Origin of the sequence: Pelagibius litoralis, from assembly GCF_011683915.1 — a bacterium.
Taxonomy (GTDB): Bacteria; Pseudomonadota; Alphaproteobacteria; order Kiloniellales; family Kiloniellaceae; genus Pelagibius; species Pelagibius litoralis.
Window position 1 is genome coordinate 1 of the sequence record NZ_JAAQPH010000029.1, and the last position, 56,284, is coordinate 56,284.

A 56,284-nucleotide genomic window follows, 5' to 3' on the forward strand; every position below is an offset into this window, starting at 1 on the left:
CTGGGCCTTCACCCTCACCGCCACCGCCTGCAATCTTGTGCGAATACCAAAGCTCCTGGCCCAAACATGAGACCAACGCTCCACCAAAGCGCCGATCACCCGGGATAGACCAGCACCCAAAACCACCCTCATAGGGGGCTGACCTCAAACCAAGGCCCAAAACCCTATACGTCAGACTTTTTCAGCAGCCTGCTAGGTGCCCGCGAGCTGATCCAGGCGAAGCCCGTCCAAAGTCAGAAGATCGTTGCTTCTGATCAGCGCGCGCAGCGCCGCGACATAGTCGGCGCCTTCTTCGGAATAGCTGGTGAGACTGTCCGCCAGCTCCAAAGGAGAGGCGGCAACCCCGAGGGCGCGGGCGCGGGCACGGCGCTCCCGCAGGTCCTTGTAGGCCCGGTGGCTGTTCAGGTTGTGCAGATAGGTGCGCACGCTGCTCATCAGGTCCGGAAAGGCGCGAACCCGGAAATCATCACGCTCCGCATCCCTGGGCACCAGCCCGGGACCGCTTTCTCCCCACACCCGTTGACCGAACAACGCATTGGCGTTGCGGGCGAAGCGCGACCGCCCCCAGCCGCTCTCCTGCGCCGCCTGGGCAAGCGCCAGGCTGGGCGGCACCAGGTCGATGCGGCTGAGAATATCGGCATCATCAACGGGATCCGCCCCGTACCAGTCCGCGACCTGATCCAGCCAGAGAGCATCGGTGGCACCGAGCCGACCGGCGGCGCGGGCATCCAGCGCCGCCATCACCTTGCCGCGAATGCGGGCGATTTCCACGTTGCCCTGCAGGATCAACGGCAGAAGGCTGCGCAGGAACAGCGCTTTGCGAAGCTCACCGTCGGCAACCTGGTCGAGGTCGCGCGGCAGACGCGCAATCGCCAGGCGCGGCACGGCGGCGCCGTCCTGCAGCTTGGCCAGGGTATAGCCGCGCTCGTCAAAGAGGGCCGAAAGGGCAGCCGCATCCCGGGGTGTCACGTGGCGCAGGGCAGGGCCCTCCGCCAACAGGCCGAGTTCCTGCCAGGCCGAACGCGGCAAAGGCTCCGCGCCCTGCCACAGCCCGAGCAACAGGCAAAAACCAAAGACGATGGAAAGAAAGGCCGCACGCCCGGCGAGGCTGCGGTTGGTACGATGGAAGAAATGCATAACCCGGGGACGCCATTCGCCCACCAGATCCAAGACCAGGTTTGATACCTGTGCCACCATTGCCTCAAAGCCTCCCGATAGAGTGCAAAGCAGCCCCGACGGAAAGAAAGATAACCAGCCTTCACGAAGAATTCGTTATCGACGCGACCAACGCAGCGGCAACAGAAAAGACCGGCCGATCAACAACGAACCAACGAACAATGCAATGAAGGAAGCGGGTTGGAGAACCTGCCTAAACGGCCGCGGCTAAACGACCGGGCGCACTTCCACGACCTCTGGGATGTAATGCCGCAGCATATTTTCAATTCCCATCTTCAAGGTCGCGGTGGAGCTGGGACAGCCGGCGCAGGCGCCCTGCATGTGCAGATAGACAACACCCTTTTCGAAACCGCGGAATACGATATCGCCGCCGTCCTGGGCCACCGCCGGACGCACGCGGGTATCCAGCAGTTCCTTGATCTGGCCTACAAGCTCGTCGTCTTCGGCATCGCCGCTGTGCCCCTCGTCGCCGTCGCCGGCATCGGGATTCAAGACCGGCCGGCCGGCTGTGAAGTGCTCCATGATGACACCCAGGATGGCCGGCTTCAGCAGGTACCACTCACGGTCGTCTTCCTTGGTGACGGAGACGAAGTCGGTCCCGAAGAACGCGCCGACCACACCCTCGACGGCGAACAGGCGCTCTGCCAGCGGCGAGCGGCCGGCGGAGGCCGCGTCCGGGAAGTTCGCGGTGCCGCTTTCCAGTACCGTGCGGCCCGGCAGGAACTTCAGGGTTGCCGGGTTCGGCGTCTGTTCGGTCTGAATGAACATCGGATATCGCTCCTTGATCTTTGACCTGCCTCCGGGCTCAGCCCAGGGCAACGGTTCCGCGGGAGTCAGGCTCCCCTGTCTGCTGACAATGTGGGCCGCAAAGTCCGAGGCTTCAAGCGCAATCCACCAAATATGACCAAATTAATCATGATTGGCCGAAAGGCACGAATTCCTGACTTCAGGTGACGGCGTCGATTTCCTCGAAGGTCATCGAATCAGGAACCACGGTCACCGGGATATGCAGGCGCCCCAGGAACTTGCCGGTCATGGCCGAGACCAAGGGGCCCGGCCCGCGCTTGTTGGTGGCAGCCCCCAGAACCAGGATCGAAATATTGGGCTCCTCATCCAGCAGGGCCAGCAGCTGGTCGCGGCGGTCGCCCTCGCGCACATAGAGGATCGGCAGGGAACCGCAGAGGTCGCTGGCCTCCGCCGCCAGGCGCTGGAGAACCTGTTCGGCCTCGGTACGGGCCTCCTCACGCATGATGTCGCCGACCGACATCCAGTGCTGGAACTCCGACGGCTCCACCACATAGAGCATGGCGACCTTGCCGCCGGTGCTGCGCGCCCGAAGCGCGGCAAAGCGCAGCGCGACGCGCATCTCCTCAGTTTCGTCGACGACAACCAGAAAGACGCGGGGGTTGCTTGCCGTCTCTTGGGCTTCTGCCATGCCGGTTTCCTCGTGGTCCCTATCCAGCGAAAGACCTTGTTGCACGGAATCCTGCCACTACCGGGCTTGGCCGTGCAATCACCTCGTTTTCCCCCCTTTCAGAGGGGGAATTGCCGGAAAAGGTCTAGGGGCGCAGGAATCCTACGATATCGTAGACTTCCGCAAGAATGGGGTCGGCGAGGGCGCGGGCCCGTTCAGCCCCGTCGCGCAGGACCGAATCGACATGAGAGGGGTCTTCGACCATACGCTTCATCTCCGCGCCCATGGGCCCGAGGGCGGCAACCGCGACATCGGTCATTTCCTTCTTGAAGTCGGCGAAGCCCTTGCCTTCGAAGGCGCCGACCGTGTCGGCCAGGGTCTGCCCGCTGAGCGCGGCGAAGATGGTCAGCAGGTTCGCCGCTTCCGGCCGGGATTGGCGGAATTCAGCCGTGAACTGACCGTCGGGGCCGATGACCGAGGGGTCGGGCAGCAGCTCGGCATCGCTGGTGGCGCGGCGAACCTTCTTTGCCACGGCGTCGGCGTCGTCGGTCATGTTGATACGCGCCGCGTCCGAGGGGTCGGAGCTGCTCATCTTCTTGGTGCCGTCGCGCAGCGACATGACCCGGGGCGCCGCCCCCTGGATCAACGGCTCGACGATGGGAAAATACTCAACGCCGAAGTCGTTGTTGAACTTCTGGGCGATGTCGCGGGTCAGCTCCAGATGCTGCTTCTGATCCTCACCCACCGGCACGTGGGTGCCCTTGTAGACCAGGATGTCGGCGGCCATCAGGTTGGGATAGACGTAGAGCCCGGAGGACGCTTTCTCGCGGTTCTTTCCGGCCTTGTCCTTGAACTGGGTCATGCGGTTCAGCCAGCCGAGCCGGGTGACGCAGTTGAACACCCAGGCCAGCTCGGCATGGGCGGCGACCTGCGACTGGTTGAAGATAATCGACTTCTTCGGATCGATCCCCGCCGCCAAGTAGCCGGCCGTCACTTCGCGCGTGCGCTGACGCAGCTCCGCCGGGTCCTGCCAGACCGTGATGGCATGCAGATCGACGACGCAGTAAATGCAGTCGTTGTCGGCCTGCAGATCGACAAAACGGCGGATCGCGCCGAGATAGTTGCCGAGATGGAGGTCGCCGGAGGGTTGGACGCCCGAAAAGATACGTTTCATCGTTTTTTGGCCAGCTGGGAAGGGCTTTCAGGTGAGGCGGGTTTATCGCTGGCCCGCTGCCGGGGGTCAAGGCTCCTGCGGTCCCGTCCCCGTGGTGGAGCCGCGGCGGCGCAGCGCGGCCAGCAACTCGCTGCGAGAGACGGCACCCAACGCAAAGGCGGCCACGCCATAGACGGCCAGCCCCGCGGCGACCAGAACGACCAGCGCGGCAACCCGATCCAGGAACGTATCGCCCAGCCAGGAACCGAGCCCGATCTGCAGCCCCCACAGCAGCAGCGCCATGACCACCGAAGCCGCGAGAATACGGGGCAGACGCTGGCGAAAGCGCAGATCCAGCATCCAGAAACCGCGGCGGCGCAGCGCGACGATCAGCAGCACGGTGTTGATCCAGGCCGCCAGTGACGTCGCCAGAGCGATCCCTACATGGCCCATCTGCAGGAACAGCAGCAGGCTGAGGGCGATGTTGGCGACCACCGAAACCACGGAGAAGCGGAACGGCGTCACCGTGTCCTCACGCGCATAAAACGCCGGCTGCAGGATCTTCACCAGCACATAGGCGGGCAGGCCGCCGGCAAAAGCCCCCAGGGCGGCAGCGGTCGCGCGCGCGTCGTCACGGCCGAAGGCGCCGTGCTCGAAAAGCCCACCGACGATGGCGCCGGGCATGACCAGCAGCGCCAGAGTCGCCGGCAACGTCAGCAGCAGGGCGAACTCCAGGCCGCGGTTGAGGCTGTGCATCGCCGCCTCGTCGGCGCCGCTGCGCAGTTTGCGCGCCATGTCCGGCAGCAGCACGATGCCGATGGCGATCCCGATCAGCCCGAGGGGCAGCTGATAGACCCGGTCGGCGTAGTAGAGATAGGAAAAGGCGCCTTCCTGCCAGCTGGCGATGGAGGAGCCGACGAAGATGTTGATCTGCAAGGCGCCGGCCGAGAGAACGCCAGGCACCAGCAGGACCAACAGACGGCGCACGCCGGGCGTCAGGCGCGGGCGCGGCAGCCTGAGCGGCATGCCGGCACGTGCCGCGGCGACCACCAGAAAGATCATCTGGGCGGCGCCGGAGAGACAGACCGTCCAGGCCATCAGATAGCCCGGCGCCCCGGTGAAGGGCAGCACCAGGGTCAGGGCCGCGATGAAGAGGATGTTCAGCAGGATCGGCGCCGCCGCCGCCGCGGCAAAGCGGTAGAGGGAGTTCAGCACCCCGCTGATCAGCGCCACCACCGCCATGAAAAGAAGGTAGGGAAAGGTGATCCGCGAGAGCTCCACCGCCAGGGCCAGCTTTTCCGGATCCTGGGAAAAGCCGGAGCCGATCAGGTAGATGAACCAGGGCATCCCGGCCATCGCCGCGGCGCAGATGACCAGCAGGCCGGTGACCAGGATTGAAAGTGCCTGTTCGGCGAAGCGCCGGGCGGCGGCCTCGCCCTCCTGCTCCAGGCGCCGGGCGAAAAGCGGCACAAAGGCGGCATTGAAGGCGCCTTCGGCGAACAGCCGGCGAAACAGGTTGGGCAGGCGAAAGGCGGCAAAGAAAGCATCCGCCACCGGGCTGGCGCCGACCACGTTGGCGATCAGAATGTCGCGGACGAAACCCAGCACCCGGCTGATGCCGGTGTAGCCGCCGACCGTTGCGATTGAGCGAAGCAAAGACATGCCCGACTCTCTCTAAAGAAATGTGGCTGAGATAGAAAGGCGTTAAGAACCGGACCGTCCGCGGCTGCGGTCCGTCACCGGGAGCCCCGGACCGGCTTCGGCCCCGTCTTTGCCAACTTCGGCCCGTCCTTGGGAACAACCTTGGCAAGGCTGCGGCTCTGTGGTTTTGCAGGGCTTTTTGCCGTAACGGCCTTCGCCGCCTTCTTGGCCGGGATGCAGTCGCCATCTTCGAGGGCGGCCAGGAGCTTCTTCTCGATGTTTTCCAGTCTGACCTTGTTGTCGATCTTGCCGCCCAGGGCGTCCTGAACATAAAAAACATCGACCGCCCGCTCGCCGAAGGTGGCGATGCGGGCCGCCTTGACGATCAGGTTGAGCTTGGTCAGCGCCTGGGTCACCTGGTAGAGCAGCCCCGGACGGTCGCGGCCGTTGACCTCAATGACCGTGTGATTGCGGCTCGCCTTGTTGTCGACCAGCACCTGCGGCGAAACCTTGAAGACCCGCAGGCGGCTGGGGATCGGCGACTTCTGCGCTTCCAGTTCCTGCAGGGGTCGCAACCGCCCCGCCAGGCATTGTTCGATCGCGGCGGAGAGGCGGGCCAGCTTGCCGGGCTGATCGAAGGGCCCGCCGTTGGCGCCTTCGACAAAGAAGGAATCCAGCGCCATGCCGTTTCTCAGGGTAAAGATCCGCGCCGCGGTGATCGAGGCGCCGGCCACCGCCATGGCCCCGGCGATGCGGCTGAAGAGGCCCGGATGGTCGGCGGCATAGATGGTGACCTCTGTGGCTTCGCGATAGCGGTCGACCCGGGTGTCGATGGTCAAAGGCGCCGCATTGTTCTCCGCCTCGCGAACCAGACGCGCGTGGCGCAGATGGATTTCGACGTCCAGGCCGCTCCAGTAAGCGGGATAGCCACGGCGCAGGTGGGCGGCGATGTCCTTCGTGCTCCAGCCGCTTTCCTGAAGTTTTTCCTTCAAGATGTCTTTGGCGCCCTTGACCCGGGCATCGCGGCTCTGCGCCGCAAGACCGCCGGAAAGCAGTGCCTCGGTGCGCCAGTAGAGATCGCGCAGCAGCGCCGCCTTCCAGGCGTTCCAGACGCCGGGGCCGACGGCGCGGATATCCGCCACGGTCAGGACCAGCAGCAGGCGCAGGCGTTCGGGAGACTGCACCAGGTCGGCAAAATCCTGCAGCGTCTTGGGATCGTCGATGTCGCGTTTGAAGGCGGTGTCGCTCATCGCCAGGTGGTGCAGCACCAGCCAGGCAACCGTCTCGGTCTGTCCCGCGCTCAGGCCGAAGCGCGGGCAGACCTTGGAAGCCACCTTGGCGCCGAGGAGGGAATGGTCGCCCTGCCGCCCCTTGGCGATGTCATGCAGCAGCACCGCCATATAGAGCACCCGCCGTGACAGCACCTTGTGCACCACTTCGCTGGCGATCGGTGCCTCATTGGCCAGGCTGCCCTGTTCGATGGCATGCAGGATGCCGATGGCGAAGATCGTGTGCTCGTCCACCGTGTAGTGGTGGTACATGTTGTACTGCATCTGGGCGACGACCCGGCCGAAGTCCGGCAGGAAGCGGCCGAAGACGCCGGCCTCGTTCAGCCGCCGCAGGGTGGTTTCCGGATCGTGCTTTGAGGCGAGCATCTCCATGAACAACTCGTTGGCCGCCGGGTCTTCGCGCAACGCCTTGTTCACCCGCTTCAGGTTCTGGGTGATCCAGCGCAGCGCCTGCGGGTGGATATCCAGTTCATGCTTCTGCGCGACCCGGAAGATGCGCAGCATCTCAATCGGCTTCTCGGCGAAAACCTCGCCCGAGGTCACGGTCAGGCGGTCGCGCTCCAGGCCGAAGCCGTCGATCTTGCGGCGGCGGCGCAGGCTGGGCAGGCGAAAGCGCGAACGCCGGTCGTGCTCGGCCTCAATGGCGGCGCAGAAGATCCGCGTCAGATCGCCCACTTCCTTGGCCACCAGGAAGTAGCGCTTCATGAAGCGCTCGACATCCATCAGGCCGGCATGGGCGGTGAAGCCCATCAGGGGCGCCAGATCCTTCTGCATATCGAAGGTCAGCCGCTCGTCGGCCCGGGCCGCGCGGTAGTGCATGTGACAGCGCAGGGTCCAGAGGAAGTTCTGCGCCTTTTCGAAGCGGCGCACCTCGGCCCCGGTGAAGACCTTGCGCTCCACCAGCTTGGCGATGTCGTCGACATTGTAGAGAAACTTTGCGATCCAGAAGAGGGTGTGGAGATCGCGCAGACCGCCCTTGCCCTCCTTGATGTTCGGCTCCAGCGAATAGCGCGATCCGCCGAAGCGCTTGTGGCGGGTGGCGCGCTCGGTCAGCTTGGCTTCGATGAACCTGGCCCCGCCGCCGGCCTGCACGTCTTTCGCAAAACGCTGGCGCAACTCACGAAACAGGTCCTGGTCGCCCCACAGCCAGCGCGCCTCCAGCAGCGCGGTGCAGATGGTCGTATCGGCCTTGGCGAGGCGCAGGCACTCGGCCACCGAACGGGTCGCATGGCCCACCTTGAAGCCGAGATCCCAGAGGAAATAGAGAACCTCCTCCACCACCTGCTCGCTGCGCGGCGTGAGTTTGTAAGGCAGCAGGAAAAGCAGATCGATGTCCGACTGCGGCGCCAGCTCGCCGCGGCCATAACCGCCGACGGCAACCAGGCAGAGACGCTCGCCGGTCGAGGGGTTGGCCAGGGGATAGAGCCGCTGACCGACGTGGTCGTAGATCACCCGCATAAGCTGATCGACCAGGTAGGATTCGGCGCGCACCGTCGCGGTGCCGGAGGCACCTTCGTCGAAACGCCGGCGGACCTCCGCCCGTCCGTCGCTGAGCGCGCCCTTCAAAAGCGCCAGAACACTGCTGCGCTGCTCCGGGCCGGCCGGCTGGCGTTCGGCAATTTCCGCCAGCGCGACAAGCAGGCGCCGCCGACTGAGGATCGACCGGCGATCCTCGATCACGGCCTCCGCTTCTGGCGTGAAACCGCTGTCTTCCGGCGGGGTTATATCTAGGCTGGCTGGCATGGTATCCTTCAAATCGGCCCTTGCGGCGGCTTTGTCCAGGCTTCACCAATCCTTGCCGGGCGCCAAGCAGGCCACAATTGCTGGCGGAAACGCCGCCTTTAGCGCATTTGAGAGACTATGCCACGAATCCTTTGTGCGATGCTAAGAGCTGTTTGCCTGCTGACAATGGTCGCGGCCTGCGCCACAGCGGCCGAAACGCCGCTGATGCGCGCCTCGGCAAAGGCCGAGGCAACCAAGCTGCAGCTACGGGTCGACGACATTCCGCCGGGGCGCGAAATCCTGGCCCTGGTGCTGATCGACCCTCAAGACGGCGAAACGACTGCCCGCAACCGCCAAGTCGTCACCCGCGAACAGGGCAGCGGCGGCGCCTCCGGGCCCGGCATCGGTGTCGGCGCCACCGGCGGTTCCTCCAGCGGCGTGAAGCCCTTCATTTCCCTGGGCTACATCTTCAGCAGCCGCCAGGACGAACGGCGCAGCCGCTATCTGACCGCCGAAATACCGCTGGCCGATCCGGAAGCCTACCGGGCGGACTTTCGCGCCTCGCGCATCGAGGTCCGCTACCGCGATATCGAGGGCGGTGACGGACTGCTCACCCTGGCGGCGCCCGCCCCCTAGATTCAGTTCGACTGATGTCGAAGCGGTTCCAGCCCGCTCCCCCTCCCGGCCACCCACTAGGATAATCGCATTGGGTGGCCGGGAGGGGGAGCGGGCCGGCGCCGAAAAAAGCGAAAGCAGCCTAGCTGCTTTCGGACTCCAGCAGACTTTTCAGCCGGTACACCAGGTCCAGGGCCTCGCGGGGGCTGAGCGCGTCCGCATCGGCGGCCGCCAGGGCCTCTTCCACGGCGGAGCCCTGCGGCTCGGCGGCGGCCTGGGCAAGGGTGGCGGCGAAGAGCGGCAGGTCGTCGGCGAGGCGCGACAGGGCGCCGGCCTGTTCGCCCTGTTCCAAACTGGCCAGCACCGCCTCGGCGCGGGCAATGGCCGCCGTGGGCAGGCCCGCGAGCTTGGCAACGTGGATGCCATAGGAACGATCGGCGGCACCGGCCACCACCTCGTGCAGGAAGACCACATCGCCCTGCCATTCCTTCACCCGCATGGCATGACAGGACAGCGAGCCGAGCTTGGCGGCGAGCGCCGTCAGTTCGTGATAGTGGGTGGCAAAGAGCGCCCGGCAGCGGTTCACCTCGTCCAGATGCTCGATACAGGCCCAGGCGATGGAGAGGCCGTCGAAGGTTGCGGTGCCGCGGCCGATCTCATCCAGGATCACCAGGGCGCGCGGCCCGGCCTGGTTGAGGATCGCTGCCGTTTCCACCATCTCCACCATGAAGGTGGAGCGCCCGCGCGCCAGGTCGTCGGCCGCCCCGACGCGGCTGAAGAGGCGGTCCACCAGGCCGATGCGTGCTTCGGCGGCGGGGACGAAGCTGCCCATCTGGGCGAGCACCGCGATCAGCGCGTTCTGGCGCAGGAAGGTGCTCTTACCCGCCATGTTCGGACCGGTGATCAGCCAGATGCGGCCTTCTTCCTCCAAACGGCAGTCGTTGGCGACGAAGCCGCTTTCCTGGGCCTGCGACAAGGCGGCCTCGACCACCGGATGACGCCCGCCACGGATGTGAAAGGCCGTCGTCTCGTCAATCTGCGGGCGGCACCAGCGCTGGGTCACCGCCAGTTCGGCAAGGGCGGCGGTGACATCCAGGGCCGCCAGAACCTGGGCCGCACGGCCGATACCAGCCGCCTCGTTCAGCACCGCGGCGACCAGCGTCTGGAAGATCTCCAGCTCCAAGGCCAGGGCGCGCTCGGCGGCGCTGGCGATCTTCTGCTCCAGCTCCGACAACTCGACGGTGGTGAAACGCATCGCCGAGGCCAGGGTCTGGCGATGAATGAAGGGGCCTTCCTCGCCGGTCTTGATCTTGCCCGCATGGGTCGGCGTCACCTCGATGAAATAGCCGAGGACGTTGTTGTGCTTGATCTTCAGGCTGGCGACGCCGCTGTCTTCGGCATAGCGTGCCTGCATCCCGGCGATCAGCCGGCGGCTGTCGTCGCGCAGCGCCCGCAGCTCATCCAGCCCCTGGTCATGACCTGGCGCGATGCTGCCGCCGTCGCGCGCCAGCATGGGCGGTTCCGCCGCCAGGGCGGCTTCCAGATGCGCCACCAAGGCGCGGTGGCCGCCGAGAGTCTGCAGATCGGCAGGCGGCAGAGCGGGCGGGGCGAGACCGGCGTCCTGCGACCCCGCACCGGCGGCAATCAGGTCATGGAGCGCGCCGGCAACCGACAAAGCGCTGCGGATCGCCGCCAGGTCGCGCGGCCCGCCGCGCCCGAGGCTGAGCCGCGACAGCGCCCTTTCGATATCCGGACAGCGCCGCAGGCGCGCCCGCAATGCTTCGCGCAGATCGCTCTCTGCGATCAGCCAGTCAAGCTGATCGTGCCGGGCGGCGATGGCCCCGACGTCGGTCAGCGGCGCCGCCAGACGCGCCGCCAGCAGGCGGGCGCCGGCTCCGGTGACGGTTCTGTCGATGGTGGCCAGCAGCGTCCCCTCGCGTCCACCGCCAAGGGCCTGGGTCAATTCAAGGTTGCGCCGGGTGGCCGCGTCGATCGCCATCACCGCATCGCCGGCCAGGCGTTTCGGCGGCAGCAGGCGCGGCATCCTGCCCTTCTGGGTCAGGGCAACATAATCGACCAACGCGCCGGCAGCCGCCAGTTCGGCCCGGCTGAAGGCCCCGAAGGCATCGAGGGCCCTGACCCCGAAGACCTCCTCCAGACGCTTTTCGGCGTTGCCGCTGTCGAAGCGCGATCCGGGCAGCGGGCTCAAACGCTCACCCAGTTCGCTCAGAACGACGGACCACTCGGCCCGCTCCAGCAGGGCCTCGGGCAGGATCACCTCGCCGGGGTCGAGGCGGGCCAGCGTCGCCGTCAGGTTCGCGGCCTCCAGCGCCTGGGCCTGAAACACGCCGGTCGAGATATCCAGCCAGGCGATGCCGAGCCCGCCGCCCGCCTGGGCCAGGGCCGCCAGGTAGTTATTGGCACGGGCGTCCAGCAGCGCGTCCTCGGTGATCGTCCCCGGCGTCACGACCCGCACGACATCGCGCCGCACCACGGATTTGTTGCCCCGCTTCCTGGCCGCGGCCGGGTCCTCCATCTGCTCGCAGACCGCGACCTTGAAGCCCTGGCGGATCAGCCGCGAAAGGTAACCGTCGGCGGCATGAACCGGCACCCCGCACATCGGTATGTCATTGCCCTGGTGCTGGCCGCGCTTGGTGAGCGCGATATCGAGCGCGGCGGAGGCCTTTTCGGCATCCTCGAAGAACAGCTCGTAGAAATCGCCCATGCGGTAGAACAGCAGGGTGCCGGGGTGCGCCGCCTTGATCTCCAGGTACTGCACCATCATCGGCGTCGCCGCGGCAGGCTTGCCGGCGGCCTTTGCGGTTTTCTCCGGCGCGGTTTTCTCCGGTGCTGAAGCGGTGGCTGCTTTGACGGTCATCGACTGGAAACTTGTGGCCCGGGGTTTTGAATGAGGGGCTTTTGGCGGAGTGGAAAGTTATCACAGGCGAGGCCGCTCTAGGCAAGCGGGCCCGGGCGCGTCACAATGGGAAATTGGGTAGGAATCGAAGGGTTCTTATTAGGGAGACCAGTCTTTGACGCAGGAACACAGCGACGCAGCCTTTGCCGAGGGCCAGGCCGTAGAGGTGGTCGGACGTTTTGCCGAGCGCGACAGCTTCACGGCGGCGGTCGAAGCGCTCCTGGCCGCAGGCTTCGGACGCGACGATCTCTCGGTTCTCGATACTCATGAATCGCTCAGCGCCAGCGGCTCGCCCGGCGAGGCCTGGCAGGAAACCCTGGGCGGCCTGGTCGGTGAGATCAACTACGTCGGACCGCTGACCGCCGCCGGCCTGATCGCCATCGCCACCGGACCGGTCGGCTCTGCCGTGGCGGCCCTGATGGCCGCCGGCATCAGCGTCGCCGCCGTGGTGGAGCTGCTCGACAAACTACGCGCCACCCCCCACACGGAGTCCTTCGCCCGGGCGCTGGAAGGCGGCGCCATCCTGCTCTGGGTGAGCGTCGCGGACAGCGAGGCCGCCGGCAAAGCCGAGGCCATTCTGGCCGATGCCGGCGCCGCCGATATTCATCGCCACGTCAGGCCGCCCGTCAGGTCATGACCTTTGACGCTCGCATGACGGCTCTCTAAGATTTCTGGAAAAACAAGGCCCTGAGCCAATTGCCCCACTGGAAAGCTGACCGAAACTGCGGTCATCCAAGGGAATGCGGGCGTCTTGGGCAAGACCCTGGAGGGAAGACGCAGTGGACAGAACCCGCATCACCGAGGAAGAGGCACTTGAATTCCATGCCTCGGGCCGGCCCGGAAAATTCGAAATCCAGGCCACCAAGCCGCTGACCACCCAGCGGGAACTGTCGCTGGCCTACTCGCCGGGTGTCGCGGTGCCCTGTCTCAGGATCAACGAGGACGAATCCAAGGCCTACGACTACACCGCCAAGGGCAACATCGTCGCCATCATCTCCAACGGCACCGCGGTGCTCGGCCTGGGTGACCTCGGCGCCCAGGCGGCCAAGCCGGTGATGGAGGGCAAGGCGGTGCTCTTCAAACGCTTCGCCGATGTCGACGGCATCGACCTGGAGGTCGACACCCGCGACGTCGACGAGTTCGTCAACTGCGTACGCTTTCTCGGCAAGTCCTGGGGCGGCGTGAACCTGGAGGACATCAAGGCGCCGGAGTGCTTCATCATCGAAGCACGGCTGAAAGAGCTGATGGACATCCCGGTGTTTCACGACGACCAGCACGGCACCGCGATTATCACCGCGGCGGGCTTCATCAACGCCCTGGCCCTGACCGGGCGGCAGATGGCTGATGTGAAGGTCGTCATCAACGGCGCCGGCGCGGCGGGGATCGCCTGCGCCGAACTGATCAAGGCGATGGGCGTGCCGCACAACTCGGTAATGCTCTGCGACACCAAGGGCGTCATCTACCAGGGCCGCGAGCAGGGCATGAACCAGTGGAAGTCCGCCCATGCCGTCGACACCCAGGCGCGCAGCCTGGCCGAGGCCATGGCCGGCGCCGACGTCTGCATGGGCCTCTCGGTCAAAGGCGCTTTCTCCGCCGAGATGATTCGCTCCATGGCCGACCAGCCGATCATCTTCGCCATGGCCAATCCGGACCCGGAGATCACACCGGAAGAGGTTGCCGGACTGCGCGATGACGCCATCGTCGCCACCGGGCGCTCCGACTATCCCAACCAGATCAACAACGTCCTTGGCTTTCCCTACATCTTCCGCGGTGCGCTCGACGTGCGGGCCTCGACCATCAACATGGAAATGAAAATCGCCGCTGCCCAGGCCCTGGCCGAACTGGCCCGCGAGGACGTACCCGACGAGGTCGCCCAGGCCTACGACAGCAAGGCCATGCGCTACGGCCGCAACTACATCATTCCGGCACCTTTCGATCCCCGCCTTATCGTCGCTGTACCCAAAGCGGTGGCGCAGGCGGCGATGGACAGCGGCGTGGCGCGCCGGCCGCTCGACGACATCGGCACCTATGAACAGCAACTCTCGGCACGCCTCGACCCGACCGCCTCCAGCCTGCAGCGCATCTTCGACACGGTGCGCCAGAACCCCAAGCGCGTGGTCTTCGCCGAGGGCGAGGAGGAACGCACCATCCGCGCCGCCCTGGCTTTCCAACAGGCCGGCTACGGCAAGCCCGTTCTGGTCGGCCGCGAAGAGCATGTGCGCGCAACGATGAAGTCCATCGGCCTGGAGCACAGCAACCTGGAAATCCACAACGCGCGCCTGTCCAAGGACAACGCGCGCTATGTCGACTATCTGTACGGACGCCTGGGGCGCCTTGGCTCCCTGCGCCGCGACTGCCAGCGCATGGCCAATCAGAACCGCAATGTCTTCGCCGCCTGCATGGTGGCCTGCGGCGAGGCCGACGCCATGGTCACCGGCCTGACCAGAAGCTTCGGCGTCGCCTACGACGACATCCGCCGGGCGATCGATCCTAAGCGCGGCCAGCGCGTCTTCGGCATGTCGATCATGGTGCTGCGCGGCCGCTCCATCTTCATCGCCGATACCTCGGTGCACGAACTGCCCAACGCCCAGCAGCTGGCCGACATCGCCGTACAGGCCGCCGAAGAGGCCCGCTCCATGGGCCATGAGCCGCGGGTCGCCCTGCTGTCCTATTCCAACTTCGGCAACCCCTGGCACCCGGCGGCACAGCGCATCCGCGATGCGGTGCAGGAGCTCGACCTGCGCGAGCCCGGTTTCGAATACGACGGCGAGATGCAGGCCAACGTGGCGCTGGACTATGAGGTGATGCAGGAACACTACCCGGTGTCGCGGCTTTCCGGCCCCGCCAACGTGCTGGTCATGCCCGGGCTGCATTCGGCCAACATCACCGCCAAGCTGATCCAGCAGGCCGGCGGCGGCTCGGTCATCGGGCCGATCCTGATCGGCTTGGCCAAGCCGGCCCAGGTGGTCCAGCTCGGCGCCACGGTAAACGACCTCGTCACCGCCGCCGCCCTGGCGGCCTATGAGGCGGAGTCCGAGGTGGGTGGTTCCTAGGATAGGTTTTGGCCGCGCTTTGCGCCTGGTCGGCATTGCAAAAGCTTCACGCGCAGGGCCGAAAACCCGTGCTAGAATCACGGCTGGACGGCGGTTCCTGAAACCCAGAGAAACGGCATGACCGACGAGTCACCGGACAGCGAGGATCTGACCAAAGCACCCCCCGGCGGTAACGAGCCGGCACCGCACTACGGACGCCTGGCGCTGGCCACCGTGTTGCTCAGCCTGCCGGTGATGCTGGTCTTCGTCGTTCTGGTGATGGATGGCGACCTGTCGCTGCCGGCCGCCGCCATCAGCGCGGCCGTGGTGCCGCTGCTGATGGCCGTCATACTGAACCAGCATTTCCGCCGGGTGGAGGCCTCGACCCGCTACCTCAGCCGCCTGCGCGAAGCCGACGACGACGGCCCGCTGCCCGCCGCGCCGTCGGGCGGCGACCTGCTGTCGCCGGGCCTCAGCGACGCCATCGCCGAGACCGCGCGCCAGCAGCGGGAGCGGCGGCACGACCAGCGCGACACCATGGCGATGAACGCGGCGGTCCTGGCGGGGCTGCCCGATCCCCTGATCCTGGTCGGCGAAAACCGGCGGGTGCTGCGCCTGAATCCGGCGGCCGAGGCCCTGCTGGGCCATGATCTGGCGGGCCGCGATTTGGCGCTTGGCCTGCGCAACCCCAGCCTGCTGGCCGCAGTCGAAGCAGTGCTGGCCGGCGGCGAGCAGGAGGCCGTGGAGTTCACCATCCCCGGCAAGGTGGAGCGCAGCATCGCCGCCAGGGTCCTCAGCCTGCCCATTGCCGCGCCGCAGCAGGCCCGTCTGATGATCGCCCTCTACGACCTGACCGGCGTCAAGCAGAGCGAGCGCATGCGCGCCGACTTCGTCGCCAACGTCAGCCATGAACTGCGCACGCCGCTCAGCTCTTTGATCGGTTTCATCGAGACCCTGCGCGGCCCGGCGCGCGAGGATCCGGAGGCCCAGGCGCGTTTCCTGAAGATCATGGAGGAACAGTCGCACCGCATGTCGCGGCTGGTCGACGACCTGCTGTCCCTGTCACGCATCGAGCTGCAGGAACACACCCCGCCGGACGGCGACTGCGACATCGAACAGATCCTGCGCTCGGTCGCCTCGACCCTGGAACTCGAAGCAGCACGCTATGGCATGCGAATTCAGATATCCTGCGAAGCCCTGCCCGCGGTGGCCGGCGTGCACGACGAGCTGACCCAGGTTTTCCAGAACCTCTTGGACAACGCCCTGAAGTACGGCGAGGAGAATACCGTCATCCGTGTTTCGGCCCGGCCCCTGGCCAAGGAAGGCGCCGGGGAGCGCCGCCTGGGCCGCGCCGGCGTGAAGGTTTCCGTCTTCAACGAGGGCGAGGGCATCGAACGGGAACATATTCCTCGCCTGACCGAACGCTTCTACCGCATCGACAGCCGCCGCTCACGCCGCCTGGGCGGCACCGGGCTGGGCCTGGCCATCGTCAAGCACATCATCAACCGCCACCGCGGCGTGCTGGAAGTCGAGAGCCGGCCGGACGAAGGGGCGACCTTCTCGGTCTATCTGCCCAGCATCGTACCGCCTGCCCAGGCCGCGGAGCGGTCTCAAACCAGGGCCTCCTAGAGCAGATCCCGGTCTTTGCCCTAGGCTCTGTGTCAGTTTTGCAGATTCTCCGTTTCTGTCATTTAAGTGTAACAGAACTGCAGTAATACCATCGCTGTGCGGACGTAGTTTGTGCCCGCCGGCAAGGGGCCGGTGCAGGCGTTGTTCCCGAACCGGTCCAGGCTTTGGCCGGAAGGCAACACCGAGACAGTTCCATCAATGGGCATCCAGCGGAGGTATTCCCGTGATCAAGAAATCGCTAGCCATGGCGGCAGTTGCCGGTCTGGTCGTGGCCGCGCCGGCCATTGCCGAGGCGCGTGATCAGATCCGTATCGTCGGCTCTTCTACCGTTTTTCCTTTCTCCACAGCCGTGGCCGAGAACTTCGGCCGCAGCAGCGACTTCAAGACCCCGGTCGTCGAGAGCACCGGTTCCGGCGGCGGCATGAAGCTGTTCTGCTCCGGTGTCGGCACCCAGCACCCGGACATCACCAACTCCTCGCGGCGCATCAAGGAATCCGAGTTCTCCAAATGCACCGAGAAGGGCATCACCATTACCGAGGTGAAGATCGGCTTCGACGGCATCGTGCTCGCCAACTCGAAGACGCATGCGCCTTTCGCCCTGACCAAGAAGCAGATCTTCCTGGCCCTGGCCAAGGAGATCCCGGTCGACGGCAAGCTGGTCGCCAACCCCAACAGGCTGTGGAGCGATATCGACCTCTCCCTGCCGGCTGAAAGGATCGAGGTTCTGGGCCCGCCGCCGACCAGCGGCACCCGTGACGCCTTCGTCGAGTTGGTGATGGAGTCAGCGGCCAAGCAGTTCCCGGAAATCAAGGCCCTGGACAAGGCAGCCTTCAAGGCGGCCGCGCACTCGGTGCGTGAGGACGGCGCTTTCGTCGAAGCCGGCGAGAACGACAACCTGATCGTCCAGAAGCTCGAAGCCAACCCGAATGCCCTGGGCATCTTCGGTTTCAGCTTCCTCGACCAGAACGCCGACAAGCTGCAGGGCGCGACGGTCGGCGGCGTGGCCCCGGAATTCGAGAACATCGCTTCCGGCGACTACGGCATCTCCCGTTCGCTTTACTTCTACGTGAAGCAGCAACACGTCGGCACGATCCCCGGCATCAAGGAGTTCGTGGCCGAGTTCACCTCCGACAAAGCTTGGGGTGACGAAGGTTATCTGACGGAAAAGGGTCTGATCCCGCTGCCCGAGGATGACCGCAAGGCGATGATGAAGTCGGCCAACGGCATGTCGCCGCTGAGCATGTAACCGAGTGTCGGCCGGCGGAAGACCCCTGGGGTTTTTGGACCAAAGGATTTTCCGCCGGCCCCCCGCTGCTTTAAGAACCAGGTACAAAGAAACCATAAACAAGCCGGAGACGTTGCTTAGAGCGGGTGAAGATGCAAGCGCCCGCACCGCCTTTCCCAGCAGGAACCAGGTGTCAGCAAGTTCCGGTCTTCGATCCGATGGGCCGCCATGAACAGCTTCATTCTCATTGCGATCCTGCTGACCTTGGCAACGATCGGCTACAGCTTCGGTCAACGGCGCGCCCGCAAGGTAAGCGGTGGCGAGCCATCGACGCTCCACTCACGCCCGCAATACTATGGCCTCTATGTGGCCCTCTGGTGCGGCATCCCAAGTCTGATACTGATGGCCATCTGGCTGATCGTGGAGCCGCAGGTCGCCGAGTGGATGCTGATCTCCAACCTTCCCGAAGACATTCAGGCACTGCCGGCCGACCGGCTTTCCCTGCTGATCAACGATGTGAAGAACCTGGCCTCAGGTAACATCGTCAGCCGCGAAATCGATGGGGCGCTTCAACGCGCCGCCGATGGCTATGCAAGCGCGCGGCAGATCGGCAACGCGGCCATGGTGGTCGTCGCCATCGCCATTGCGGTGATCGGCCTGGGTTTCGCGCAACGCCACATCACACCGACACTGCGGGCGCGCAATCTGTTTGAGCGCGCCGTCAGCGTCCTGATGATCGCAGCCTCCACCATCGCGGTCCTGACCACCCTGGGTATTGTCCTCTCGCTGCTGTTCGAAGCGATGCGCTTCTTCGCCCAGGTGCCCTGGTACGAGTTTCTCTTCGGTCTGAGCTGGAGCCCGCAGACGGCATTGCGCGTCGATCAGGTCGGCGGCTCCGGCGCCTTCGGCGCGGTCCCGCTGTTCGCCGGCACCCTGATGATCACCCTGATCGCCATGTGCGTAGCGGTGCCCATCGGCCTGTTCTCGGCCATCTACATGTCCGAATATGCACCGCCCAGGATGCGCGCCATCGTCAAGCCGCTGCTGGAAATCCTGGCCGGCGTGCCGACGGTGGTCTACGGCTTCTTCGCCGCCCTGACCGTCGCCCCCTTCATTCGCCGAACCGGCGAATCGATCGGCCTGGATGTTTCTTCGGAATCTGCACTCGCCGCCGGCATGGTGATGGGGATCATGATCATCCCCTTTATCTCGTCGCTCAGCGATGACGTGATGAACGCGGTGCCCCGCGCGCTGCGCGACGGCGCCTTTGCACTGGGCGCGACCAAATCGGAAACCATCAAGCAGGTGATTTTCCCGGCCGCGCTGCCCGGCATCGTCGGCAGCCTGCTGTTGGCCATGAGCCGGGCGATCGGTGAGACCATGATCGTGGTCATGGCCGCCGGCCTGGCGGCAAACCTGACGGCGGATCCGCTGGAGGCAGTGACCACCGTCACGGTGCAGATCGTCACCCTGCTGGTCGGAGACCAGGAATTCGACAGCGCCAAGACCCTGGCCGCTTTCGCCCTGGGGCTGGTGCTCTTTGCGATCACCCTGACACTGAACGTGATCGCCCTGCATGTTGTTCGGAGGTACCGAGAGAAGTATGACTGACAGCACGGCACGCGTTCCGGCACTGCGCCGCGCCGACCTCTCGGAACAGCGGTTGAAACGCCGCTATGCCGCGGAGAAGCGATTCCGTTTCTACGGCCTGGCCGCCATTTTCGCTGCCCTGGCCATTCTCGGGCTGCTGATCGGCACCATCGTCCTCAACGGTCATACGGCCTTTGTGCAAACCCACCTGGAAATTCCGGTGTTTCTCGACCCCGAGGTCATCGACCCCGAGGGCAACGGCGATCCGGGTGCCCTGCGCCGTGCGGATTATCAAGGTCTGTTGAAAAAGAGCCTGCGCGAACGCTTCCCCGATGTGAGCGGCCGGCGCGACCGCATCAAGCTTTACGGTATCCTTTCCAACGGCGCCGGCCTGGACCTGCGCGCCGAGGTACAGGCCGACCCCTCGATCATCGGCACGAACCAAACCATCTGGGTCAAGTCCTCCGACGATATCGACAGCCTGGTGAAAGGCTATATCGACCGCGATCTTCCCGAAGGAGACCGCCGGGTAAAAGACAACGAAATCGCCTGGATCGACGCCCTGGAGGCCGACGGCGGGGTCGAAAAGCAGTTCAACACCACCTTCTTCACCGCCGGCGATTCCCGCGAGCCGGAGCAGGCGGGCATCTGGGGCGCGGCGGTCGGTTCCTTCTTCACCCTGATGATCACGTTGATCCTGAGTTTTCCGATCGGCGTGCTCTCGGCGATCTATCTGGAGGAATTCGCACCGAAGAACCGCTGGACCGACCTGATCGAGGTGAACATCAACAACCTGGCGGCGGTGCCCTCGATCATCTTCGGCCTCCTCGGGCTCGCCGTCTTCCTGGGCGTCTTCGGGTTTCCACGCTCGGCGCCGCTGGTCGGCGGCATGGTGCTGGCGTTGATGACCCTGCCGACCATCATCATTGCCGCGCGCGCCGCCCTGAAAGCCGTGCCGCCGTCAATCCGCGAAGCGGCCCTGGGCGTGGGTGCCTCGCGGTTGCAGGTCGTCACTCATCACGTGCTGCCGCTGGCATTGCCGGGCATCATGACCGGCACCATCATCGGCATGGCCCAGGCCCTGGGCGAGACCGCGCCGCTGCTGATGATCGGCATGGTCGCCTTCATCGTCGACGTGCCCGGCGGCGTCACCGATCCGGCCACCGTGCTGCCGGTGCAGATTTTCCTCTGGGCCGATGCGCCGGAGCGTGCCTTCGTCGAAAAAACCAACGGCGCCATCATGGTGCTGCTGGCTTTTCTCATTCTTATGAATGCGCTCGCCGTCCTGCTGCGTAAGCGCTTCGAACGTCAATGGTAGCGTACAAGGGAGTCCATCATGGATGCAGTTGCAGAAGCTGAGGCGCCGCAGACGATGCTGCAGAACACGCCCAAGATGTCGACCCGTCGCGTGAACGTTTACTACGGCGAAACCAAAGCGCTGAAGGACGTCGATCTGGACATCGGCGAGAACCAGGTGACCTCCCTGATCGGTCCTTCCGGTTGCGGCAAGTCCACATACCTGCGCTGTCTCAACCGGATGAACGACGTGATCGACGGCTGCCGCGTCGAGGGTGACATTACCTTGGACAACGTCGACATCTATCGCAGTGGTCTGGACGTGGTGCAGCTGCGCGCCAGGGTCGGCATGGTGTTTCAGAAACCCAACCCCTTCCCGAAGTCGATCTACGACAACATCGCTTATGGCCCGCGCCTGCACGGCCTCGCCGAAACCAAGGCTGATCTCGACAACATCGTCGAGATCAGCCTGACCAGGGCCGGCCTCTGGAAGGAAGTGAAAGACCGCCTGCTGGCGCCGGGCACCGGCCTTTCCGGCGGCCAGCAGCAACGTCTCTGCATCGCCCGCGCGATCGCGGTCAATCCCGAGGTGATCCTGATGGACGAGCCCTGTTCGGCGCTCGACCCCATCGCCACCGCCCGGATCGAGGAACTGATCGACGAATTGCGGCAGAACTTCACCATCGTCATCGTCACCCATTCCATGCAGCAGGCCGCGCGGGTATCCCAGAAAACAGCCTTTTTCCACCTGGGCGATCTGGTGGAAGTCAGCGATACCGAGCAGCTCTTTACCAACCCGCGCGATCAGCGCACGCAGGGCTACATTACCGGGCGTTTCGGTTGATCCCAGGCAACACCATAGCCCCGCCCTACGCGAACCCGAAGGACCGGCCAGTATGAACAGCGAACACATCGTCAAATCCTTCGACGAGGAACTGCAGCAACTCAATGCCATCGTTCTGCGCATGGGCGGCGTGGCCGAAGCGCAACTCGCCGGATCGATCGAAGCGCTGGTGCGCCGCGATTCCGAACTCGCCGACAGGGTCGTAAAGGGGGACGAGGCCATCGATCAGATGGACCTGGAGCTCGACGAGAATGCGATTCGCACCCTGGCCCTGCGCCAGCCCATGGCCAACGACCTGCGCGAGGTTATCTCGGCCCTGAAGATCTCCGGCGATCTGGAGCGTATCGGCGACTACGCCAAGAACATCGCCAAGCGGTCCATCGCCCTCAATCAACTGGCCCATCACGAGGCGGCACGCTCTATCCCGCGGATGGCCAAGCTGGTCCAGGCGATCATCAAGGATGTGCTCGACGCCTACGCCAATCACGACGCCAATCGCGCGATGGATGTCTGGCACCGCGATGAAGAAGTCGACGAGATGTACACGGCGCTGTTCCGCGAGCTGCTGACCTATATGATGGAAGACCCGCGCAACATCACGCCCTGTACCCATCTGCTTTTCGTCGCCAAGAACATTGAGCGCATCGGCGACCACGCTACCAACATCGCCGAGACGACTTACTATCTGAGCACGGGCAAGCGGATTGAAGGCGGACGCCCGAAGAGTGACATGTCGAGCTTCCAGGTGGTAGAGCCCGAGGACGAGGACTCTTCCGGCGAAGCAACGGAAAGGGAGGGCGCGTGAGACCGCTTGTTCTGATCATCGAGGACCAGGAAGCCCTGGTCACGATGCTGCGCTATAACCTGGAGGGTGCAGGCTTCCGGGTGAATACCGCAGGCGACGGCGAGGAAGCGCTGGTGGTGGCCGCCGAGGAGGTACCCGATCTTATCCTGCTCGACTGGATGCTGCCGCTGATGTCCGGCATCGAGGTCTGCCGCCAGCTGCGCAGCAAACCGGACACCAAGCGCGTGCCCATTATCATGCTGACGGCACGCGGGGAAGAGACCGACAAGCTGCGCGGCCTCGACAGCGGCTGCGACGATTACATGACCAAGCCCTTCTCGCCGGCCGAACTGATCGCCCGCATCAACGCGGTGTTGCGTCGAAGCAAACCGGAGCTGAGCAGCGAGATGCTGGCCTTCGAGGATCTGGCCATGGACCTGGCCGCCCATCGGGTCAAACGCAACGGCCATGACGTTCATCTGGGCCCGACCGAATTCCGGCTGCTGCGCCATCTGATGCAGAACCCGGGGCGCGTCTTCACCCGCGAGCAGCTTCTCGATTCGGTCTGGGGCCGCGACGTCTATGTCGAACCACGCACCGTCGACGTGCACATCCGCCGGCTGCGCAAGGCGCTGAACCAGAACGGCAGCGACGACCTTATCCGCACCGTGCGCTCCGCCGGCTACTCGCTCGACCGCGCCGGGCCGTAACGGCAGAGTGTTTTCGACTTGCGTCGAAGCGGTTCCAGCCCGCTCCCCCTCCCGGCCACCCAACGCCAGTATCCTATGGGTGGCCGGGAGGGGGAGCGGGCCGGTGCCGTCTAAACCGAAAGACTCTATTCGGGCACCGCGGCCAGATCCCGTGTGACATGGACCACCCCCGCTTCGGCGTGGACAAGGGAGAAGCCGAACTCTTTGCAGAGTGCCAACATGGCGGTGTTGCCGGCCAGCACAGAACCCCAGACCTGGCCCGTACCGCGGGCTTCGGCATAGTCCAGGATGGCTTTCATCAGCGCCCGGCCCAGGCCGCGCCGCTTCATGTCGGAGCGCACCACAATGGCAAATTCAGCCTTGCGGTTATCCGGGTCTGCGGCCAGGCGCACGACCCCCAAACCTTCCTGCCCCTTATCCGCCTGGCCGTTGTCCCCCTGCCCGCCGCCCGAAGGCGCAAAAGCGGCCAGCGCCATTTCACGGTCGTAGTCCAACTGGGTCAGCCGCGCCAGAAGATCGTCTGAGATCTCGTCCAGCGGCATGAGAAAGCGCATCCGCACATCTTCGGCATCGAGCCGGCGAAAAGTCTCGCGCAGGGCCGGCGCGTCGCTCGGCCGCAAGGGCCTGAGGAAAACCGCCGTGCCGTCCGGCAGGGCAAAACTGCGTTCCAGTTCGCGCGGGTAGGGACGGATGGCCAGACGCGCCGTGGCAGCCGCCGGTGCCCCCGTCGTTGACAGGCCGCGCGGCGTCACGCGAACGCGCGCGTCCAAGGCAATCACGCCCTCGGCATCCGCCAGCAGGGGATTGATATCGACTTCGCCGATCTCCGGCATGTCGATGATCAGTTGGGAGAGCCGCACCAGACAGGCGGCGATCTCATCGACTGCGGCCGGCGGGCGGTCGCGGTAGCCCTGCAACAGGCGGTAGACCCTGGTCTCCGCCATCATCGCCTCGGCCAGGACCGTGTCCAGGGGCGGCAGTGCCAGCGCCTTGTCAGCGATCACCTCCACCGCGGTGCCGCCCTGGCCGAACAGCATCACCGGCCCGAACTGGGGATCGTCGACGACGCCGAGGATCAGCTCTTCGGCGTCAGGGCGGCGGCACATGGCCTGCACGGTGAAGCCTTCCAAAAGCGCCGTCGGCGCCGCCGCCGCGATCCGCCGGTTCATCGCCTCCGCCGCCTCGGTCACCGCCGCCGCGCCCTGCAGGTCCAGCGCGACGCCGCCCATATCGCTTTTGTGGGTGATGTCGCGCGACAGGATTTTCAACGCCACCGGCCCACCGATTTCCGCCGCCGCCGCCCCGGCTGCCTCCGGGTCCGCAACGACCCGGGTCGCCACCACGGGAATGCCATAGGCCTGCAGCACCGCCTTGGCCTCGGCCTCGCTGAGCCATTCGCGTTGCTCCGCCAGGGCCTGATCGAGAAGCCCGCGCACCGCCGGGCGGTCGGGTTCCTCACCCTCCGGTTCCGGGCGCGGCACCCGCAGCAGCAGCGCCTGATTGCGGCGATAGCGCTCCAGATGCATGAAGCCCTGGACCGCCTCTTCCGGCGTGTCGTAGCCGGCGATGCCTTCGCGGGCAAACAGCGCCCGCGCCTCGCCCACGGCCTGATCGCCGACCCAGGCGGTGAAAACCGGTCGCACCCTGCCCGCCCGGGCTGCAAGCGTCTCGACCACCGCTTCGGCCGCCTCGGTCGCGGAGGCAATGGCGGTGGGGCAGTGCATGACCAGGACGGCGTCCGCCGAGGGTTCTTTCAGCAGGGCCTCCAGCGCGGCGCGATACCGCGCGCCCGGCGCATCGCCGATGATGTCGACCGGGTTGGCACCGCTCCAGGTCGCCGGCAGGCAGGCGTCGAGCGCCTGTTTGGTTTCCGGCGAGAGTGCCGCGAGACGGCCGCCTTCGTCGATCAGCGCATCGGTCGCCAGCACGCCCAGACCGCCGCCGTTGGTAAGGATCGCCAGACGGCCGCCGCCATCGGCGCGCCGCCGCTGGACCGAGAGATTGGTCAGGGTTTCCGCCGCGTCGAAAAGCTCGTTCAGGCTGTAGACGCGCAGCAGGCCGGCGCGGGCGAAGACCGCGTCATAGACCGCATCGGCCCCGGCCAGCGCGCCGGTGTGAGAGGCAGCGGCCGCCGCCCCCTCGGCATGGCGGCCGCCCTTCACGACGATCACCGGCTTGTTGCGCGCGGCGATACGCGCGGCGGAGAGGAACTTGCGCGCGTGGGCAATGGATTCGACGTAGAGCAGGATGGCGCGGGTCCGGCCGTCCATCGCCAGATAGTCCAGCAGGTCGCCGAAGTCGACGTCGGCCTTGTCGCCCAGCGACACGATCTTGGAAAAGCCGATGCCGCGCGGCGTCGCCCAATCCAGCATGGCGGTGACCATGGCGCCGGATTGGGTGACAAAGGCGAGGTCGCCGGGCAGCGGAGCGATGTGGGAAAAACTGGCGTTGATCCCGAGGCCCGGCACCATCATACCCAGGCAGTTGGGCCCGACGATGCGCAGCAGATTGGGTTGCGCCGCATCCAGGATCGCCTGTTTTCGCGCAGCCCCCGCGCCGTCGCCGCCCTCGCCGAAACCGGCGGTAATGACAACCGCCGCGCGGGTGCCGCGATCGCCGAAGGCCTTGAGGAGGCCGGCCACCGAGTCCGGCGGCGTCGCAATCACCGCCAGGTCCGGGGTTTGCGGCAAAGCCTCCACCGAGGGATAGGCAAGCACGCCCTCGATGGCGTCGCTGTTCGGATGAACCGGCATGATCGGGCCTTGAAACCCGCCGGCAAAGAGATTGCGCGCCAGGACGGCCCCCAGGGAACCCGCCCGCCGGCTGGCGCCGACCAGGGCAATCGATCCGGGTTGGAAGAGTGCATCGAGATTACGGATGGTCACGGAACGGCAGCCTGCCTTTGTTGTTTGAAAACAAAGCGTTCAATCGGGCTTTAGCGTAACACCTCTCCATGACCGGACGATGATCTGAATCAGCCGCAGCGACCAACAACATCTGCCCGCAGGGATCGCATCTTACAGGACCAGCGACACGCTGGATTGAACCTCTGCCCGGTTTCAAGCGACCCATTTGGATCGCCAGAGTCTTTTGCGGTCATCTCGGAATTCTCATCTAGATGTATTGGGGAGTAAAATGATTAGAACGAACCGCCGCACGCGTATGTCTATTGCCGGAGCTCTGTCTTTGGGAATCATTGGGCCTTTGGCAGCCGTTGGATCCGCACAAGCAGACACCATCGTTACCTGCTATGCCTCGATCCATGAATACTGCTACCCGCCGGGCCGTGACGCGCACTGCTCGCCGGAAGAGTATGATTTCGCCCTTGATCTTTGCGATGAAATCTTCACCCACGAAGCAGAGCGGCCTGCGCCTCCGGCCAACTTGGCGACAGGCACCGAAACAAGACCCGATCCCAAGATCTTGCGCGAGTTGAGGTCGACCGTGGAGCGTAAGTTCGGAAAACCGGACAGAAGCAAAAGAAATTAGATACTACCTCACCTTCCGATAGGGCGCTGACCGCCCAACCGGGTCGGCCTGCGGCAATCACGTTTTCTGCGCCGCAGGCCGTCGTGGGGAGTTAAGGCAAACGGTCAAGCTTTTGGCGGTAGGCGGCGTCAGCCTCCGCGCCAAAGACACAGAAGACCACACGCTCCACGGCTTCTTCCTCTGCCAAAAACGCGCGCACCGTATCCACCGCGATCTCCGTCGCAGGCACCAGCGGAAAACCGCAGACACCGGTGGAGATGGCGGGAAAGGCGAGGGAGCGCGCGCCGATCTGCTTGGCGATCTTCAAGGACGTGCGATAGCAGGAGGCCAGCAGCGCCTCCTCATTCTGCCCGCCGCCGTGCCAGACCGGGCCGACGGCGTGAATGACGAAGCGGGCTTTCAGATCGAAGCCGTCGGTGTGGACGGCATTCCCGGTTTTGCAGCGCCCGATGGCAGCACAAGCTTCACGCAGATTGCGCCCCGCAGCGCGGTGGATGGCGCCGCAGACTCCGCCGCCCGGCTGCAGCCGCGCATTGGCGGCGTTCACAATCGCGTCGACGTCCAGCTGAGTGATGTCGCCGCTATGAATCTCGATACGGTCGTCAGGGGATCCGCTCATGGGCCGGCTCGCCAACTGTGGAGGCCGCAGCCTCCTTGCGCCGGTAATGATACATGAGATAGAGCACCAGCAAAATCGCCGGAATGCCAAGGGCCGAGGCGTAGATAAAGAAGTTTACGTAACCGAAGGACTCGACCACGAAGCCCGAACCGCCCGCGACGATCTTGCCCGGCAGGGTGAAGAGCGAGGAGAAGAGGGCGTACTGCGTTGCCGTGTAGGCCGTGTTGGTCAGGCTGGAGAGGTAAGCGATGAAAACCGAGCCGGCGAGGCCGTTGGAAACATTGTCCGCGGTAATCGTGACCGTCAGCATGGCGAGATCCGCGCCCATTGTCGCCAACAGGGCGAACAGCAGATTGGTTCCCGCCACCATCACGGCACCCACCAGCAAGGAACGCAGCAGGCCGAGGCGCACCACCAGGATGCCACCGATGAGGGCGCCGGCCAGGGTCGCGATCACGCCGTAGAGCTTGGTAATGTTGGCGATCTCAATCTTGGTGAAACCGAGATCAGTGTAGAAGGGATTGGCCATCACCCCAAGGGTGATGTCAGAGAGCCGGTAGAGCCCGATGAACGCAAGGATCACCAGGGCGAACTGGCCGTTGCGGGCGAAGAAGTCGATCAGAGGACTGATCACCGCCCCAGAGAACCAGGCAATAAGCGTATGAAGCGATCCCCGGTGCTCGCCCTCTCCTTCGATACGGCGCAGCAGTTCCGCTTCGCGTAGCAGCGTCGCTTGATCACGGACCACCGCCGGCTCGCGGATGATCAGCACCGTGGCCATGCCGACACCGACCAAGGCGGCCATCGTCGTATAGGCGATGGACCAGGATGTGAAAGCCGCGATGTAGAGGGCACCCGCGCCGGCGGCAATCAAACCGATGCGATAACCGACTTGATAGGTGCCGGCCATAGCGCCCTGTAGGGACTTCTCCACCGCCTCGATACGGTAGGCGTCGATAGCGATGTCCTGGGTCGCCGCGGCGAAAGCCACGAGCAGGGCAAAGTAGACGATGAATTCCAGGTTCTGTGTCGGGTCGGTATAGGCGATGCCGAGTAGCCCCAGGGCGATGGCGATCTGGGCGGCCAGCATCCAGCCGCGGCGTTTGCCGAGCAGAGTGGTGAAGGGCGGCAGCGGCAGGCGGTCGACGACCGGCGCCCAGAACACCTTGATGGAAAAGGTGATGCCGACCCAGCTGAACAGGCCGATGGTCGAGACGCTGACGCCGACCTCACGCAGCCAGAGCGAGAGGGTGGAAAACAGCAGCAGGAAAGGCAGGCCGGCGGAGAAGCCGAGGAACAGCATGCCGATGACGCGCGGATGCAGGTAGACCTCGAAGGCCTCCCCCCAGGAACGCCGCGCGGCGTCCGGTTTTTGGTCGAAGCCCTCAGCCGGCATCCTTGAGGCGGCTCTCTCTCTTGCGCGCATGCGGGTCGAGCAGGCGCTTGCGAAGGCGGATCGACTTGGGCGTCACCTCCACCAGCTCGTCATCGGCGATATAGGCGAGCGCCTGTTCCAGGCTCATCACCCGCGGCGTGGTCAGGCGCACCGCCTCGTCCTTGCCCGAGGCGCGCATGTTGGTGAGCTGCTTGGCCTTCATCGGGTTCACTTCAAGGTCGTTGCCGCGGCTATGCTCGCCGATCACCATGCCTTCGTAAACCGGCTTGCCGGGGTCAATGAACATCTCGCCGCGCTCTTCCAGGTTCCACAGCGCGTAGGGAACCGCCTTGCCGGTGCCGTTGGAAATCAGCACGCCGTTGCGCCGCCCCTGGATCGAGCCCTTGTAGGGCGCATAGCTGTGGAACACGCGGTTCATGATGCCGGTGCCGCGGGTATCGGTCAGGAACTCGCCATGATAGCCGATCAGGCCGCGCGCCGGCGCCAGGAAGGTCACGCGGGTCTTGCCGCCGCCCGACGGGCGCAGATCGCTCATCTCGGCCTTGCGCAGGCCCATCTTCTCGACCACCACGCCGGAGTATTCCTCGTCGACATCGACCTGGACTTCCTCGATCGGCTCCATGCGCTGGCCGGTATCCGGGTCGTTGCGGAACAAGACGCGAGGGCGGGAGATTGAAAGCTCGAAACCCTCGCGGCGCATGGTTTCGATCAGCACGCCAAGCTGCAGTTCGCCGCGGCCGGCGACTTCGAAGGCGTCCTTGTCCGCCGTCTCGGTGATGCGGATGGCGACATTGCCCTCGGCCTCGCGTAGCAGGCGGTCGCGGATCATGCGGGAGGTGACCTTGTCGCCCTCCTTACCCGCCAGGGGGGAATCGTTCACCGAAAAGGTCATGGCCAGGGTCGGCGGATCGATCGGCTGGGATTCCAGCGCCGCCGGAAACTCGGGCGCGCAGATGGTGTCCGCCACCGTGGCGTCGCTGAGGCCGGCGATGGCAACGATGTCCCCGGCGGCGGCCTCTTCGACCGGCTCGCGCTTCAGGCCGTTGAAGGACAGCAGCTTGGTGAGGCGCCCGCCGTTGATCGCGGTGCCGTCGCGGCGCATCACCTTCACCGGCATGTTCAGCTTGGCGGTGCCGCTGAAAATACGGCCGGTCAGGATGCGGCCCAGGAAGTTATCGGCCTCCAGGGTCGTTGCCAGCATGGCAAAGGGGGCGTCGACTTCGGCGACCGGCGGCTTCACATGCGCGACGATCAGGTCGAAGAGGCTGTGCAGATCCTTGCGCTCATCATCCAGATCGGCAACCGACCAGCCCTGCTTGGCCGAGGCAAAGAGCATCGGGAAATCGAGCTGCTCGTCGGAAGCCTCAAGCGCCACGAAAAGATCGAAGATCTGATCATGCACCCAGTGCGGCCGGGCATCGGGCTTGTCGGCCTTGTTCACCACGACGATGGGCTTCAGGCCGCGGGCCAGCGCCTTGGCGGTGACGAACTTGGTCTGCGGCATCGGCCCCTCGGCGGCGTCGACCAGCAGCAGCACGCCGTCGACCATGGAGAGGATGCGCTCCACCTCGCCGCCGAAATCGGCATGGCCCGGGGTATCGACGATGTTGATCTTGATGCCGTCCCAGGTCACTGCCGTACACTTGGCGAGAATGGTGATGCCGCGCTCGCGCTCCAGATCGTTGGAGTCCATGGCGCGCTCGGCCACCTGCTGGTTGCTGCGATAGCTGCCGGACTGCTTCAGCAGTTCGTCGACCAGCGTCGTCTTGCCGTGGTCAACGTGGGCGATGATCGCAATATTGCGAATATCCTTGGCTTGAACCGTCATGGTTTTGGCTCTGCTTTCCAGTAAAGGGCCGGTCAGGCCCGTTTCGCCTGCGCCGCACCGAGTTCGGCGGCGATCAGTTCTGCGAGTTTTTGTTCCGGCCGCGCCCCGACATGGGAGATCACCTCTGCCGCGGCGATGGCGCCGATGCGCCCGCTGTCGTAGAGGCTGTGGCCATTGGTAATGCCGTAGAGAAAGCCGGCGGCGAAGAGATCGCCGGCGCCCGTCGTGTCAACGACATTGGCGACCGGGACCGCGTCGACCACATGCACTTCGTCGCCGCTGACGATGACCGCGCCTTTTTCGCTGCGGGTGAGCGCCGCCACATCGCAGTGCCGGCGCACCTGCTGCAGGGCGCCATCGAAATCCGGCGCATCGAAAAGGCCGCAGACCTCTTCTTCATTGGCGAAGACGATGTCGACATGCTTGGCGACGAAGTCTCTCAGCTCATCCTTGTAGCGGTCGACCAGAAAGGGATCGGAAAGGGTGAGGGAGACCTTGCGGCCGGCGGCATGAGCCAACCCGGCAGCCCTCAGAAAAGCGGCCTTGGCCGAGGGCGAGTCCCAGAGGTAGCCCTCCATATAGGTGACCGCCGCCGCCTCGACCCGGGCCGCGTCCACGTCATCGGGGCCGAAATCGACGGCCGCGCCCAGAAAGGTGTTCATGGAGCGCGCGGCATCGGGCGTCACCAGGATCATCGAGCGCCCGGTGGCGGGCCCGCTGGCGGCATGCGGCGTATCGAAACCGACGCCGGTCGCCCTGATGTCGTGGGTGAAGATGGCGCCGAGCTGATCGTCGCGCACCTTGCCCAGAAACACGGCCTTGCCGCCCAGTGAGGCAACGCCGGCGGCGGTGTTGCCCGCCGATCCGCCGGAGACCTCGACCGCCGGGCCCATGGCGTCATAAAGCTCCACCGCCCTGGCCTCGTCGATCAGGGTCATGCTGCCCTTGTTGATCTGATGGGCCTCAAGGAAGGCGTCGTCTGTCTTGGAAAGGACATCGACGAGGGCGTTGCCGATGGCGACGACATCGAATTGCGGTGCAGTCATGGTTCTTCTGTCTTCAGTTCTCGGTCAATTCTTGCGGGGTCCTAACGACTCACGGCGTTCGGGCCAAAACTGTCGGGCCATTTGCCTGTGCCCCAAACGCGATGCTGTGGGGGATCCAGGCCCCGGTCTTTCCCGGTGCCACGCCCAGCGGACAGCTGCACCGATCTAAAGCCGGCTGCAGACCGCAATTGCGGCCCCTTTTAGAGCCACTTGCCGGTGGCGGCAAGCTCTGCGTCGCCGGAGCGGCCCTTTCATCCCCGGGCAGGCGGGTTCCCGGTCCAACCCCAGGTTCCAGCCCAGGCGCCCGTCCCCAGGCCCATCCCCAGGCCCATCTCTTGTAGCCGGGGCCGGGGCAGGCTACATATCCGGCCATGTTCCAAGCACTCTCGCGCGCATTCCGCCAGTCCTTCGATCCGGCTTTCCGCCGCGTTTTCAACCGTTCCATGCTGTTTTCGCTGGTGACCTTCATCCTGCTCTGGCTGGGCGCCTGGTTCGCCCTGGACTGGGCCGGCGAGGGGCTGGTGGCCTGGGTGCGCGACTGGGCCGGCGACGGCTTCTGGCTCGGCCTGATCGACTGGCTGGTGAATGCCGCCGCCATCGGCGCCATCGCCGTGGTGTCGTTTTTCCTGTTTCCCGCGGTGATGGTCACCATCATGGCGCTCCTGCTCGACGAAATTGCCGGCGCGGTAGAGCGGCGCCACTATCCCGACCTGCCGCCGGCCCGCTCTCAACCGATCGCCGAAGCGATCCTCGGCAACGTCATATTCGTCGCAGTAACCTTAATACTTAATTTACTCGTGCTGCCGCTCTACTTGATTCTGATTTGGCTGCCGCCGCTCAATCTCGTTTTGTTCTATCTGTTGAACGGTTATCTGCTGGGGCGTGAGTACTTTGAGATGGTGTCTGTGAGGCGGCTCGATCTGCCGCAAAGCCGGCAACTGCGGCGCAGGTTTCGCGGCAGGGTTATCCTGGCCGGCGCCGTCGTTACCTTCCTGCTAACCATTCCCTTGGTAAATTTGGTGACGCCGATCATCGCAACCGCCTTTATGCTGCACATTTTCGAAGACCTGCGCCGACGCGGCGCCTGAAGACCAACGGGACGACGGCTTCTGCCGGAAAGGACTGCTTTTATGTTTGGTAAGCGAAAAGGTCCCGGGGGACTTGGCGAGACACCGACAAACGCGTCCGCCGATACCATGGCGCAGTCCGGCGGCGACGATGCCGGCGGGGGTCGCGCTTCGGGGTCGGGCACCAAACAGCCGCTGGGCGTCGCCGGCATCAAGGCGCCGCGCCGCCAGGACCCGCGCAATCCCGGGGCCGTGGAAGGCCGCAAGCTGGTGGTCGGCCGCGAAATCTGCCTCTCCGGCGAGATCAAGACCTGTGAGAAGCTGGTGGTCGAGGGCCGGGTCGAGGCCGACCTGAACGACAGCCAGAGCCTGGAAATCAGCGAGCCCGGCCTGTTCAAGGGTCACGCCACGGTCGAAGACTGCGAAGTCTACGGCACCTTTGAGGGGGAACTGACCGTCACGGGTTGTCTTGTGATCCGGTCGACCGGCCGCGTCAGCGGCAAGATCCGCTATGCCGACATCGAAATCACCAGGGGCGGCCGCCTGAGCGGCGATATCGACGTTCTGGAGGCCTCCCTGAAAGGCCGGCTGCGCGGCGAGAGGCCGAAGCTGGCCCACAGCAGTGACGGGTCCCACAGCGACGGCAACGAGCCACAGGACGGCAATCCCAAAAGTCAGGCCGGTTGAAGCAGATGCGGCATCGCGGCAAAAACTGGCCTGCGGTTCTGGCCCTGCTGCTCAGCACGGCAGCCCTGGCGGCCTGTCAGACCGCCAATACCGCCAGGCCGCAAACCGGTGCCAACGGGGCCGTTCCAAGCAAGGCGGCGGTCATTGAGCCGCAAAGCGCCGCCGCCGCGGAGGTTGCCCCGGCTGAAGCACCCGGCCAGATAGCCGCAGTGCCGCCCCAGCCCGTGGCGATAGAACCCTCGATCAACGACGATCCCAATCAACTGATGGGCCTGGACCGCAGCGGCCTGACCGCGCTGCTTGGCCGGCCGGATCTGGTGCGCCGCGAAAAACCGGCGGAAATCTGGCAATACGTGACCGCCGACTGCGTCTTCGATGTGGTGCTTTACGACAGCGGCCCGCAGTACCGGGTCACCTACCTGGAGGCCCGCAATGCCGCTGCCGACCGCCTGGCGCCGCGCCCCTGCCTGAACCAGGTGCTGCGCAGCCGCCTCAACGCACCGATCAGCTAGATTTTCCCGGTCGGTGCTTGCGCTTGCAAGGTGCTGCCGTTGCCCACAGGCGTCACCCCGGATCAAGTCCGGGGTGACGGGATTAGATTTTAGACGGCTTTCTTCCTGACGGCTGCCGTCTTGACGCTCTTCTTCATAGCCCTTTTCTTTGCCGCCGGCTTCTTGACCGGCTTGGTCTTCACCGGTGCCTCCAGGGTGGTCTTGCCCTTGAAGGCGCAGAGATCGATGACCGTGCAGGCCGGGCAGTCGGGCTTGCGCGCCTTGCAGACATAGCGTCCGTGCAGGATCAGCCAGTGGTGGGCATGCAGTTTGCGGTCCGCCGGCACCACCTTCTCCAGCTTCTGTTCCACCGCCAGCACCGTCTTGCCCGGCGCCAGGCCGGTGCGGTTGCCGACCCGGAAGATGTGGGTGTCGACGGCGATGGTCGGCGCGCCGAAGGCGATGTTCATGACCACGTTGGCGGTCTTGCGCCCGACGCCGGGCAGCTTCTCCAGGGCTTCTCGATCAGCCGGCACCGCGCCGCCATGCTCCTCGATCAAAAGGCGCGACAGCGCCATGACGTTCTTGGCCTTGGCGTTGAACAGCCCGATGGTCTTGATGTGGTCCTTCACCCGCCCCTCGCCGAGAGCCAGCATGGCCTGGGGCGTCGTCGCCTCCTTGAAGAGTCCGCGCGTCGCCTTGTTGACGCCGACGTCGGTAGCCTGGGCGGACAGCACCACGGCGACCAGCAGGGTATAGGGATTGACGTAGTCCAGCTCGCCCTTGGGCTCCGGCATGGCGGCGGCGAGACGGTCGAAAAAGGTGACGATATCGGCTTTTTTCATGACCCGGCTTTTGTTTTTGGACCCAGTTGCTCTCCTGGCGCGGCGAGTGTAGCGGGATCGGCTGCGAAAGGAAGGCGCAATGCTTACGCCCTGAAGCCAGGCTCAATTTCCGGGGCGGAAATACCTATCCCTAGTTTGTCCGTGAATTACTTCTGGTCTTTCGACAGTGACCACCGGACCTCCGCGTCATGATCTGAGCCCATAATATCGACATCACGGAACTCCCCGAGCCTGCGAACCGCTTTCGCGCTATCGGTTACCAGCAATGGATCAAGGGTCGCCTTCAGTTCATCGTGGCGCGGTCGATCGGCGGGGAGGGCCGGATTAGTATCTGACGATGTCTTACCTGCGTGATATGCGGTGGCCCATCTGGTCCAGATTTTCCACTTTTCTTCGATAAGGGGCAGAAGAGCCTCATCGATCGGTGTCAGATTGAACTCTTCTGAGTACTCGTCTCGGGCCTTGTCAAACACTGACTCGAAAACATGAAGCCTGCCATTAAGAAATGCGACACCGCCTCTTGGCCCGTCATAAAAATCTTCAATCGTGACAACCCGTTCCCAACACATGGCCCGGGGCATATCACGCAGTGGTTGAGGTGTCCAACAATCTGCCCCTCGCCATTTGAAGCGCGCCCGCCGTCTGGCTATATTGTTTAGATGACCGCGATCTGCAGACCCGCGCCCGTCGGCCCGCCGCAGGCCCCCGAAGGCAACCCGCTTCCCGAAGCCCGGAACGCGCTGCTGTTCGATGCGGAACTGACCCCGCACCGCAGCCTGCCGCCGCGTGGCTTCCTGCTGCTCATGGCGGGGGTCAGCGCCATCAGTTTCGGCGCCGGGCTGCTGTTTTTCCTGATGGGCGCCTGGCCGGTGATCGGCTTCCTGGGCGCCGACGTGCTGCTGATCTTCCTTGCCTTCAAGATCAACTATCGCCGGGGCCGCCTGGCCGAACACCTGCAGCTCACCGCAGGGGACCTGACGGTCACCCGCGTCTGGCCGGGCGGGCGCAGCAAATCCTGGCAGTTCCAGACCGCCTGGCTGCAGATCCTGCTGGACGACCCGCCCAAGCATGACAGCCCGCTGGTCCTGCGCTCCCACGGGCGCAGCCTGACCATCGGCAGCTTCCTGACCAAGGAGGAACGCGCCGACCTGGCCCGGGCGCTGCGCTCGGCCCTGGCCGAGGCGCGCTAGCGGGCTGCTGAAAAAGGACGAAGGAGCCCTTGGCTATCCTTCGAGACAGCCCCTTGCGGGACTTCCTCAGGATGAGGTTTGTGTTTGAATTTCAATCAATTAGCCTCATGCTGAGGAGGCGCGAAGCGCCGTCTCGAAGCATGTCTGCGCCGCGTTCTCGGCTTTTTCAGCAGCCCGCTAGATCCCCAGGACGTCGCGCATGGAATAGAGGCCGGCGGGCTTGCCGCGGCCCCAGAGCGCGGCCTTGACCGCGCCCTTGGCGAAGACTTCGCGGCTGCTCGCCTTGTGGGTCAGCACGATCTGTTCACCCTCGGTCGCGAAGATCACCGAGTGCTCACCCGCCACATCGCCGCCGCGCAGGGTGGCAAAGCCGATCTCACCGCGCGGCCGGGCGCCGACCTGTCCTTCGCGGGCCTTGCGGGCGACGCTGTCCAGCGCCAGACCGCGCCCCTTGGCCGCCGCCTCGCCCAGCATCAGGGCGGTGCCCGAGGGCGCATCGACCTTGTGGCGGTGGTGCATCTCCAGCACCTCGATGTCGTAATCCGGGTCCAGGGCGCGGGCGACCTGTTCGACCACCATCTCCAGCAGATTGACCCCCAGGCTCATGTTGGCGGCCTGCACCACCACGGTCTGGATCGCCGCCTTTTCGATCATCGCCTGGGTCTCGCTATCCAAGCCGGTGGTGCCGGCGACATAGACCACCTCGGCCTGGGCGGCCAGTTCGGCATGGCGGCGGGTGGCGGCCGGGGTGGTGAAGTCGATCACCGCATCGACCGCTGCGAAAAGCTCCACCGGATCGTCGCCGACCATGATGCCGACCGGATCGGCGCCTGACAAAAGACCGAGATCCTGGCCGATGGCCGGGCTGCCGGGCAGGTCGCTGCCGCCGCCAATGACGCAGCCCTCGCTGGCGGCGATGGTCGCCAGGTTCATCCGGCCCATGCGCCCGCCGCAGCCGACGATACCGATTTTGAGGGGGTCCATGCGCTTCTCCTTATTGAAAGGCCGGTTTAGCATGCCGCGCCCGAAGCGCAAAAGCGCGACGTCTGCTTAACCTTGACGCCCCCGGACTTGACGGGGCCCGATCCGCTCTGGCCTGCTGCGCCTGTCCGACAGCAAGCGAGTAGCAACATGCCGCAAACCGATGGCCCCAAATCCCAAGCCGACGGCTTCCTCGATCTTTGGCCCACCACTTTGCTGCTCCGCAGCCTGCCCGGCCATGAGGCCGCCAATGCGGAGCTGCTGCGGCTGATCGCGGCGATGGAGGTGCAGAAGACGGATCTCACCACCGACTACCGCAGCGGCAATCTGCTGACCGTCGACAACCCGGCGATCACCTGGCTGCGCGACTGCATCAACAAGACGGTGATCGACTACCTGAAGCGCGCCGGGCTCGACTACGCCGTGAACTGGTCGCTGCAGGGCTGGGCCAACGTGAACCGGCGCGGCGACTATCACGACCCGCACAACCACCCCCATGCCTACCTGAGCGGCACCTACTATTTGCAGGTGCCGGAAGCGGGCGCACCCGCGGAAAACCGCGCCGACGTCCGGCCGGGCGCCATATCCTTTTATGATCCGCGCGGCGCCGCCAACATGACCGCCATCCGTGGCGACCGGCAGATCGAGGCGGAATTCACCCACCACCCCAAGGCCGGCGAGATCCTGCTCTGGCCCGCCTTCCTGCTGCACTTCGTCCACCCCAACCTGGCCGAGGAAAAGCGGGTCAGCATCTCCTTCAACGCTGTGCTGAAATGGTCTGAGGACTATTTGCCGGATCAGGGGTGAAACGAAGAGGGCGGGGCACTGGCAGGCCCGGGGAGCCTTCGCTATCCTACAGGCATGAGCGAAACGGAAGAGATTCATGGCGGCGGCTGCCTCTGCGGGGCCGTGCGCTATGAGGTGCGCGGGCGCCTGCGCGATGTCGTCAACTGCTACTGCAGCATGTGCCAGAAGCTGCACGGCGATTACGGGGCGCATTCGAAAGCGGACAAGACCAATATCGTCATCGTCGAAGGCCGCGGCCTCAGATGGTATGAAAGCTCGGCGCGGGCACGACGCGGGTTTTGCGGCGACTGCGGTTCCAGCCTTTTCTGGGAGCCGCTGGACCAGCCCGGCACCGGAATTCTCGCCGGCTCGCTGGATCAACCGAGCGGCCTGCGCGTCATCGGTCACATCTTCGTCGGCGAGAAAGCCGACTTCACCGAGATCGCCGGGGAGGCACCGCAGTTCGACGGCTCGTCCGGGGGCAGCCTGGAAGGCGATGACCTGTAGCGATGTTTCACGCCGGTCCGGCTTCGCGGAGGGCTGCTTATGAATGAATTGCTTTCCGACATCGCCGACCGACTGATCGCCGCCTACGATTCAGCCGCGATGCTGGAGCCGATCACGGCGGCATTGCCGGACTTCACCGTTGCCGAAGCCTACGACGTCCTGGGCGAGATCAAGGCGCGGCGGTGCCGGCAGGGCTGGCAGCCGGTGGGACGCAAGATCGGTTTCACCAACCGGACGATCTGGGACCGCTACGGCGTCTGGCAACCGATGTGGGCCCACACCTGGGCGCACACGGTGCAGTATGCGGCGGAGGCGCGCGCATCGCTGTCGTTGCAAAACCTCGTGCAGCCGCGCATCGAGCCTGAAGTGGTGTTCAAGCTGAAGGCGCCCCTGCCGGTGACGGACGACCCCTTGGTGGTGCTGGAAAGCGTGGACTGGATCGCGGCGGGCTTCGAGATCGTGCAGAGCCATTTCCCGGATTGGATCTTTACCGCCGCCGACTGCACCGCCGCCTTCGGCCTGCACGGCGCGCTGGCCGTCGGCGCACCCTTGCCGATCACCGACACGAACCGGGCGACGGTTGCCGCAACGCTGCCGGTTTTCACCGCCACCCTGTCGCGCGACAAGACCGTCGTCGACCGGGGCGTCGGCGCCAACGTTCTGGACAGCCCGGCGCTGGCGCTGGTCCATCTCGCCCGCGTGCTCTCCGAACAGCCGCAGTTCCCAACCCTGGCCGCCGGCGAGATCGTCACCACCGGCACCCTGACCGACGCCTGGCCGGTGAAACCCGGCGAGACCTGGTCCTCCGACTATGGCGACCTCGGCCTGCAAGGCCTGAGCGTGACGTTCACGTAAGATCGCGCCTCAACAGTCTCCTGCGATACGAAAACGCTCAGCCGTTCCTGTAGGTGTAGCTGTAGCCGTTCAGCGCCGGCGCGCCGCCGAGATGGGCGTAGAGCACTTTTGAGCCCTCGGGGAAGAAACCCTTCTTCACCAGATCCATCATGCCCTGCATGGATTTTCCTTCGTAAACCGGATCGGTGATCATCGCTTCGGTGCGGGCGGCGAAGCGGATCGCCTCGTTGGTTTCCTGGCTGGGGACGCCGTAGGCCGGGTAGGCGTAATCCGGATTGATGACGATCTCATCGTCGCGCACCACCCGGCCCAGCTCGACCAGCTCTGCGGTGCTGTCGACGATCTGGCGCACCTGCGCGCGGGTCTGTTCCGGTATGCCTGACGCATCGATACCGATCACACCTTCGGCGCGGTCATCGGCGGCAAAGCCGACAATCATCCCCGCCTGGGTCGAGCCGGTGACGACGCAGACGACGATGTAGTCGAACTTTATGCCGAGATCGGCTTCCTGGGCGCAGACCTCTTCGGCAAAACCGACATAGCCGAGGCCGCCGAACTTGTGGACCGAGGCGCCGGCGGGGATGCCATAGGGCTTGCCGCCTTCGTCGCGCACGGCCTGCATGGCATCTTCCCAGCTCTTGCGAATGCCGATGTCGAAACCCTCGTCGACGATGCGGCTGTCGGCACCCATCAGGCGGGTCAGCAGGATGTTGCCGACGCGGTCGTAGACGGCATCTTCATGCGGCACCCAGCTTTCCTGAACCAGGCGGCACTTCATGCCGATCTTGGCCGCGACGGCCGCCACCATGCGGGTGTGGTTCGACTGAACGCCGCCGATGGAAACCAGCGTGTCCGCATTCGACGCGATGGCGTCGGGGATGATGTATTCCAGTTTGCGCAGCTTGTTGCCGCCCAGGGCGAGGCCGGAGTTGCAGTCGTCGCGCTTGGCCCAGATTTCCACCTTGCCGCCGAGCGCTTCGGTCATGCGCGGCAGGTATTCGACAGGTGTCGGACCGTCAAAGGTCAGCGGATAACGTTCGAATTTTTCGAGCATGGCGTCCTCACGGGAATGAACGGGCTTGGCGAACAGGCTATCCAATACAGCGCGCAAGGTGTTCTCGAAATTTCTTCTAAAAAGGTGATGTTTTTATCGATATACTTCCATTCATGATGATGAAGATCAGATAACCCGATTATAGATGAGAGATTCTTCCGCAATGCCTGATCTGGACCGGACCGACCGCCGGATTCTGCGCTGTTTGCAGCGCGACGGGCGCCTGACGAATGCCGAACTGGCCAGGAAAGTGAACGTCAGCGCGGCCACCTGTCACCGCCGGACCCAGCGCCTGTTTGACGAGGGTTACATGCGTTCCGTGCGTGCGGAGGTCGACCCGGGCCGCGTCGACCGCGGCGCGCTGGTCGTCGTCGGCGTTGTTCTCGACCGCTCGACACGGGAAAGCTTCGGCGCCTTCGAGGCGGCCATTACAAAGCTGCCTTCCATTCTCGATTGCCACCTGGTGGCCGGCGACTTCGATTACTTCCTGAAGATCCGCGTGCGCGACATCGCCGACTTCAACCGCCTGCATGGCGAGCAACTGCTCGCCCTGCCCGGCGTCCGCCAGACCCGCACCTTCTTCGTCATGAAGGAAGTGATCGACAACGCACCGCTGGAGTTCTGACGCGCGAACGCTCGGTCCCTACTCCGTCAGGTCTTCCCAGAATTCTTTCACGCGGGCGAAGAAGCCTTCGGATTCCGGGCTCATGGCGCGGCCCTTGCCTTCTTCCTCGAACTCTTTGAGCAGTTCTTTCTGGCGCTTGGTGAGGTTTACCGGGGTTTCGATGCCGACCTCGACGTACATGTCGCCGACGGCCTTGGAGCGCAGCACCGGCATGCCCTTGGTCTTCAGGCGGAACTGCTGGTTGGCCTGGGTGCCGGCAGGCACGGTGATCTTGGCGCGGCCGCCGTCGATGGTCGGCACCTCGACCGACCCGCCCAGGGTGGCCGTGGTCATGGGGATCGGCACCCGGCAGTAGATATTGGCGCCGTCGCGCTGGAACAGGCGGTGCGGGGCGACCGAGAGAAAGATGTAGAGATCGCCCGACGGGGCGCCGCGCAGGCCGGCCTCGCCTTCGCCGGCCAGGCGGATGCGGGTGCCGTCCTCGACACCTTCGGGAATGTTCACCTGCAGGGATTTTTCGCGGTGCACGCGGCCCGCCCCCTCGCAGGACTTGCAGGGGTTGTCGATCACCCGGCCGGCGCCGTGACAGGCCGGGCAGGTGCGTTCGATGGTGAAGAAACCCTGCTGCGCGCGGACCCGTCCATTGCCCTGGCAGGTCGGGCAGGCGACCGGCTGGGCCCCGCCCTCGGCGCCGCTGCCGTCGCAGGAATCGCAGGTCGCCGCGGTCGGCACCCGGATCTGCGCGGTCTTGCCGGCGAAGGCCTCCTCCAGGGAGATTTCCATGTTGTAGCGCAGGTCCGAACCGCGGGCGGCGGTGTTGCCGCGCCGGCCGCCCATGAAGTCGCCGAACATCTCATCGAAAATGTCGGCGAAGCCGCCGCCCGAGAAACCACTGAAGCCGGCGCCCTGGCCCGCCGCCCCGCCGGCGCCGTTGGTGAAGGCTTCGTGGCCGAAGCGGTCGTAGGCGGCGCGCTTCTGATCGTCCTTCAGAATCTCGTAGGCTTCGTTGATTTCCTTGAACTTATGCTCGGCCTTTTCGTCACCCGGGTTGCGGTCCGGATGGAATTTCATGGCGAGCTTGCGGTAGGCCGCCTTCAGGGCCCCGCCGTCGGCGTCACGCGGGACGCCGAGTGTTTCGTAATAGTCACTCATAGGTTCGACCGCTGCTTGCCCCCGCAAACCATAGACAGCCTCTCGTTCAAGACCGTCCCAAAGAAGAAGGGCCGGACCAGGCTTTTGCGCTCCGCGCTCCCCTGCCTCTGTCCGGCCCTCTCATCCATCGTCTGCCTCTTAGGCTGACTGTTCTTAAGCCGACTGGCCCTTTTTGTCGTCGTCGACTTCCTCGAAGTCCGCATCGACGACCTTTTCGTCACCGGCCTCGGCGGAGGCTTCGGGTTCGGCACCGTCGCCGCCACCGGAAGCGGCCTCGTCGCCGCCCGTCTGGCCTTGCTCATAGAGCGTCTGGCCGACCTTCATGGAGATCTCCGCCAGGGCCTGGGTCTTGGCCTGGATGTCCTCGACGTTCTCGCCCTCGGCGGCTTCCTTCAGGTCGGCGATGGCCGCTTCTGCCGCCGTCTTGTCGTCCGTCGAGACCTTGCCCTCGGCGTCCTTCAGGGTCTTTTCCGTCGTGTGGATCAGCGATTCCGCCTGGTTCTTGGCTTCCACCAGGGCCCGGCGTTCCTTATCCTTCTCGGCATTGGCCTCGGCGTCGCGGACCATGCTGTCGATCTCGTCGTCGCTGAGACCGCCCGATGCCTGAATGCGGATCGTCTGTTCCTTGCCGGTCGCCTTGTCCTTGGCGCCGACATTGACGATGCCGTTGGCGTCGATGTCGAAGGTGACCTCGATCTGCGGCACGCCGCGCGGCGCGCCGGGGATGCCGACCAGGTCGAACTGTCCGAGCAGCTTGTTGTCGGCCGCCATCTCGCGCTCACCCTGGAAGACCCGGATGGTCACCGCCTGCTGGTTGTCTTCGGCGGTGGAGAAGGTCTGGCTCTTCTTCGTGGGGATCGTGGTATTGCGGTCGATCAGCCGGGTCATCACGCCGCCCAGGGTTTCGATACCCAGGGACAGCGGCGTCACGTCCAGCAGCAGCACGTCCTTCACGTCGCCCTTCAGCACGCCGCCCTGGATGCCGGCACCGATGGCCACCACCTCGTCGGGGTTCACGCCGCGATGCGGGTCCTTGCCGAAGAAGCTCTTCACCGTCTCGTAGACCTTCGGCATGCGGGTCATGCCGCCGACCATGATGATGTCTTCGATCTCACCCGGGGAGACGCCGGCGTCCTTCAACGCGGCCTTCACCGGGCCCATGGTGCGTTCCACCAGATCCTCCACCAGGGCTTCCAGCTTGGCGCGGCTCAGCTTGATGTTGAGATGCTTGGGGCCTGATGCATCGGCGGTGATGAAGGGCAGGTTGATTTCCGTCTGGTTGGCCGAGGAAAGCTCGATCTTGGCTTTCTCCGCCTCTTCCTTCAGGCGCTGCAGGGCCAGCTTGTCCTTGCGCAGGTCGATGCCCTGTTCTTTTTTGAACTCTTCGGCCAGGTAGCTGATGATGCGCGCGTCGAAGTCCTCGCCGCCCAGGAAGGTATCGCCGTTGGTCGACTTCACTTCGAAGACGCCGTCGCCGATCTCCAGCACCGAAACGTCGAAGGTGCCGCCGCCGAGGTCATAGACCACGATGGTGCCGGCGCCCTTTTTGTCGAGGCCATAGGCCAGCGCGGCCGCCGTCGGCTCGTTGATGATGCGCAGCACATCCAGGCCGGCGATCTTGCCGGCATCCTTGGTGGCCTGGCGCTGGGAATCGTTGAAGTAGGCGGGAACGGTGATGACCGCTTCGGTCACCGACTCGCCCAGGAAGCTCTCCGCGGTTTCCTTCATCTTCTGCAGGATGAAGGCGGAAATCTGACTGGGGCTGTATTCCTTGCCCTGGCCTTCGACCCAGGCATCGCCGTCGTGATTGATGATCTTGTAGGGGACGAGGTCCATGTCCTTCTTGGTCATGGGATCGTCGAAGCGCCGTCCGATCAGGCGCTTGATGGCGAACAGCGTGTTCTCAGGGTTGGTGACCGCCTGGCGCTTGCCCGGCTGGCCGACAAGCCGCTCGTCGGACCCTGTGAAGGCCACGATCGACGGTGTCGTGCGGGCGCCTTCGGCGTTTTCAATGACTTTGGCGTCTTTGCCATCCATGACCGCGACACAGGAATTTGTGGTGCCGAGATCGATACCGATTACTTTACTCATTTCTAATCCTCACTTCGATCAGCAGACCCCTTGGGCGGCCTGATTTCAGCACCACCCGGCGGATCTCCGCCAGAGAGAGTTCATGACCATGGGTTCTGCGCTTATATAAGCAGCATGGGCCTTGCTGCAAGGCGCAAAGCAGGGAGAATCTAATCGTTAACGCTAGGTTTTTGGCGCTTTGCGGGTCGCCGGAACGGATTCGGACGGCGCCGGGCCCGAATCTGGCCAAACCCAGAACCGAAACGAAAACCATGGAGGGCTTGGCAACGTGATCCGGGAATCCCGAAAATGAGCCGAAAAACACCGGACACTCACCCCGAAGCGGACGGCCTGTACCGGGCGATCCTGCTGGTACTGATGGGATCGATCCTCCTGGGGGTGGTCCTGACGCTGACCGGCGAAACCCTGTTCGGCAGCCGCCCCCTGGCCAGCGTCGGCCTGGGCATGGCGGTCCTGGCCGGGGTCGCCTATTGGGGCCTGCGCCTGAAGGCGCGCGCCGCCGCAAAACGGGCCGAGAGGGATCAGGATCGGCGAGGCAAGGAATGACGGCCCCAGCAACGAAGGGCCCAGAATGAACGCGGGACCGCCCGAAGGCTTTCGCTACCTGCCCGGCTACCTCTCGCCGGAACAGCAGGAAAACCTGCTCCCGGCACTGCGGGCGATCATCGCCGAGGCGCCACTCTACCAGCCGCGCATGCCGGGCAACGGCAAACCGATGTCGGTGCGCATGACCAATGCGGGCAGCCACGGCTGGTATTCCGACCCGGCGGCGGGCTATCGCTATCTGCGCGATCACCCGGCGACCGGAAAGGGCTGGCCGGCGATTCCCGAAGCCCTGCTGGCCATCTGGCGCGACCTGGCCGGCTATCCCGACGACCCGCAGTGCTGCCTGATCAATCTCTATCAGGGCCCCAAGGTGCGCATGGGTTTGCACCGCGACCAGGATGAGGAAACCTTTGAGGCGCCGGTGGTGTCCCTCTCGCTCGGCGACAGCGCCGTCTTTCGCATCGGCGGGCTGGCGCGGCGCGGCGCGACGTCATCGGTGAAACTGCACTCCGGCGACGCGGTGGTGCTGGCCGGGCAGGCAAGGCTGGCCTACCACGGCATCGACCGGGTTCTCGGCGGTTCCAGCAGGCTGCTATCCGAGGGCGGGCGCATCAATATCACCCTGCGCCGGGTGACTGTCTGAGCACCACTTTCGTCAGCCCGGACTTGATCCGGGGTCCATGGCAGCGGCAGCCCTGGTGTTTGCCGAAAGGCGTTCTTGCGAACCGGACAATGGATCCCGGATCAAGTCCAGGATGACCGTATGAACAGGTTGCGAGATCGGAATGCACCGAAGACGATCTAAGCCGAGGTGTCGACCTTGCTGCCCGGGCCGTCGTTACCAGGGGTATCGTCGTTGGAGGCATCGCCTTCCGCCTTGGCGGCACCTTCCTTGGGGCCGCCCTTGGAGATGCCCACCCGGGCCGGGCGCAGCAGGCGGTCGTGCAGGCGATAGCCGGTCTGGATGACCTGGACCACCGTACCGGCGGGTTTTTCCGGATCTTCCAGCTCGAACATCGCCTCGTGAAGATGCGGGTCGAGCTTCTCGCCCAGCGGTGCGATCGCGCGGATCTGATGGCGTTCGAAGACCGACATCAGCTCTTTCTGGGTCATCTGCACGCCAAGGCGCAGATTGCTCATTACCTCGCTCTCCGCCGCCATTTCCTCGGGCACGCTCTCCAGAGCACGCTGCAGGTTGTCGGCCACGCCCAGGAGGTCGCGGATCACCGGCACGGCGGCGTATTTCACACTGTCCTCGCGCTCGCGCTGGCTGCGGCGGCGGATGTTTTCCGTCTCCGCCATGGCGCGCAGGAGCTGATCCTTCAGCGAGGCGACCTCGCCCTCCAGAACCGTCACCGGATCCTCGTCCGGCGACAATGCAGCAGCGGATTCCAGGCCGGAGAGGTCGACCAGCGGCTCGTCACCCGTGATCGGGGCGTCTTCCGCCATGTCGTTCTGGGCGTCACGGGCGGCAGCCTCAGCCGCCTCCGCGCTTTCCGGGTTGGCCTTGTCTTGTTTCTTGTCGTCTTGCGCCATCACGGGACGGCTGCTCCTTTCAAACTATCGGGTATTTCTCTCAGCCGGCGAGGCGGCCGATCACTTTTGCGGTGTAGTCGACCATCGGGATGATACGGGCGTAGTCGATCCGGCTCGGACCGATCACGCCGATGGCGCCGACGATCTTTTGCTGCGAATTGCTGTAAGGCGCAATCACCATCGAACAGCCCGCTAGGCTGAACAGCTCATTTTCAGCACCGATGAAGATCTGCACACCCTCGGCACCGCCGGCCAGATCCAGCAGATTGACCAGCGCGTCCTTGGTCTCGAGCATGGCAAAGAGCTGGCGAATGCGCTCCAGATCCTCCAGCGCCGTCACGTCGCCCAGAAGCTGGGACTGGCCGCGCAGGATCAGGGCCCCGCTCTTGGTCCCGCCCTGGCTGCCCGACCAGCTGGCCAGGCCCCGTTCGATCACCCGCGACGTCAGGGTATCGAGCTCGGCGCGCTGCTGTTCCAGTTCTTTCAGAACCTCGCTCTGCGCCTCTTCCAGCGTCCGGCCGGTCAGGCGCGCCGTCAGGTAATTGCTGGCCTCCACCAGGGAAGAGGCGGGCAGCCCGGCGGGCACGTCGATGATGCGGTTCTCGACCACGCCGGAAACCGAGATCAGGACGACCAGCGCCCGGCCCGGCCCCAGCGACACGAACTCGATGTGTTTCAGCGGTTCGCCCAGCTTGGGCGCCACCACCAGCCCGGCACAGCGCGACAGGCCGGAAATGGTTTCCGATGCCTCTTCCAGCACCTCGGGAAAGGACCGGCCGTCAGCGGCGCACTGGCTTTCGATATGGGCCCGCTCGTCCTTGGTCAGGTTGCCGAGCTCCAGAAGCCCGTCGACGAACAGCCTGAGCCCCATATCGGTGGGCATGCGCCCGGCGGAGGTGTGCGGCGAGAACAGCAGTCCGAGATCTTCCAGGTCCGCCATCACGTTGCGGATCGTCGCCGGCGACAGCCCCAGCCCCAGGCTGCGCGACAGGGTGCGCGAGCCGACCGCCGCGCCGGTTTCCACATAGGCGTCGACGATATGCTTCAGCACCTCGCGGGAGCGCTCGTTGAGGCCCTTTGCCGCCAGGGATTCTGCCAGGGATCGTGCTGTCTCGTTCATTCTCTTGGAATGTAGTGAGCCCCACAGCAGGGGTCAACGCGCCGAAAGAGGGCGGGGCCCCCTGGATGCACTGCTGGATGCACCGCTGGACGTGCTGGGAACCTTAAGTTAGCTTGCCGCCGCTGAGGCGCCGGACCGCAGAGTCCGCCGCCATGACTTTCCGGATCAAGAGGCCGTTCCCAAAGGCCGTTTCATAAGGATTTTCCATGCGCCCTTCCGGCCGTGCCCTTGACCAGCTGCGAGAAATCCGGCTGGAAACCAACGTGAACAAACATGCCGAAGGCTCCTGCATGGCGCGTTTCGGCGACACCCATGTGCTCTGCACGGCCTCGGTTGAGGAAAACATTCCGCCCTGGCTGCGTAATTCGGGCCGCGGCTGGGTGACGGCGGAGTACGGCATGCTGCCGCGCTCGACCAACACCCGCAGCGACCGCGAGGCGGCGCGCGGCAAACAGAGCGGACGCACCCAGGAAATCCAGCGGCTGATCGGCCGGTCGCTGCGCGCCGTGACCAACCTGAAGGGCTTCGGGGAGCGGCAGGTGCGCATCGACTGCGACGTGATCCAGGCCGACGGCGGCACCCGGACGGCTGCGATCACCGGGGGCTACGTCGCCCTTCACCTGGCCTTCCAGCACATGAAAGACATCGGCGCCATCGAAGAGCTGCCGTTCACCGACCAGGTCGCCGCGGTTTCCTGCGGGATCTATCAGGGAAAAGAGGTCCTGGACCTGGACTATGCCGAGGATTCCAATGCCGCCGCCGATGCCAACTTCGTGCTGACCAAGGCCGGCGGCGTGGTCGAGGTCCAGGGCACGGCAGAGGACGTGCCCTTTCAGCGCAGCCAGTTCGATGAACTGCTGGATCTGGCGGAAAAGGGCGTCGCCGAACTCTGCGCCGCCCAGGCCAAGGCCCTGGGTCTGGCTTAGAACCCTTTGGGGGTCTAAAGCGGGCCGGTGCCGAAAAACAGCAAGCCGTCTCGAAGAGACAGGATTCAACGATGCGAAAACTCAATCCCGGCGACAAACTGGTCCTCGCCACCCACAACGCCGGCAAGTACCGCGAGAATGCCGATCTGCTGGCACCCTACGGCCTGGAGGTGCTGTCCGCCGGCGACCTGGGCCTGCCGGAGCCGGAGGAGACCGGCAGCACCTATAGCGAGAACGCGGTCCTGAAAGCCAAGGCCGCCTGCGAGGCGACGGGACTGGCCGCCATCGCCGACGATTCCGGCCTCGACGTGCCGGCCCTGGGCGGCAAGCCGGGCATCCACACGGCGCGCTGGGCCGGACCGGAACGCGACTTCAAACTGGCCATGGAAAAGGTTCACCGCGAACTGGGCGAGGCCACCGACCGCCGTGGATTCTTCGTCTGCAATCTCTCGGTGGTCTGGCCCGACGGCGAGACGGCCTCCTTCGAAGGGCGGATGGAAGGCAGCCTGGTCTGGCCGCCGCGCGGCGACATCGGTTTCGGTTTCGACCCGATGTTCCAGCCCAAGGGCTACGACCTGACCTTCGCCGAGATGGACCCGGCGAAGAAACACGCCATCAGCCACCGCGCCCTGGCCTTTGCGCAGTTGAAAAAGGCTTTGCTGGAAGCGGCATGACCCTGGAAGTGGCATAGTGGGCGCGGACGACAGCCTGGCGGAGGATCCCGGGTTCGGGGTCTATGTCCACTGGCCGTTCTGCAAATCCAAGTGCCCCTACTGCGACTTCAACAGCCACGTGCGCGAAAGTGTCGATCAGGCGCGCTGGCGCCGCGCCCTGCTCAGCGATCTCGACCACGCCGCCGGCCATAGCGCCGGACGCCGGGTCACCTCGATCTTCTTCGGCGGCGGCACGCCCTCGCTGATGCCGGCGCAAACCGTTGCCGCGGTGATCGAACGGATCGGCCGGCTGTGGAGCCTGGACCCGGCGGTCGAGATCACCCTGGAAGCCAACCCGACCTCTTCGGAAGCGGAGAAATTCGCGGCCTTCGCCGAGGCCGGGGTAAACCGCCTGTCGCTGGGCGTGCAGGCGCTGAACGACCGCGCGCTCGGCTTTCTGGGCCGCCAGCACAGTGCGGCCGAGGCCTTGGCGGCGCTGGATCTGGCACGCCGCAGCTTTCCGCGCATCTCTTTCGACCTGATCTATGCGCGCCCCGATCAGAGCCTGGGGGCCTGGCAGGCCGAACTGACCGAAGCCCTGGCGCTGGGGCCGGAGCATATCTCGCTCTACCAGCTGACCATTGAGGAGGGCACGGCTTTCCAGGCCGCCTGGCGCCGGGGCGAGATTGTCCTGCCGCCGGAGGCGGCGGCCGCGACGCTCTATGAGGAGACGGCCCGGCAACTCACCGAGGCCGGCCTGCCGGGTTACGAGGTTTCCAACCATGCCCGGCCGGGCGCGGAATGCCGCCACAACCTGACCTACTGGCGCTACGGCGACTACGCCGGGGTCGGTCCCGGCGCCCATGGCCGGCTGACCTGGGACGGAGTCAAGCACGCCACCCGCCAGCACCGCGCGCCGGAGCCCTGGTTGGACCTGGTGGAGAAACAGGGTCACGGCTGGCGCAGCAGCGATCCTGTGGCACGCTCGGAAAGCCTCATCGAACTGGTGATGATGGGACTGCGCCTTGAGAAGGGGATCCCGCGCGCCGCCTTCCAGCGGGTGCTGGGCGCCTCACCGGAAGAAGCGCTGCCGGTCGATCGTCTGGCAAAGCTCGAAGAAGAGGGCTACCTCACCCTGGACGCTGAGGGGCTGCGCGCCACCAACAGCGGCCGCCAGCGGCTCGACGCCCTGCTCGGCTATCTGCTCTAACTGTTTGATGTCGATCGGATTCACATGCTTTGGCGCAACCACGAAGTGGTTCCGTCAAAACATGATCCGATCTAGTTGATCTCTTGGCCGAAAGCCTGGGGCGCGGGATCGACCTCGCCGAAGACGTCAGGCTGCAGTTCCAGGATCGCCAGGCCCCGCTGGACCTGACCGTCGGGCAGGAAGCGGAAGATACCATCAATGCCGGAGAAACCGACCGGCTGGGTGATGCTCTCGGCGGTATAGATCAGAAAGGCGCCCTCGTTCCGGGCCCGCCGATCCAGGACCGCCGCCAGGGCCACCGCATCATAACCAAGGGAGGCGACCCGCGGCGGGGTGCGGCCATAGGCCTGGCGGTAGCGATTGCTGAAGGTGCGCCAGAGCGCCGGCGGCGGCGCCGGGAACCAGCTGCCCTTGAGGCTCGGCTCCTTACGCAGCGAGGGATCGTCCCACAAGGCGGTGCCGAGAAACCGCACCTCGTCCGGATCGACGTCGTAGTAGGCCAGCAGCGGCGCGACCGCGAGCAGTTGCCGCCCGCTGGCGGGAATCAGGATACCGTCGAAGTTCGGTGGACCCAGGGTTTCCAGGCCCCGCAGGCGGGCGAGCGCCCGCCGGGCGGCAGCGTCGTTGCGTGCATTCAGACTGCGCCTCTGGGCCTTCAAGGCCGCAGCGCGCTGATCGTAGTCGGACAGGGCGCGCACCTCGGCGGAAATGTCCGGCGAACCCGGGTCGAAAAACACCACCCGGCTAAGCTCGACCCCATTGCGGAAGATCGCCTCCTGAAACGACCGCACCACCGAGCTGCCATAGGGCGATTCCGGGGCCAGCACGGCGAAGCGCCGAACCCCTTGGACCACCGCATAGTCGACAATCCGATCGACCTGGGTGCGCGGCGTCACCCCCATGACGAAGGTCTGCGGGTCGGCGATATCGGTGTTGTTGGAAAAGGTGATGAGCGGCAGGTCGGTCTCGGCGAGCAGCGGCTTCACCGCCTCCACCGAAGTGGAAAACAGCGGTCCGAGAATCAGGGATACCTCTGCAGCCAGGGCGGACTCGGCAGCAGCGACCGCGCCTTCGCGGGTGCCGGCCGTGTCGCGCACCACCAGGGTGAAGCGATCGCCCGCCAGATCGAACAGGGCGAGCTGCGCGGCATTGAGAATGGACTGGCCGACCGTCGCGCGGCTGCCGCTCAGCGGCAGCAGAAGGCCGATCTTCACCGGCGCGTTCAACGCCTCCCGCGCTGCGGCCTCCGCCTCGTTCACGGCGGCCAGGCTGTCGTCGGGCGCGCCACCGGTCTCACCCGCCGACGGCGCCGAGGGCAGGCTGGGTGGTTGCACCTCGGGCTCGGCGGTGGGTACCTTGGAGCCGGCACAGGCCGACAGCGAAAGCGCCAGTCCGGCCAGCAGTAACAACCGCCACCCCTGCAAAACAGACTCAGCAATGAACCTTCGGTGCGGCCTGAATGTCAGCAAAATCAACGGATCACCCATCCTCTTCACGGAGCGCTGAGCCTAGCGAGGAGCCCAGGCGAAGTAAACCGCCGGAAAAGGGCGAGACCGCGGCAGCGGCCTCACTGCCTGCAGGCCTCTATCTGGTGGCGACGCCGATCGGAAATCTCGGCGACATCACGCTGCGGGCGCTGGAGGTGCTGCGCCGGGCCGGGCGCATCGCCTGCGAGGACACACGCACCACCCGCAAGCTGCTGAACGCCCACGGCATCGCCACGCGCACCAGCACCTATCATGATCACAGCGGGGAGCATGCCCGCGAAGCTCTGTTGCAGGAACTGCGCGACGGCGGCGCCATTGCCCTGGTGTCCGATGCCGGCACGCCGCTGGTCTCCGACCCCGGTTTCAAACTGGTGCGCGCCGCCCTGGCCGAAGGCCTGCCGGTGACCAGCCTGCCCGGAGCCTCCGCCCCCACCACCGCGCTGCTGCTGTCGGGCCTGCCCAGCGACCGCTTTTTCTTCGGCGGCTTCCTGCCGGCCAAGTCCGGCGCGCGCCGCAAGGTTCTGCAGGACCTGCGCAACCTGGAGGCCAGCCTGCTGTTCTTCGAGACCGCGCCGCGCCTGGCCGCCAGCCTGGCGGACATGGCCGCCGTGCTGGGCGAACGAGAGGCCGCCGTTGCCCGTGAGCTGACGAAGCTTCATGAAGAGGTGCGGCGCGCCAGCCTTGTCGAGCTCGCCGAACACTATGCCGCGGCAGGTCCGCCGAGGGGCGAGATCGTGCTGGTGGTGGCACCCCCCGGCGCGACGGCGGAGGAAAACGAAAGCGCCGACCTGGACGGCCAACTGCTGACCGCCCTGCAGCACGCCAGCCTGCGCGACGCCGCGGCCACGGTCGCCGCCGCCAGCGGCCTGCCCAAGCGCCAGGTCTATGCCCGTGCCCTGGAACTGGCCAAGCGCGGGGATGCGGATAAGGACGGCGGTTGACCGGCACCGGCGCCCGCAAACGCGAAAAACCCGGCAAGCGCCAAAAGCAGGGCGCCTACCGCAGGGGCCGCCGCGCCGAATGGATCGCCGCGGGCTGGCTGCGCCTCAAAGGCTATCGCATCCTCGCCCGGGGTTACCGCTGTCCCGTGGGAGAGATCGACCTGATCGCACGCCGGGGCAGCGTGCTGGCCTTCGTCGAAGTGAAACAACGCGGCCGGCTTGCCGCCGCGGCCGAGGCAATCTCGCCGCGCCAGCGCCGGCGGATAGGGCGCGCCGCAGAAGCGTTTCTGCAGGAGCGCCCGCAGCTCGCCGGCCTGTCTCTGCGCTTCGACGCCGTCCTGATCCAACGCGGCGGTTTCTCCTTGGCCGAGCCCTGGCTACGCCACGAAAAAGACGCCTGGCGAAGTGACACAGGATTGCCATATTAGGGGAGCAATGTCGCCCAAGTGATGCGAATCGCCGAGGGAATCCTGAATGACCGATCAAATCAAAAGCGCCGAAACGAAAGGCGCCGGGAAAACGATTCTGGCGCTGGCCGGGCTTGCCGTGGCCGCGCTGATGCTGGCCGGCTGCAGCGCCGCGGGTGTCGCCGTGGGGGCGGGCGCCGTGGGCGCCACCGCGGCACAGACCGAAAAAGGCTTTCGCCGCAGCGTCGCCGACACGGAAATCCGGCTGGCCATCAACGATCTCTGGTTTCAGGCCGACGAGCAGATGTTCCGCAAGGTGAACCTGCAGGTCCAGGAGCAAAGGGTCCTGCTGAGCGGCAACGTGCCGCGGCCGGAGCAGCGGGTCGAGGCGGTGCGCCTGGCCTGGCAGGCGCCCGGTGTGCGCGAGGTCATCAACGAGATCGTCGTGAACGACACCTCCAGCCTGGGCAATGCGGCCCGGGATTCCTGGATCTCCACACAGCTGGAGACGACGCTGCTGTTCGACAAGCAGGTCTCTTCGATCAATTATTCGATCGAAACCGTGAACCAGGCGATCTTCATCATGGGGGTGGCCCAGTCAGAGACCGAACTGGACCGCGTCGTCGGCCATGCCAAGGACATTTCCTATGTGCGTCGCGTGGTAAGCTACGTACTGTTGAAAGACGATCCGGCGCGTACATCCTGAAGCGCCGACGAAACGAAAGTGCCGAGAAGAAAGCCTGCCATGTCCGCCGAAACCAGCACCACCGCTCCGGCCATGGAAACCCCATCATGAGTTGGCCGCTGTGAACTGGTCTGCCGCCAGCAACCGCAAGGATGTGGAAAGCCGCCTGCGCCGGCTGGGCGGTACCGCGGATGCGGAGATCGACATCGCCCAGGCGGCGTTGCTGCTGGCGGCCCTGGAGCGGCCGCAGGTCAGCCTGGACCGCTACAATCATCACCTCTCGCTGCTGGAACGCGATACCGCGGCGCTGGCGGCGCGTCAGGGCGCAGCCGAAGACCTGACGGCCAGGATCGCGGTTTTGAACCAGGTCCTGGTGGAGCGCTACAGCTATCAGGGCGACCGGGAAAGCTATGAGGACCTGCGCAACGCCAACCTGATGCGGGTGATCGACCGGCGGCGCGGCCTGCCGGTTGCGCTGGGCATTCTCTATCTGCATGCGGCAAGATCCCAGGGATGGTCGATCGACGGGCTGAACTTCCCGGGCCACTTCCTGCTGCGCCTGGACCTGGCCGGCGAGCGCGCCATCATCGACCCCTTCAACAGCGGCCGGATCTGCGACGCGGCGGCGCTACGCGGCCTGGTCAAAACCCTGGCCGGCGCCGAGGCGGAACTGCGCCCGGAACACACCGACAGGGTCGGCAACCGGGATGTCCTGCTGCGCCTGCAGAACAACATCAAACTGCGGTTGATCCGGCAGGAGCGCAGTGGCGATGCCCTGGAAGTCATCGAGACCATGCTGATGTTTGCGCCGGACCGGCCGGCGCTTTGGAAGGAAGCGGGTATTCTTCACGCCCACCTGGACAACATGCGCGCCGCCATCATGGCCTTCGAACACTATCTGGAACTGGCGGGACCGGAGCCGGACCGGCAGTCTATCGCCGACCTGCTGCACCAACTGCGCAACCAATTGAATTAGGGGAACAAGAGTATGAGCCTGGCGGTTGCCATTCAGATGGACCCGGTCGAGACCATCGATATCGAGGGGGACAGCTCATTCGTGCTGGGCATGGAGGCGCAGCGCCGCGGCCACGGCCTCTATCACTACCTGCCGCAGGACCTCAGCCTGCGCGACGGGCGGGTCTATGCCCGCATGCACCCGCTTGCGCTGCGCCGGGAAGCGGGCAACCACGCCAGCCAGGGCGCGCCCCAGAGCATCGACCTGGCGACCATGGACGTCGTGCTGATGCGCCAGGACCCGCCCTTCGACATGGCCTATATCACCGCCACCCATCTGCTGGAGCACGTCCATCCGGAGACCCTGGTGGTCAACGACCCGGTCCACGTGCGCAACGCGCCGGAAAAGCTTTTCGTCACCCATTTTCCCGACCTCATGCCGCCGACCCTGATCACCAGCGACCGCCGGGAGGTCGAGGCCTTTCGCGCCGAGCATCAGGACATCATCGTGAAGCCGCTGTTCGGCAACGGCGGGGCCGGCGTGTTCCACATCGAACCGGGCGACGAGAACCTCTCCGCCCTGCTGGAACTCTTTACCGATCTCTACCGCGAGCCGATCATCGTGCAGAAGTACCTGCCGGCGGTGCGCAGCGGCGACAAGCGCATCATCCTGATCGACGGCCGCCCGGCCGGGGCCACCAACCGGGTGCCGCCCCCGGGCGAGGCGCGCTCCAACATGCATGTCGGCGGGCGGCCGGAAAGTTCGGAGCTCAGCAAGCGGGACCTGGAAATCTGCGAGGCCATCGGCCCGGCCCTGAAGGAACGCGGGCTGATCTTCGTCGGCATCGACGTGATCGGCGGCTACATGACCGAGATCAACGTAACCTCGCCGACCGGCCTGCAGGAAATCAACCGCTTCGACGACGTCTGCCTGGAAGCGGAAATCTGGGACGTCATCGAAAGCCGCTACGGCAGCAGCCACCTTACGCCGAGCGTCTAGAGCAGGTCCCGGTGGGATGGAATCGCTTTTGCGATCCATTCGACCGGGTGAATCTGCTCTAACTGCTTGATGGTGATCGGATTCACATGTTTTGGCGCAACCACGAAGTGGTTCCGTCAAAACATGATCTGGTCTAGGTGACCGGCATGGCAAGGCAGATGCCGGGGCCGCCGCTGTCGTCGTCGTCGATCAGCATCACGCCGGATGTGATGAAGGTCAGGCGCAGCAGCCGGGCGCTTCCCGGTTTCAGGGTGCAGTGGCCGAGTTCGAAATTGCAGAGGGTGATGTAGTGGACGCCGCTGCGTTCGGAGAGTTCCTCGCGGCTCCATTGCAGCATGGCGCGCGCCGCGCGGCACTGCCTGCCGGTAATCAGCGGCGGCTTCGGCGGATGGTGGCCCGTCCGGTCGCTGTTGTCGCCGGTGATGTCTTCGGGGGCACTGTTGTCGGGGCCTGATTGTTTCGGGAAGGCGAATCCGTGATAAGGCTGTCCTTAGCCATGGCCTGACTCCTCTAGCAGTCGGGTTGCGGTCAGGCGCGGGCGGGTGTGCTATCACCCGTTTGCGCCGCTAATAAGTACTTTTTTATATCATATAATCGAAAAACAAACTTATGTCACCTTGTTTCCGCAACCTTGACGTTGAGAACTTCCTGCCTAAAGTTGCGCCATGACTCCCGCCCAATGCCGCGGTGCCCGCGGCTTACTTGATTGGACACAAGAAGAGCTAGGCGACGCCTCCGGCGTTTCGACGGCGACCGTACGGGCCTTTGAGCACGCCACACGCCCGCCGAACCGCTCCACGGTGAAAGCCCTTGGGTTCGCGCTCGAAGCTGCGGGCATTATCTTCATTGAGGAGAATGGTGGCGGTGCCGGGGTGCGCCTGCGCGACCGCGCCGACTAGCTCTCGTTCCTCATCGCATCCCCACAGCCGTCATGCTCGGGCTTGTCCCACTGGTGTCCGGTTTAGATTTGGTGGACTGAGCGCACGGTGTTGATTCTACTGGTGTCCAAGCGTTTGGCGACGTCCTGGGACACGAGAAAGGAACAACACCGTGCGCCACCACAATAGCGTTTT

The 56,284-nt window shown here is 65.1% G+C and carries 52 protein-coding genes; 30 read left to right on the plus strand and 22 right to left on the minus strand.

What is annotated here, in order from left to right:
- Nucleotides 1-192: 192 nt before the first annotated feature.
- The 6 genes from HBA54_RS25505 to HBA54_RS25530 all read right to left on the minus strand — a co-directional run bounded on the left by HBA54_RS25505 (nucleotide 193) and on the right by HBA54_RS25530 (nucleotide 8,416).
- Entirely contained in the window at nucleotides 193-1,197 is a 1,005-nt protein-coding gene (locus HBA54_RS25505; RefSeq protein WP_167230439.1) for a glucosaminidase domain-containing protein, read from the minus strand.
- 186 nt (nucleotides 1,198-1,383) lie between these two features.
- Nucleotides 1,384-1,944, minus strand: a complete 561-nt coding sequence (locus HBA54_RS25510) for a NifU family protein (RefSeq protein ID WP_167230442.1) — start codon at nucleotides 1,942-1,944, stop codon at nucleotides 1,384-1,386.
- A gap of 178 nt (nucleotides 1,945-2,122) precedes the next feature.
- Nucleotides 2,123-2,611 (minus strand): universal stress protein, encoded by a 489-nt coding sequence (locus tag HBA54_RS25515; protein WP_167230445.1) that lies wholly within the window; start codon nucleotides 2,609-2,611, stop codon nucleotides 2,123-2,125.
- A gap of 124 nt (nucleotides 2,612-2,735) precedes the next feature.
- A complete protein-coding gene (gene trpS, locus HBA54_RS25520) occupies nucleotides 2,736-3,764 on the minus strand; it encodes a tryptophan--tRNA ligase (RefSeq protein WP_167230448.1) in 1,029 nt (342 codons plus the stop codon).
- 66 nt (nucleotides 3,765-3,830) lie between these two features.
- Nucleotides 3,831-5,405, minus strand: coding sequence for a murein biosynthesis integral membrane protein MurJ (gene murJ / locus HBA54_RS25525; protein ID WP_167230451.1), 1,575 nt, complete (start codon nucleotides 5,403-5,405; stop codon nucleotides 3,831-3,833).
- A gap of 74 nt (nucleotides 5,406-5,479) precedes the next feature.
- The gene (locus HBA54_RS25530) at nucleotides 5,480-8,416 is read right to left on the minus strand and encodes a [protein-PII] uridylyltransferase (RefSeq protein ID WP_167230454.1); all 2,937 of its coding nucleotides are present in this window, start codon (nucleotides 8,414-8,416) and stop codon (nucleotides 5,480-5,482) included.
- A 138-nt stretch (nucleotides 8,417-8,554) separates the two neighbouring features.
- Here HBA54_RS25530 and HBA54_RS25535 point away from each other — a divergent pair, with 138 nt between their 5' ends.
- Complete coding sequence (locus HBA54_RS25535) at nucleotides 8,555-9,031, plus strand: hypothetical protein (RefSeq protein ID WP_167230457.1); 477 nt, start codon at nucleotides 8,555-8,557, stop codon at nucleotides 9,029-9,031.
- Between the two features lie 121 nt (nucleotides 9,032-9,152).
- Here the strand turns inward: HBA54_RS25535 and mutS are convergent, their stop codons facing one another.
- Nucleotides 9,153-11,888, minus strand: coding sequence for a DNA mismatch repair protein MutS (mutS, locus tag HBA54_RS25540; protein WP_167230460.1), 2,736 nt, complete (start codon nucleotides 11,886-11,888; stop codon nucleotides 9,153-9,155).
- Between the two features lie 154 nt (nucleotides 11,889-12,042).
- Between mutS and HBA54_RS25545 the strand changes: the two genes are divergently transcribed.
- From HBA54_RS25545 to phoB, 9 genes are all read left to right on the plus strand, one after another.
- Nucleotides 12,043-12,564, plus strand: coding sequence for a hypothetical protein (locus HBA54_RS25545; protein ID WP_167230463.1), 522 nt, complete (start codon nucleotides 12,043-12,045; stop codon nucleotides 12,562-12,564).
- 142 nt (nucleotides 12,565-12,706) lie between these two features.
- The gene (locus tag HBA54_RS25550; protein ID WP_437126262.1) at nucleotides 12,707-14,980 is read left to right on the plus strand and encodes an NADP-dependent malic enzyme; all 2,274 of its coding nucleotides are present in this window, start codon (nucleotides 12,707-12,709) and stop codon (nucleotides 14,978-14,980) included.
- A 117-nt stretch (nucleotides 14,981-15,097) separates the two neighbouring features.
- Nucleotides 15,098-16,588: an ATP-binding protein gene (locus HBA54_RS25555; RefSeq protein WP_167230471.1), complete on the plus strand. Its 1,491-nt coding sequence runs from the start codon at nucleotides 15,098-15,100 to the stop codon at nucleotides 16,586-16,588.
- Between the two features lie 223 nt (nucleotides 16,589-16,811).
- Nucleotides 16,812-17,834, plus strand: coding sequence for a PstS family phosphate ABC transporter substrate-binding protein (locus HBA54_RS25560; protein WP_322096119.1), 1,023 nt, complete (start codon nucleotides 16,812-16,814; stop codon nucleotides 17,832-17,834).
- A gap of 207 nt (nucleotides 17,835-18,041) precedes the next feature.
- Nucleotides 18,042-19,424: a phosphate ABC transporter permease subunit PstC gene (pstC, locus tag HBA54_RS25565; RefSeq protein ID WP_167230477.1), complete on the plus strand. Its 1,383-nt coding sequence runs from the start codon at nucleotides 18,042-18,044 to the stop codon at nucleotides 19,422-19,424.
- A complete protein-coding gene (gene pstA, locus HBA54_RS25570) occupies nucleotides 19,417-20,721 on the plus strand; it encodes a phosphate ABC transporter permease PstA (protein WP_240932909.1) in 1,305 nt (434 codons plus the stop codon). Before pstC ends, pstA begins: the two co-directional genes overlap by 8 nt.
- An 18-nt stretch (nucleotides 20,722-20,739) precedes the next feature.
- On the plus strand, nucleotides 20,740-21,543 hold the full coding sequence (gene pstB, locus HBA54_RS25575; RefSeq protein WP_167230483.1) for a phosphate ABC transporter ATP-binding protein PstB: 804 nt from the start codon (nucleotides 20,740-20,742) through the stop codon (nucleotides 21,541-21,543).
- A 52-nt stretch (nucleotides 21,544-21,595) separates the two neighbouring features.
- Nucleotides 21,596-22,348 (plus strand): phosphate signaling complex protein PhoU, encoded by a 753-nt coding sequence (phoU, locus tag HBA54_RS25580; RefSeq protein WP_167230486.1) that lies wholly within the window; start codon nucleotides 21,596-21,598, stop codon nucleotides 22,346-22,348.
- Complete coding sequence (gene phoB, locus HBA54_RS25585) at nucleotides 22,345-23,037, plus strand: phosphate regulon transcriptional regulator PhoB (RefSeq protein ID WP_167230489.1); 693 nt, start codon at nucleotides 22,345-22,347, stop codon at nucleotides 23,035-23,037. Before phoU ends, phoB begins: the two co-directional genes overlap by 4 nt.
- A gap of 125 nt (nucleotides 23,038-23,162) precedes the next feature.
- Here the strand turns inward: phoB and HBA54_RS25590 are convergent, their stop codons facing one another.
- Entirely contained in the window at nucleotides 23,163-25,922 is a 2,760-nt protein-coding gene (locus HBA54_RS25590) for a bifunctional acetate--CoA ligase family protein/GNAT family N-acetyltransferase (protein ID WP_167230492.1), read from the minus strand.
- Nucleotides 25,923-26,172: 250 nt separating this feature from the next.
- On the opposite strand from HBA54_RS25590, the gene HBA54_RS25595 reads away from it, so the two are divergent.
- Nucleotides 26,173-26,526 (plus strand): hypothetical protein, encoded by a 354-nt coding sequence (locus HBA54_RS25595; protein WP_167230495.1) that lies wholly within the window; start codon nucleotides 26,173-26,175, stop codon nucleotides 26,524-26,526.
- Nucleotides 26,527-26,617: 91 nt separating this feature from the next.
- Here the strand turns inward: HBA54_RS25595 and HBA54_RS25600 are convergent, their stop codons facing one another.
- From HBA54_RS25600 to HBA54_RS25615, 4 genes are read right to left on the minus strand one after another with little or no spacing between them, the layout of a single operon-like run.
- Complete coding sequence (locus HBA54_RS25600; RefSeq protein ID WP_167230498.1) at nucleotides 26,618-27,145, minus strand: O-acetyl-ADP-ribose deacetylase; 528 nt, start codon at nucleotides 27,143-27,145, stop codon at nucleotides 26,618-26,620.
- On the minus strand, nucleotides 27,129-28,541 hold the full coding sequence (locus tag HBA54_RS25605) for an AmpG family muropeptide MFS transporter (RefSeq protein ID WP_167230501.1): 1,413 nt from the start codon (nucleotides 28,539-28,541) through the stop codon (nucleotides 27,129-27,131). The genes HBA54_RS25600 and HBA54_RS25605 overlap by 17 nt, the downstream gene beginning before the upstream one ends.
- Nucleotides 28,531-30,369 (minus strand): translational GTPase TypA, encoded by a 1,839-nt coding sequence (gene typA / locus HBA54_RS25610; RefSeq protein WP_167230503.1) that lies wholly within the window; start codon nucleotides 30,367-30,369, stop codon nucleotides 28,531-28,533. The genes HBA54_RS25605 and typA overlap by 11 nt, the downstream gene beginning before the upstream one ends.
- Before the next feature lie 32 nt (nucleotides 30,370-30,401).
- Nucleotides 30,402-31,415 carry an adenosine kinase gene (locus HBA54_RS25615; protein ID WP_167230505.1) on the minus strand — a complete coding sequence of 338 codons (1,014 nt, stop codon included), beginning with the start codon at nucleotides 31,413-31,415 and terminating at the stop codon, nucleotides 30,402-30,404.
- A 371-nt stretch (nucleotides 31,416-31,786) separates the two neighbouring features.
- On the opposite strand from HBA54_RS25615, the gene HBA54_RS25620 reads away from it, so the two are divergent.
- The 3 genes from HBA54_RS25620 to HBA54_RS25630 are packed head-to-tail and all read left to right on the plus strand — an operon-like array spanning nucleotide 31,787 to nucleotide 33,681.
- Nucleotides 31,787-32,503 (plus strand): EI24 domain-containing protein, encoded by a 717-nt coding sequence (locus HBA54_RS25620; protein ID WP_167230507.1) that lies wholly within the window; start codon nucleotides 31,787-31,789, stop codon nucleotides 32,501-32,503.
- Nucleotides 32,504-32,545: 42 nt separating this feature from the next.
- Nucleotides 32,546-33,169: a bactofilin family protein gene (locus HBA54_RS25625; protein WP_167230509.1), complete on the plus strand. Its 624-nt coding sequence runs from the start codon at nucleotides 32,546-32,548 to the stop codon at nucleotides 33,167-33,169.
- Entirely contained in the window at nucleotides 33,166-33,681 is a 516-nt protein-coding gene (locus HBA54_RS25630; protein WP_167230511.1) for a hypothetical protein, read from the plus strand. Before HBA54_RS25625 ends, HBA54_RS25630 begins: the two co-directional genes overlap by 4 nt.
- Nucleotides 33,682-33,770: 89 nt before the next feature.
- On the opposite strand, the gene nth is transcribed toward HBA54_RS25630, so the two are convergent.
- Nucleotides 33,771-34,505 carry an endonuclease III gene (gene nth, locus HBA54_RS25635; protein WP_167230513.1) on the minus strand — a complete coding sequence of 245 codons (735 nt, stop codon included), beginning with the start codon at nucleotides 34,503-34,505 and terminating at the stop codon, nucleotides 33,771-33,773.
- A gap of 146 nt (nucleotides 34,506-34,651) precedes the next feature.
- A complete protein-coding gene (locus HBA54_RS28830; protein WP_205944916.1) occupies nucleotides 34,652-35,074 on the minus strand; it encodes a hypothetical protein in 423 nt (140 codons plus the stop codon).
- Nucleotides 35,075-35,164: 90 nt separating this feature from the next.
- Here HBA54_RS28830 and HBA54_RS25640 point away from each other — a divergent pair, with 90 nt between their 5' ends.
- A complete protein-coding gene (locus tag HBA54_RS25640; RefSeq protein ID WP_167230515.1) occupies nucleotides 35,165-35,695 on the plus strand; it encodes a DUF2244 domain-containing protein in 531 nt (176 codons plus the stop codon).
- 177 nt (nucleotides 35,696-35,872) lie between these two features.
- On the opposite strand, the gene dapB is transcribed toward HBA54_RS25640, so the two are convergent.
- Entirely contained in the window at nucleotides 35,873-36,679 is an 807-nt protein-coding gene (dapB, locus tag HBA54_RS25645) for a 4-hydroxy-tetrahydrodipicolinate reductase (protein ID WP_167230517.1), read from the minus strand.
- Between the two features lie 147 nt (nucleotides 36,680-36,826).
- Between dapB and HBA54_RS25650 the strand changes: the two genes are divergently transcribed.
- The 3 genes from HBA54_RS25650 to HBA54_RS25660 are packed head-to-tail and all read left to right on the plus strand — an operon-like array spanning nucleotide 36,827 to nucleotide 38,824.
- Nucleotides 36,827-37,483 (plus strand): 2OG-Fe(II) oxygenase family protein, encoded by a 657-nt coding sequence (locus HBA54_RS25650; protein WP_167230519.1) that lies wholly within the window; start codon nucleotides 36,827-36,829, stop codon nucleotides 37,481-37,483.
- Nucleotides 37,484-37,537: 54 nt separating this feature from the next.
- Nucleotides 37,538-37,969 (plus strand): GFA family protein, encoded by a 432-nt coding sequence (locus tag HBA54_RS25655; RefSeq protein WP_167230522.1) that lies wholly within the window; start codon nucleotides 37,538-37,540, stop codon nucleotides 37,967-37,969.
- A gap of 39 nt (nucleotides 37,970-38,008) precedes the next feature.
- Nucleotides 38,009-38,824, plus strand: coding sequence for a 2-keto-4-pentenoate hydratase (locus HBA54_RS25660; protein ID WP_167230525.1), 816 nt, complete (start codon nucleotides 38,009-38,011; stop codon nucleotides 38,822-38,824).
- A 37-nt stretch (nucleotides 38,825-38,861) separates the two neighbouring features.
- Here the strand turns inward: HBA54_RS25660 and HBA54_RS25665 are convergent, their stop codons facing one another.
- A complete protein-coding gene (locus tag HBA54_RS25665; protein ID WP_167230528.1) occupies nucleotides 38,862-39,878 on the minus strand; it encodes a 1-aminocyclopropane-1-carboxylate deaminase in 1,017 nt (338 codons plus the stop codon).
- A gap of 163 nt (nucleotides 39,879-40,041) precedes the next feature.
- Between HBA54_RS25665 and HBA54_RS25670 the strand changes: the two genes are divergently transcribed.
- Nucleotides 40,042-40,503, plus strand: a complete 462-nt coding sequence (locus tag HBA54_RS25670) for an Lrp/AsnC family transcriptional regulator (RefSeq protein WP_437126264.1) — start codon at nucleotides 40,042-40,044, stop codon at nucleotides 40,501-40,503.
- 18 nt (nucleotides 40,504-40,521) lie between these two features.
- Here HBA54_RS25670 and dnaJ read toward each other — a convergent pair whose 3' ends face one another.
- Nucleotides 40,522-41,655 (minus strand): molecular chaperone DnaJ, encoded by a 1,134-nt coding sequence (gene dnaJ, locus HBA54_RS25675; RefSeq protein WP_167230533.1) that lies wholly within the window; start codon nucleotides 41,653-41,655, stop codon nucleotides 40,522-40,524.
- Nucleotides 41,656-41,808: 153 nt separating this feature from the next.
- Nucleotides 41,809-43,746, minus strand: coding sequence for a molecular chaperone DnaK (gene dnaK / locus HBA54_RS25680; protein WP_167230536.1), 1,938 nt, complete (start codon nucleotides 43,744-43,746; stop codon nucleotides 41,809-41,811).
- A 288-nt stretch (nucleotides 43,747-44,034) separates the two neighbouring features.
- Here dnaK and HBA54_RS25685 point away from each other — a divergent pair, with 288 nt between their 5' ends.
- Nucleotides 44,035-44,292, plus strand: a complete 258-nt coding sequence (locus HBA54_RS25685; RefSeq protein ID WP_167230539.1) for a hypothetical protein — start codon at nucleotides 44,035-44,037, stop codon at nucleotides 44,290-44,292.
- A gap of 25 nt (nucleotides 44,293-44,317) precedes the next feature.
- A complete protein-coding gene (locus HBA54_RS25690) occupies nucleotides 44,318-44,935 on the plus strand; it encodes an alpha-ketoglutarate-dependent dioxygenase AlkB family protein (protein WP_167230542.1) in 618 nt (205 codons plus the stop codon).
- 158 nt (nucleotides 44,936-45,093) lie between these two features.
- On the opposite strand, the gene grpE is transcribed toward HBA54_RS25690, so the two are convergent.
- The gene (grpE, locus tag HBA54_RS25695; protein WP_167230545.1) at nucleotides 45,094-45,828 is read right to left on the minus strand and encodes a nucleotide exchange factor GrpE; all 735 of its coding nucleotides are present in this window, start codon (nucleotides 45,826-45,828) and stop codon (nucleotides 45,094-45,096) included.
- 40 nt (nucleotides 45,829-45,868) lie between these two features.
- Nucleotides 45,869-46,948 carry a heat-inducible transcriptional repressor HrcA gene (gene hrcA, locus HBA54_RS25700; protein WP_167230548.1) on the minus strand — a complete coding sequence of 360 codons (1,080 nt, stop codon included), beginning with the start codon at nucleotides 46,946-46,948 and terminating at the stop codon, nucleotides 45,869-45,871.
- Nucleotides 46,949-47,154: 206 nt separating this feature from the next.
- Here hrcA and rph point away from each other — a divergent pair, with 206 nt between their 5' ends.
- The 3 genes from rph (at nucleotide 47,155) to hemW (ending at nucleotide 49,737) form a co-directional block, all read left to right on the plus strand.
- Nucleotides 47,155-47,874 carry a ribonuclease PH gene (gene rph / locus HBA54_RS25705; protein ID WP_167230551.1) on the plus strand — a complete coding sequence of 240 codons (720 nt, stop codon included), beginning with the start codon at nucleotides 47,155-47,157 and terminating at the stop codon, nucleotides 47,872-47,874.
- A 71-nt stretch (nucleotides 47,875-47,945) separates the two neighbouring features.
- Nucleotides 47,946-48,548, plus strand: coding sequence for an RdgB/HAM1 family non-canonical purine NTP pyrophosphatase (rdgB, locus tag HBA54_RS25710; protein ID WP_167230556.1), 603 nt, complete (start codon nucleotides 47,946-47,948; stop codon nucleotides 48,546-48,548).
- Between the two features lie 16 nt (nucleotides 48,549-48,564).
- A complete protein-coding gene (hemW, locus tag HBA54_RS25715; protein WP_322096120.1) occupies nucleotides 48,565-49,737 on the plus strand; it encodes a radical SAM family heme chaperone HemW in 1,173 nt (390 codons plus the stop codon).
- A gap of 71 nt (nucleotides 49,738-49,808) precedes the next feature.
- Here the strand turns inward: hemW and HBA54_RS25720 are convergent, their stop codons facing one another.
- Entirely contained in the window at nucleotides 49,809-51,146 is a 1,338-nt protein-coding gene (locus HBA54_RS25720) for a penicillin-binding protein activator (RefSeq protein WP_167230559.1), read from the minus strand.
- Nucleotides 51,147-51,328: 182 nt separating this feature from the next.
- Between HBA54_RS25720 and rsmI the strand changes: the two genes are divergently transcribed.
- The 5 genes from rsmI to gshB all read left to right on the plus strand — a co-directional run bounded on the left by rsmI (nucleotide 51,329) and on the right by gshB (nucleotide 55,211).
- A complete protein-coding gene (rsmI, locus tag HBA54_RS25725) occupies nucleotides 51,329-52,165 on the plus strand; it encodes a 16S rRNA (cytidine(1402)-2'-O)-methyltransferase (protein ID WP_322096121.1) in 837 nt (278 codons plus the stop codon).
- The gene (locus HBA54_RS25730; RefSeq protein WP_167230565.1) at nucleotides 52,162-52,593 is read left to right on the plus strand and encodes a YraN family protein; all 432 of its coding nucleotides are present in this window, start codon (nucleotides 52,162-52,164) and stop codon (nucleotides 52,591-52,593) included. Before rsmI ends, HBA54_RS25730 begins: the two co-directional genes overlap by 4 nt.
- 46 nt (nucleotides 52,594-52,639) lie before the next feature.
- Nucleotides 52,640-53,278, plus strand: a complete 639-nt coding sequence (locus tag HBA54_RS25735) for a BON domain-containing protein (RefSeq protein ID WP_167230568.1) — start codon at nucleotides 52,640-52,642, stop codon at nucleotides 53,276-53,278.
- Between the two features lie 100 nt (nucleotides 53,279-53,378).
- Complete coding sequence (locus HBA54_RS25740; RefSeq protein WP_322096122.1) at nucleotides 53,379-54,233, plus strand: SirB1 family protein; 855 nt, start codon at nucleotides 53,379-53,381, stop codon at nucleotides 54,231-54,233.
- Between the two features lie 12 nt (nucleotides 54,234-54,245).
- Complete coding sequence (gene gshB, locus HBA54_RS25745) at nucleotides 54,246-55,211, plus strand: glutathione synthase (protein ID WP_167230571.1); 966 nt, start codon at nucleotides 54,246-54,248, stop codon at nucleotides 55,209-55,211.
- Between the two features lie 133 nt (nucleotides 55,212-55,344).
- Here gshB and HBA54_RS25750 read toward each other — a convergent pair whose 3' ends face one another.
- Entirely contained in the window at nucleotides 55,345-55,548 is a 204-nt protein-coding gene (locus HBA54_RS25750) for a hypothetical protein (RefSeq protein WP_205944917.1), read from the minus strand.
- 328 nt (nucleotides 55,549-55,876) lie between these two features.
- On the opposite strand from HBA54_RS25750, the gene HBA54_RS25755 reads away from it, so the two are divergent.
- Nucleotides 55,877-56,110: a helix-turn-helix domain-containing protein gene (locus HBA54_RS25755; RefSeq protein ID WP_167230574.1), complete on the plus strand. Its 234-nt coding sequence runs from the start codon at nucleotides 55,877-55,879 to the stop codon at nucleotides 56,108-56,110.
- Nucleotides 56,111-56,284: the final 174 nt, after the last annotated feature.

Bases quoted from the DNA above. Each gene is read 5' to 3' on its own strand.
- HBA54_RS25660 (WP_167230525.1), top strand. From the start codon at position 38,009: ATGAATGAATTGCTTTCCGACATCGCCGACCGACTGATCGCCGCCTAC.
- rdgB (WP_167230556.1), top strand. From the start codon at position 47,946: ATGCGAAAACTCAATCCCGGCGACAAACTGGTCCTCGCCACCCACAAC.
- dapB (WP_167230517.1), bottom strand. From the start codon at position 36,679: ATGGACCCCCTCAAAATCGGTATCGTCGGCTGCGGCGGGCGCATGGGC.
- HBA54_RS25615 (WP_167230505.1), bottom strand. From the start codon at position 31,415: ATGACTGCACCGCAATTCGATGTCGTCGCCATCGGCAACGCCCTCGTC.
- mutS (WP_167230460.1), bottom strand. From the start codon at position 11,888: ATGACCGTCAAAGCAGCCACCGCTTCAGCACCGGAGAAAACCGCGCCG.
- HBA54_RS25555 (WP_167230471.1), top strand. From the start codon at position 15,098: ATGACCGACGAGTCACCGGACAGCGAGGATCTGACCAAAGCACCCCCC.
- trpS (WP_167230448.1), bottom strand. From the start codon at position 3,764: ATGAAACGTATCTTTTCGGGCGTCCAACCCTCCGGCGACCTCCATCTC.
- HBA54_RS25510 (WP_167230442.1), bottom strand. From the start codon at position 1,944: ATGTTCATTCAGACCGAACAGACGCCGAACCCGGCAACCCTGAAGTTC.
- HBA54_RS25665 (WP_167230528.1), bottom strand. From the start codon at position 39,878: ATGCTCGAAAAATTCGAACGTTATCCGCTGACCTTTGACGGTCCGACA.
- pstC (WP_167230477.1), top strand. From the start codon at position 18,042: ATGAACAGCTTCATTCTCATTGCGATCCTGCTGACCTTGGCAACGATC.
- HBA54_RS25505 (WP_167230439.1), bottom strand. From the start codon at position 1,197: ATGGTGGCACAGGTATCAAACCTGGTCTTGGATCTGGTGGGCGAATGG.
- gshB (WP_167230571.1), top strand. From the start codon at position 54,246: ATGAGCCTGGCGGTTGCCATTCAGATGGACCCGGTCGAGACCATCGAT.
- HBA54_RS25535 (WP_167230457.1), top strand. From the start codon at position 8,555: ATGCTAAGAGCTGTTTGCCTGCTGACAATGGTCGCGGCCTGCGCCACA.
- HBA54_RS25595 (WP_167230495.1), top strand. From the start codon at position 26,173: ATGATTAGAACGAACCGCCGCACGCGTATGTCTATTGCCGGAGCTCTG.
- HBA54_RS25735 (WP_167230568.1), top strand. From the start codon at position 52,640: ATGACCGATCAAATCAAAAGCGCCGAAACGAAAGGCGCCGGGAAAACG.
- HBA54_RS25650 (WP_167230519.1), top strand. From the start codon at position 36,827: ATGCCGCAAACCGATGGCCCCAAATCCCAAGCCGACGGCTTCCTCGAT.
- HBA54_RS25670 (WP_437126264.1), top strand. From the start codon at position 40,042: ATGCCTGATCTGGACCGGACCGACCGCCGGATTCTGCGCTGTTTGCAG.
- HBA54_RS25640 (WP_167230515.1), top strand. From the start codon at position 35,165: ATGACCGCGATCTGCAGACCCGCGCCCGTCGGCCCGCCGCAGGCCCCC.
- pstB (WP_167230483.1), top strand. From the start codon at position 20,740: ATGGATGCAGTTGCAGAAGCTGAGGCGCCGCAGACGATGCTGCAGAAC.
- HBA54_RS25755 (WP_167230574.1), top strand. From the start codon at position 55,877: ATGACTCCCGCCCAATGCCGCGGTGCCCGCGGCTTACTTGATTGGACA.
- HBA54_RS25625 (WP_167230509.1), top strand. From the start codon at position 32,546: ATGTTTGGTAAGCGAAAAGGTCCCGGGGGACTTGGCGAGACACCGACA.
- dnaJ (WP_167230533.1), bottom strand. From the start codon at position 41,655: ATGAGTGACTATTACGAAACACTCGGCGTCCCGCGTGACGCCGACGGC.
- HBA54_RS25605 (WP_167230501.1), bottom strand. From the start codon at position 28,541: ATGCCGGCTGAGGGCTTCGACCAAAAACCGGACGCCGCGCGGCGTTCC.
- HBA54_RS25750 (WP_205944917.1), bottom strand. From the start codon at position 55,548: ATGCTGCAATGGAGCCGCGAGGAACTCTCCGAACGCAGCGGCGTCCAC.
- HBA54_RS28830 (WP_205944916.1), bottom strand. From the start codon at position 35,074: ATGTGTTGGGAACGGGTTGTCACGATTGAAGATTTTTATGACGGGCCA.
- HBA54_RS25515 (WP_167230445.1), bottom strand. From the start codon at position 2,611: ATGGCAGAAGCCCAAGAGACGGCAAGCAACCCCCGCGTCTTTCTGGTT.
- HBA54_RS25600 (WP_167230498.1), bottom strand. From the start codon at position 27,145: ATGAGCGGATCCCCTGACGACCGTATCGAGATTCATAGCGGCGACATC.
- rph (WP_167230551.1), top strand. From the start codon at position 47,155: ATGCGCCCTTCCGGCCGTGCCCTTGACCAGCTGCGAGAAATCCGGCTG.
- murJ (WP_167230451.1), bottom strand. From the start codon at position 5,405: ATGTCTTTGCTTCGCTCAATCGCAACGGTCGGCGGCTACACCGGCATC.
- HBA54_RS25690 (WP_167230542.1), top strand. From the start codon at position 44,318: ATGAACGCGGGACCGCCCGAAGGCTTTCGCTACCTGCCCGGCTACCTC.
- HBA54_RS25620 (WP_167230507.1), top strand. From the start codon at position 31,787: ATGTTCCAAGCACTCTCGCGCGCATTCCGCCAGTCCTTCGATCCGGCT.
- HBA54_RS25655 (WP_167230522.1), top strand. From the start codon at position 37,538: ATGAGCGAAACGGAAGAGATTCATGGCGGCGGCTGCCTCTGCGGGGCC.
- grpE (WP_167230545.1), bottom strand. From the start codon at position 45,828: ATGGCGCAAGACGACAAGAAACAAGACAAGGCCAACCCGGAAAGCGCG.
- nth (WP_167230513.1), bottom strand. From the start codon at position 34,505: ATGAAAAAAGCCGATATCGTCACCTTTTTCGACCGTCTCGCCGCCGCC.
- phoU (WP_167230486.1), top strand. From the start codon at position 21,596: ATGAACAGCGAACACATCGTCAAATCCTTCGACGAGGAACTGCAGCAA.
- HBA54_RS25530 (WP_167230454.1), bottom strand. From the start codon at position 8,416: ATGCCAGCCAGCCTAGATATAACCCCGCCGGAAGACAGCGGTTTCACG.
- dnaK (WP_167230536.1), bottom strand. From the start codon at position 43,746: ATGAGTAAAGTAATCGGTATCGATCTCGGCACCACAAATTCCTGTGTC.
- HBA54_RS25685 (WP_167230539.1), top strand. From the start codon at position 44,035: ATGAGCCGAAAAACACCGGACACTCACCCCGAAGCGGACGGCCTGTAC.
- pstA (WP_240932909.1), top strand. From the start codon at position 19,417: ATGACTGACAGCACGGCACGCGTTCCGGCACTGCGCCGCGCCGACCTC.
- typA (WP_167230503.1), bottom strand. From the start codon at position 30,369: ATGACGGTTCAAGCCAAGGATATTCGCAATATTGCGATCATCGCCCAC.
- hrcA (WP_167230548.1), bottom strand. From the start codon at position 46,948: ATGAACGAGACAGCACGATCCCTGGCAGAATCCCTGGCGGCAAAGGGC.